The sequence below is a fragment of the Siccirubricoccus phaeus genome, from assembly GCF_008360935.1.
In the GTDB taxonomy this organism is placed as follows: domain Bacteria; phylum Pseudomonadota; class Alphaproteobacteria; order Acetobacterales; family Acetobacteraceae; genus Siccirubricoccus; species Siccirubricoccus phaeus.
The window spans coordinates 54,966-109,570 of the sequence record NZ_SRXO01000014.1 but is presented as its reverse complement, the minus strand read 5'-3'; the positions used below and the strand labels follow the sequence as shown (position 1 = coordinate 109,570).

Genomic DNA, 54,605 nt, shown 5'->3' with positions numbered 1-54,605 from the left:
TTCCATGGATGTCGCCCTGTGCGAGCTGGCGCTGCAGCAGGAAGCCGCGCTCTATCGCTGGCTGGCGGGGCGGCTGCCGCGGCCGGCGCATTGGGTCACCTCCCACCTCGCCCGCACCAGGGCGACCGCCGCCGCCATCTTCGCCGCCGGCTATCCGGAAGCGCCGCTCGCCACCGAGCCGGACCTCGCGGAACAGTATCTCGGCGAATGGCAGGGCATTCCGCATGAGGCGCTGGCCGAGCGCCTGCGCCACAAGCCCCACCCCTTCTGGCCGCATGCCGCGGAGGAGCGCCCGCCGGGCGGCGAATCCTTCGCTGAGGTGCAGGCCCGCGTCGCCCCGGTGCTGGACCGGCTGGCCGAGACCCATGCCGGACAAGACATCGTGATCATCGCCCATGGCGGCTCCATCCGCGCCGCCCTGGCGCATGCGCTGGGGCTCACGCCGCACCAAGCGCTGGTCTTTTCCATCCGCAATCTGGGCCTGACCCGGCTGGAAAAGCATGGCGCAGACTGGCGCGTGGCGACGGTGAATGAGGAGCCTTGGACCCCGCCGCCGGGCTGATCCGATCCGGAAGTTTGGACAGCGGACGCATAACCGGATACAAGCGCGGAAATTCCGATGCTTGGCGGGGGGGCTTCATGCGCCGTCTTATTATTCTCGGCATCACCCTGGCCGGGCTGGCCGGCTGCGCAGGCGGCCGCCCGAGCGGCGGGGAGGAGCAGGCGCTGGTGGACCGCGCCACCCTCACCGTGCAGGACATGCTCTCCGACGGCCATGACCATCTGGACGCCGCGCGCATGCTGCGCCGCGCCCGCGCCGCGCTGATCTGCCCGCGCATCTTCCGCGCCGGCTTCTTCTTCGGCGGGGAGGGCGGGGGCTGCGTCCTGGTCGGGCGGGATGCCGCCGGCTCCTGGTCCTCGCCGGCCTTCTACTCCATCGGCTCCGGCAGCTTCGGCCTGCAGGCGGGCATCCAGGACGCGCAGATCCTGCTGCTCATCATGAACGACAAGGCGCTGACGGCGGTGCTGGACAGCCAGTTCAAACTCGGCGCGGATGCCTCCATCGCCGTCGCCACCATCGGCGGCTCGGTGGAAGCCTCCACCACCGCGGCGGTGGGGGCGGACATCCTGGCCTTCTCCCGCACCCGCGGCCTCTTCGCCGGGCTGACGCTGGAAGGCTCCATCCTCTCCTCCCGCAGCGAGTGGAACCGCAGCTACTACCGGCAGGAGGTTTCGGCCCGGCAGATCGTGGTGGCGATGCAGGCGCATAACCCGGGCGCCGATCCGCTGCGGGCGGCGCTGATGCGCTTCGGCTCCGGCGCGCCGGCCGCCGCCGCGGCCCCGCCGCCGGAGCCGGCCTATGGCAGCCCCGCCGGCTACGCTGCCCCGCCGGCAGCGGCGGGCTATGGCACCCCCGCCCCCGGCACCGTGCTGGGCAGCGGCCCGGTGCAGCGCGGCAACCTGCCGCCGCTGCGCTGAGGCGCCGGCCATGCGGGCCCTGCTGCTGGCGGCCCTGCTCCTCGCCGCGCCCCTCCTCGTCACCCCGGCGCGGGCGCAAAGCCAGGGGGAGGCGCAGGCGCTGGTGGACCAGGCCACGCTGACGGTGCAGGAGATCCTGGGCACCGGGCCGGGCACCGAGGACAATCGCAGCCTGCTGCGCCGCGCCCGCGCCGCCATGGTCTGCCCGCAGCTCTTCCGCGCCGGCTTCTTCTTCGGCGGTGAGGGCGGGGGCTGCGTGCTGCTGGCCCGCGACGCCGCCGGCTCCTGGTCCTCGCCGGCCTTCTACGGCCTCGCCTCCGGCAGCTTCGGCCTGCAATTCGGCATCCAGGACGCCCAGGTGCTGATGCTGATCTTCACCGAGAAGGGGCTGACCGCCGTCCTCGACAGCCAATTCAAATTCGGCGCCGACCTGTCCCTCGCCCTCGCCACGGTGGGGGCGGGGGTGGAGGGATCCACCACGGCGGCGGTGGGGGCGGACATCCTGGCCATCGCCCGCACCCGCGGGCTGTTCGCCGGGCTGGCGCTGGAAGGCTCGCTGCTCAGCGCCCGCAGCGAGTGGAACCGCGCCTATTACGGGCAGGAGGTCGGGCCGCGGCAGATCGTGATCTCGATGCAGGTCTACAACCCGGGCGCCGACCCGCTGCGGGCGGCGCTGATCCGCTACGGCCAGGGCGTGGCGCCGGGACCCGAGCCCGCCCCGGCCGCGCCGCCGCCTGCGCAGATGACGCCGGCGCCGGGCGGGGTGCAGGCCTCGCCGCTGCCGCCCATCGCCGCGCCGCGGAACTGAAAGGCGGGACTTCACCGCGGGCGGCCGGCAGGGGCTCTGCCCCTGTACCCCGCCGGGGCCAGGACCTGGCCCCGGACCCCCGGTCCGAGTTTGCTGCTCGACCTGCCGGCCCACACCGGGCTCCGGGGGGTGGTTCACCCCCGGTAGGGGAATCTGGCGGCACTGCCGCCGACGGGTAGCGCCCCTGACCACCCCGGTTTGAGGCCGGGGGCGCCCGGCTGCTACACCGCGCTTGCAGCACGCCCTGGCCACCACATCTGCGGGGCGGGGGTGCAGGAGTGCCGGCATGCAACGGGTCGCGGTGGTGCTGCTCAACCTCGGGGGGCCGGATGCGCCGGAGGCCGTCCAGCCCTTCCTGGAAAACCTCTTCACCGATCCCGCCATCCTCCGCGTCCCCGGCTTCCTCCGCCCCTGGCTCGGGCGGTTCATCGCCCGGCGGCGGGTCCGGGCCGCCACCGAGAATTACGCCATCCTCGGCGGCCGCTCCCCCCTGCTGGAACTGACCGAGGCCCAGGCCCGGGCCCTGGACGCGGCGCTGGACGGGGAGGCGGCGACCTATCGCAGCTTCATCGCCATGCGCTACTGGCACCCCTTCAGCGAGCAGGCGGCGCAGGACGTCGCCGCCTGGGGGCCGGATGCCGTGCTGCTGCTGCCGCTCTATCCGCAATACTCCACCACCACCACGGGCAGCAGCGTGCTGGCCTGGCAGCAGGCGGCACGGCAGGCGGGGCTGGCGGTGCCGACCGTCACCCTCTGCTGCTACCACTCCCACCCCGGCTTCGCCGCCGCCACCGCCGTCCCGGTGCGGCGCGCCTATGCGGATGCGCGGGCGAAGCTGCCGGAAGGCGTCGCGCTGCGCCTCCTTTTCTCCGCCCATGGCTTGCCGGAAAGCATCGTGAAGGCCGGCGACCCCTATCAATGGCAGGTGGAGCGCAGCGTCGCCGCGGTGGTGGAGCGGCTGGGCATCGAGGGGCTGGATCACGGCATCTGCTACCAATCCCGCGTCACCCCGCAGAAATGGATCGGCCCGAGCACGGAGCAGGCGCTGGAGCGCGCGGCGCATGACGGGGTGGCGGTGCTGATCTGCCCGATCGCCTTCGTCTCCGAGCATTCGGAAACCCTGGTGGAGCTGGACGTGGAATACCGGGAAGTGGCGGAGAAGCTCGGCATCCCCGGCTATTTCCGGGTGCCGACGCAGAATGACTACCCCGGCTTCATCGCCGCACTGCGGGAGCTGGTGCTGGGCGCCATGGGCGGCGGCCGGGCGCTGTGCAGCTTCGCCGGCGGGCGGCAATGCCCGAAGCCCTGGGGCGATTGCCCGCATGGCAAGGCCCGGCCGCCCATGCAGGTGGCGGCGTGAGGCGGCCGCGCCCCGCCGCCGTGCTGTTCGATTGCGACGGCGTGCTGGCGGACAGCGAGGGGCTGGTGAACCGCCTGGTGGCGGCGGAGCTGACCGCCCGCGGCTGGCGGATGAGCGGGGAGCAGGCGCGGGAGACCTTCCTCGGCATGGCGCTGCCGGACATGATGTTGGTGATCGAGGCCCGGGTCGGCACCCTGGGGCCCGGCTGGGCCGAGGCCCTCTCCGCCCGCATCGCCGGCGCCATGCTGACGGAATTGGAGCCGATCCCGGGCGCGCCGGAGGCGGTGCGGGCGGTGGTGGCGGCCGGGGTGCCGGTGGCCGTCGCCTCCAATTCCGCCCGCCTGGAGCTGGCCGCGAAGCTGCGGCGGCTGGACCTCGCCGCGGTGTTCGGCACCCGCGTCTTCAGCTTCGAGGACGTCCCCCGCCCCAAGCCCGCCCCGGACATGTATCTGGCGGCCGCTGCCGCTTGCGGCGCCGCGCCCGCGGCTTGCGTGGTGGTGGAGGACAGCTTGCTGGGCGCCCGTGCCGGCATCGCCGCCGGCTGCCGCGTGCTGGGCTTCACCCGTGAGACCGACCGGGCCGTGCTGGCCGCCGTGGGTGCCGAACCTTTCGCGGATATGGCAGCGTTAGGTGAGTTGCTCGGCCTTGCGGCGTGATGCTGCCACGGCTCGGGTCGTAAGACTCATGGTTTTCAAAGGCCCTTCGGCCTTTGGTGGGGTGGGTTCGGGAGGGGCAAGGCCCCTCCCGAGCGCTTGTCGGGAGACGCGCATGCGGTTTTGGTCCCTCCTCGGGGTTGTCCTGTTGCTGGCCGCCGCCGACCCGCCTGCCGAGGAACGTGTCGTCCCCGGCGGCCGGTCCGGCTGGGCCAGCGATGGCGCCGGCGGCTGCTGGCTGTGGGTCGGCGGCCTGCAGGGCGGCTCCAGTGATGTCCGCGCCCGCTGGTCCGGCCCCTGCCCGGAGGGCCCGGCCGAGGGCACCGGCCGTTCCGAGATCTCCTGGCGCGTCGGCGGCCAGGACCGTTCGATGGTCTATGAGGGCCCCTTGCGGCGCGGCAAGGCGGAGGGCCGTGGCAAGCTGAGCCATTACGAGGCCGGCGAGCTGACCGCGGTGGAGGAGGGCGAATACCGCAACGACCATTTGGTGGAAGGCAGGCTGGTGATCCGGCGCCTGGGCCTGACCTATGAGGGGCATATGCGGGCCGGCCATCCGCACGGCCAGGGCAAGCTCACCCTGAATGGCCGGGTCTTCGAGGGCGAGTGGCAGAATGGCTGCCTTTCCGTCCGCGGCGCCTGGGTGGCCTTCACCCGCGCCGCCGAAAGCTGCGAGGGCGAGGATACGTGACCCTCGATGTCCTGGTGCCTGCCTACCCCTGGGTGAAGGCGCTGCATCTGGTCTCCGTCATCGCCTGGATGGCGGGGCTGCTCTACCTGCCACGGCTCTTCGTGAACCATTACCGCGCCGCCCCTGACTCGCCCGAGGCGGCGATGCTGGAGGGGATGGAGCGCCGGCTGCTGCGCGCCATCATGAACCCCGCCATGATCGCCGTGTGGCTGCTGGGGCTGACGCTGGTGCTGACGCCCGGGGTGCTGGATTGGCGGGCCGGCTGGTGGCACACCAAGCTGCTCTGCGTGCTGCTGATGACCGGCTTCCACCATCACCTGAGCGTCAGCCGCAAGCGCCTGGCGCGGGGGGAGCGGCGGCATTCCGAGCGCTACTGGCGGGTGGCCAACGAGGTGCCGACGGTCCTCATGGTCATCATCGTCATCATGGTGATCGTGAAGCCCTTTTGACTTTCCCCACGACGTTGCTGCGCAACGCCGCGGGGGCCCCGGGAAGGCGCGGGGCGAGCGGCGGCTCGCACCGCCTGGCGGGGCGGCGCCGGGGCAAGGGGCGGGCCGGTCCGCGGGTGCGTGGAGAATTCCGGCCGCCGCTTGGCCCGCAGACTTGACACGGCACCTCAACATCGCCAGTTGACGCCGTGCGGGGCGGTCCCTAGGGTCGCGCCGTTTCCCGGGCCAGCCGGCGTCCCCGCCGTGCCGGCTCACCTCCCTCCCTCCTCCTCGGGAATTTCGTCTCCCAGCTCCGTCCGCATCCCGCCAGGGATGGGCCGGACCCACAGGCGAAACGGCCGGGGCTCCCGCGAAGCTCTCGCGCGGCACCCGGCTCCCTTCGGGACAGTCCCGGTCCCCTCGCATCCGGACGCAATGCGCCATGCATCTTTCCGACCTCAAGGCCAAGACTCCCGCAGACCTCCTCGCCTTCGCCGAGGATCTGCAGATCGAGAACGCCTCCTCCCTGCGCAAGCAGGACATGATGTTCGCGATCCTCAAGCAGCTCGCCGACAATGACCAGGCGATCTACGGCGAAGGCACGCTCGAGATCCTGCCGGACGGCTTCGGCTTCCTCCGCTCCCCGCAGGCGAATTTCCTCCCCGGGCCGGACGACATCTACATCTCCCCCGCCCAGGTGCGCCGCTTCGGCCTGCGCACCGGCGACACGGTGGAGGGCCAGATCCGCGCCCCGAAGGATGGCGAACGCTACTTCGCCCTGCTGAAGGTCAACGCCATCAACTTCGAGCCGCCGGAATCCCTGCGGCACCGCATCAACTTCGACAACCTGACGCCGCTCTACCCGAACCGGCGGCTGAAGATGGAAAACCCCGAGGTCGAGAGCGTCGCCAAGGGGCCGGCCAAGGACAACACGCACCGCGTCATCGACCTGATCGCCCCGATCGGCATGGGCCAGCGCGCCCTGATCGTGGCGCCGCCGCGCACCGGTAAGACGGTGATGCTGCAGAACATCGCCAAGAGCATCACCGCCAACAACCCCGACGTCTTCCTGATGGTGCTGCTGATCGACGAGCGGCCCGAGGAAGTCACCGACATGGCCCGCACTGTGCGCGGCGAGGTGGTGGCCAGCACCTTCGACGAGCCCGCCACCCGCCACGTCCAGGTGACGGAGATGGTGCTGGAGAAGGCCAAGCGCCTGGTCGAGCACAAGCGGGACGTGGTGATCCTGCTGGATTCCATCACCCGCCTCGGCCGCGCCTACAACTCCGTCGTGCCGTCCTCCGGCAAGGTGCTGACCGGCGGCGTGGACGCCAACGCGCTGCAGCGGCCGAAGCGCTTCTTCGGCGCGGCCCGGAACATCGAGGAAGGCGGCTCCCTGACCATCATCGCCACCGCGCTGATCGACACCGGCTCGCGGATGGACGAGGTGATCTTCGAGGAGTTCAAGGGCACCGGTAACTCGGAAATCATCCTCGACCGCAAGCTTTCCGACAAGCGGACCTTCCCGGCGATCGACATCACCAAGAGCGGCACCCGCAAGGAGGAGCTGCTGGTGGACCGCGCCACGCTGGCCAAGATGTGGGTGCTGCGCCGCATCCTGAACCCGATGGGCACCCAGGACGCGATGGAATTCCTGCTGGACAAGCTGAAATACAGCAAGACCAACCAGGATTTCTTCGATGCGATGAATACCTGATGTATTCCCCACGAAGCCGCTGCGCGGCTTCGTGGGGGGCCCGGCGCTCCCCTCGGATCACAGCCTCGCACAGCCTGCCGCGGCAAAGCCGCGGCAGGGCAACAGGCGGCGAAGGTTCGAATCGAGCGCCATGCGGCCCGGCCGCATGTTACCCGGCCACCCGCAGCATCTCCCGCAGCCGCTGCTGGTCCTCCGGGCACACCCGCGCCAGCCGGCGGTACTCCGCCTCCGTGTCGATGCCGCGATGCCCGGCCTCCCGCGCCCGCCGCATCGCCGCCAGGGAGGGTTCCAGCGCCCGCCGCAGCCCCTGCTGCAGCGCCGCCATGGCGTCGTCCAGCGTCGGCCCCTGGCCGCTCGCCCGCGCCGCCCAGCGGGTGGCCGCCCGCCTTGCCCGATCCGCCGCCACCTGCAGGGTGCGGCGGTTCACCGCCACATGCCGCCGCTCATGCGCCAGCACCTCGCGGTACAGGCAGCCGCCCTCCGGCAGCTCCCGCGCGATGCGCACCAGATGCTCGGTCTGCACCAGGCTCAGCGCGACCTGCGCCGGCACCGCGCAGACCACCCCCGCCGCCTCCCGGTAGCGCGTCTCGATCTCGCTCTGCCATTCGACGCGGGAAGTGGTGAGGCCCAGGTGATGCAGCGTCTCCCGCTGCTTCTGCCCGCTTTCCGCATGCAGCGCGGCGATGTCCAGCTCATGCCCCAGCACCGGCTCCGGATCCACCACCGCCAGGGTCAGCCGCGGCGCGGCGCGGGGGCAGAGCTGCGCCAGCGCCGGGCCCGGCCCCAGCAGGGCCAGCGCCAGCACCAGGGCGCAGAGCCACCGCAACCGGACCGCCGCCCGGCCTCCGGCGCCCCGGCCCGACGCCCCACCGGCCGCGCGCCGGCGCCGCATTCCCACCCGGGCTGGAGCGCGATCGCCTTCGGTGGACTTACCGAAGGCGTCAGTCACGCCGCCGGACAACGGCCAGGAACATGCGCCATGCGCGCAAGCGGACGGACCATGCCCTAGAGCCATCCCTTCCGCTTGAAATAGAGCACCGGCAGCACCGCCGAGATCACCATCATGATCAGCGCCATCGGATAGCCCTCGGCCCATTTCAGCTCCGGCATCGACTCGAAATTCATGCCGTAGATGCTGGCGATCAGCGTCGGCGGCATCAGCGCCACGCTGGCCACGGTGAAGGTCTTGATGATGGCGTTCTGCTCGACATTGATGATGCCGAGCACCGCATCCAGCAGGAAGTTGGCCTTGCTGTTGAGGAAATTCGCGTGCTCCACCAGGGAGCGCACATCCCGCACCAGGGATTTGATCAGCGCCTGGTTCTCCTTCCTGACCGCCGTCGCCTTCTCCGCGCCGACGAAAGTAAGGATGCGGGAGAGGCCGAGCAGGGTCTCATTCGCCCGCGTCGTCACCTCCCCCACCTGGCCCAGGGTGATGAGCGCGCCCTTCAGGTCGGCATCCTTGGTGGTGGCCTTCACCTGGGCGCGGGCGGCGCGGAAGGCGGCCTGGCTGGCGCGGTCCATATCCGCGCCGACGCGCTCCAATATGTCCGCCAGCCGGTCCACCACCTGCTCGAACAGGTGGAACATCACCCCGTCCGGCGTGCCGAGCAGCGTCGCCGGGGTGCGCTGGCAGCGCGCGCTGAACACCGCGAAGGCCTTGGGCGTGGCGTAGCGCACGGTGACCAGATGGCTGTTGCCCAGCACGAAGGTGATGGCGGTGGAGCCCAGCTCCCCGCCCTCCACCCCGTAGAGAAAGGGGGCGGTGAGGAAGAGCGCGTCGTCTTCCTTGTAGAGGCGGGAGGAGCTCTCGATCTCCTGCATCTCCTCCCGCGTCGGGATTTCCAGGCGGAGCGCCGACTGCACCAGCCGCTCTTCCTCCTGGGTCGGGGTCAGCAGGTCGATCCAGATGGCCTGGCGCAGCGCGGCTTCGTCCTGGGCGCCGTCGCGCACCATCAGGTGCCCGGCTTCGAGGGTGTAGGTGGTCAGCATGCGCATCTCCCGGCCGGTACGGGGCAGGCGGCTTCTAGAACAGATCGCGCCGGGGCGCGAGCCGCCCCGGCGACGAATTCGTACTGTGAACAATAGGCTACAGCCGGCCCGGCTGCCGACCTGCCGGGGCCGCTGTAGCTTCCCTGTCGCGTCCTGTCACCAGTGGCGCCGCGGCGGTGCGAGCTGCCCCTCGCACAGCGGGGCCTCCAGCCTGCCAGGGGCTTACGGGGGCGGCGCGCCCGGCAACCCGAACCGCCTTGCCACCGCCGGAAAATCCTCGGCCTCCGGATGCCGCCCGGACGCCTGCGTGCCATCCGCTGCCCGCACCAATTGGCAGGTCAGCAGCCCGGCGGCGCGCGCCGCATCCAGCTCCTCCGCCACGTCGGAGAGGAACAGCATCTGCCCCGGCGCCGCGCGCAGCTCGGCGGCGATGGCGGCGTAGCTTTCCGCCTCCCGCTTCGCCCCGATGCGCGTGTCGAAGAAGCCGGCGAGCAGCGGCGTCAGATCCCCCGCCTCGGAATGCCCGAACAGATCCCGCTGCGCCGGAACGGAGCCGGAGGAATAGATCGCCAGCCGCACCCCGCCCGCCGCCCAGGCCCGCAGGCAGGCGGCGACATCCGGCCAGAGATGCCCTTGCAGCCGGCCATCGGCATAGCCCTGGTGCCAGATGAGCCCCTGCAGCGCCTTCAGCGGCGTCACCTTGGCGTCCTCGGCGATCCAGGCGCGCAGCGCTTCCACCGGCTGCCGCCCGGGCGCCAGCTCCCGCACCTCCGCGATGATGGCCAGCACCTCCGGCCGGTCCCCATGCGCTGCGAGGAATTCCTCCAGCGCCGCCTCCGCGAAGGGAAACAGCCGGTCCTTGACGAAGGCGATGCTGGTCGTCGTGCCTTCGATATCCATCAGCACGACCTGGATGGCGCGAGCCTCGCTCACGCCCTGCTCCTCGCCGGCGCTGCGGTGTTCCGCGACCGGGCCCGGCGCGGCGTCATTCCCCGGCCGCCCTCAGGCCGCGACAGGGAAGCGCTGCGCCATATCCGTGCCGGTGAACTGCGCCACCCAGCCGGCCGGGTCGGTGAAGACCCGCAGCGCGGTGAAATACGGCTTCTCGCCGGCGTCGAACCAGTGGCGGGTGCCGGCCGGCACGCTCAGCAGGTCGCCCTGCTCGCAATGCGCATCCCACACCTTGCCGTCCACATGCAGCACGAAATCGCCGCTGCCGCGGACGAAGAAGCGCACCTCATCCTCGGTGTGGATGTGCTCGTTGAGGAATTTCTCGCGCATCGCCGCGGCCTGGGGATGGTCCAGCGTCAGGCTCACCACATCGGCGGAGCCGGCGCCGGTCTCGCCCATCAGCCTGTCCAGCCAGGGGCGGTAGGCGGCGAGGATGGCGTCGTTGTCGGCATCCTCCGGCACCGCCACGCCTTCCCAGCGCTCGAAGCGCACGCCGATGGCGCCGAGCGCCCTGGCGATCTCGGCGGCATCCTCGCTCTGCATGATCCGGGCGCCGCTCGCGGCGTCCCACACGGTCAGACGGCTCATCGCCCGATCCTCCGTTCTTCCAGGTCACAGGCCAGCATGAATTCCAGCGCCTCCAGCCTTGTCAGGGCCGTCGGCATATCGGCGGCCCAGACATAGACGCCATGGCCGCGGATGACATAGCCCGGCACCACCCCGCCCGGCACGCCTCGGGGCGACTGCTGCGCCGCCGCCTGCCAGCGGGCCTCGACCACACTTTGCAGGCGGGGAATGTCCTGGTCGTTCTCCACCACCGGCAGGGCGATCGCGGCGTCATGCGTCGAGAGGCCGGGGAAGGCCTTCAGCAGCTCATAGCCCGCCAGGCGGATGGAGTCCCCGCCCAGCCGGGAGAGTACGGTGGCCGCCGGGGAATGGCCGTGCAGCACCGCCCCCGCCGCCGGGAAGCGGCGGTAGATGCCGCAATGCAGCCCGGTCTCGGCCGAGGCGCGGTCCCCCGGCACCAGCGGCGTCCCCTCGGGGTCCACCAGGATGACGCCTTCAGGGCCCAGGAAGCCCTTATGCCCGCCGGAGCGGGTGATGGCGATCTGCGTCGCGGAGAGGCGGATGGAGATATTGCCCGCGGTGGCCGGCGCCCAGCCGAAGCGGTCCATGCGCCGCCCGGCGGCGATGATGGCGCTGGCGGCGGCGTCCAGGCTCTCCGCCGCATCCGGGCGGGCCCAGGAAGGGGCCTCGTCCACCGGCATGTCGCTGGGTCGCGCCGCGGCCGGTCGCGTCCCGGCCGCCATCGTCCCGACCATGGGGGCTCAGCGCCCTGGCGGGAGCCGCAGGGCCCGATGCCCCGGGCCGCGGGCGGCGAGGCCCGGGACCACGGCGCCTCGGGCGGGCAGCATCAGGCGGCGGGCCGGCTGGAGGAGGCGTGCGCCTGCTGGCCCTGCTGGCCGGCGGCGGGGCCCTGGATGCTGCCGGCCGGCGGCTGGGCCGCGGGCGGCGCCGACTCGGCCAGCGAGGCGTCTTCCTCCTTCATGTTCTTCTTGAAGGATTTGATGCCCGTGGCGAGGTCGCCCATCAGGGTGCTGATCTTGCCGCTGCCGAAGAGCAGCAGGACGACCAGCAGCACGATGAGCCAGTGCCAGATGCTGAAGGAACCCATGTGACGCCCCGATGAGGTGATCTTGAGGTGATTGTTGCGGCCGCCCCTGGCGCGCCACTGGGCGGCGGGGACCGGCCGGACAGTAGTGCCCCGGCCCGGCCGGCGCAAACCCGGAGATGGGCCGCCGAGCGGCCCGCTGCAACGGGGGGCGGGGTGGAAAGGCAAGGGATTCGGCGGCGGTGCCACGGCCGCTGCGCCTCCCCCGCGCCGGCGCCCCGGCTTCCCGCCCGCCGGTCCCCGCTTCCGGCACGTGAAATAACCCGCCGCAGTGGTGAATCCTGCCTTGTTTCACGCGGGAATACGACGTGGATCTGGCCGGGAAGGCTGGCCGGCCCGCCCCCTGGGCGCACATCCTTTACCCAACTGGCTGATTATGCGCAGAAAAATATTCCACGCCATCCTCCTTCCAGCGCCCCGGGAAGGGTCCTAAATTCACGATCAACACCGATAGAATCATATTGACTCACCCGAAATCACATCGTTAAATCATCACGTCGCCGCCGCATCCCGCGGCGGAACCGCGGAGTTTGAACAATGCAGCTTGCGCCGCGTCACCAAGAGCTAAAGCGCAGCCCCTCGGTCCACGGGCCCGCGCCGCTCTCGCCCTGTCGTCGCTGTCCGGGCTGACCGCCCGACCGACCCGCGCCGCCCGTCACCGCTTGCCACGGTCCTCGCCTGCCGAGGCCCGCAGGGGAATCCCATGTCCGCCCTTCTTGCCGAGGCCGCGCCCCGCCGCGCCGCCGCGCTGCCCTTCCAGCCGCTCCACCCGGAATTCGGGGCCGAGATCCTCGACCTCGGCGCGCCGCTGCCGCCGGCGCTGCAGACCCGGCTGGAGGCCGCCCTCGCCGCGCATCGCCTCCTCCTGCTGCGCGACCAGTCGCTGCGCCCGGCCCAGCTTGCCACCCTCGCCGCCCGCCTGGCCGGCACCGCCGCCGCCCCGGCCCCGGCGGAGGTCGCGCCGGAGGCGCTGGCCGGCTGGGCCTTCGACCGCGCCGCGCCGCAGCGCCCTTCCCGGCTGCAGGCCCTCTTCGTCGCGGCAGCGCCGGCGCCGGGCCTGGCCGCCGAATTCGCCGGCCAGCACGCCGTCCTCGCCGGGCTGCACCCCTGGCTGGCCCATCGTATCGAGTATCTCGAGGCGGTGACCCCTGCCGGGCCGCTGCCCCTGGTACGGGCGGGGCGGGCCGGGCCGGGCCGCAGCCTCTTCCTGCCGCCGGAGGCGACCGCGCTGACCGGCCTGCCGCAGGCCGAGGCCGCCGCCCTGCTGCCGCGGCTGCGTGCCGCCGCCACCGCCCCCGCCTTCACCTGGCGGCTGGCGCTGCGCCAGGGCGATCTGCTGCTGTGGGACGGCCACGCCTTGCTGCACCGGCTGCTGCCGGGCCAGGGCGGGGCGCAGCCGCCGCTGCTGCACGCCGCGGCGGGGCCGGAGGCGCCGCTCGGTGCCGCCGCCGCCGCCACCCCTTTCCTCATCGCCGGCTGAGGCCCTTCCCATGGCTTCGCCGCGCCCCCGGATCCGCCCGGCCTGGGCGGATGGGCCGTCCCTGGACGGCCCGACTGCAGGCGCCCGTGACTGGCGCATCCTCCCGAACTCGGCCGGGGTCCTCGGCCCCGGCCGCTTTTTCGCGGCCACCGCGCCCGGGCGCTGTCGGCGCTGAGGCCGCGGCCCCGCGCCGCCCCCTTACGCCACGCCTAGTCGTCATTCGTCTCCGGAAAGGATCAGCAGATGATCCGCTCGCAACCCATCGATATCGACGGCCGCTTCGTCGGCGTCGCCGTGCAGTCCAGCCAGCGCTGGCATTTCGTCGCCCTGGAGCCGGCGCTCTCCGACCTCGACGGCGCCGGCTTCGACACGGCGGAGGAGGCGGCGCGCATCGCCCGCGCCGTGCTGCGCCGTGCCCGCCAGGCCGCGCCCGTGGCCCCGCTGCCGCCGAGCCCGGCGCGCATCCGGCCCGTGCTGTGACGGCGATGAAGCTGCGCCTTGCCGTGCCTCGCCGCGCCCTGCCGGGCGCGGCGTCCGGGCTGCCGCTCGCCGGCCGCGCTGCGGCGGCGGAGGGCGCATGACCGCCGATCGCGACCCGCTCGCCGGCCTGCCCGGCGTGCTGCCCGCCATCGCCGCCGCCGCCCCCCGGCATGACCGGGAGGGAACGGTGCCGCGCAATTCGCTGGCCCTGCTGCATCAGGCCGGGCTGGCGGCGCTGACCGTGCCGGCGGCGCTCGGCGGCGGCGGGGCGGGGCTGCGCTTGGCCGGCCAGGTCATCGCCCGGGTCGGCGCCGCCTGCCCGGCGACGGCGCTGATCCTGGCCATGCAGTACCTGAAGCAGGCCGCCCTGGCCCGCAGCCCGGCCTGGCCGGAGCATCTGCAGCGCCTGGTCGGGCGCGAGGCGGTGGAGGAGGGGGCGCTGATCAACGCCCTGCGGGTGGAGCCCGAGCTCGGCTCCCCGACCCGCGGCGGGCTGCCGGCCACCACGGCGCGGCGCTCCGCCACCGGCTGGGTGATCTCCGGCCGCAAGCGCTACGCCACCGGCATCGGCGCGCTGCGCTGGCTGGAGGTGTTCGGCCGCACCGCGGAGCCGGAACCGCGGGTCGGCATCTTCCTGGTGCCGGCCGGCGCGCCCGGGCTGCGGGTGGTGGAGACCTGGAACCATCTCGGCCTGCGCGGCTCCGGCAGCCACGATCTGGTGCTGGAAGAGGTGGAGATCCCGGAGGACCACGCCATCGGCCTGGCCCCGCCCGGCGGCCCGGTGCTGGACCCGCTGCAGGCGGTGTGGAACGCGGTGCTGGTCCCGGCGGTCTATACCGGCGTGGCGCGTGCGGCGCGGGACTGGATCGTCTCCTTCCTCCGCACAAGGGTACCGGGCAGCCTCGGCGCCCCGCTGGCGACCTTGCCGCGGGTGCAGGAGGCTGTCGGCGGCATCGAGGCGCTGCTCGCCGCCAATGCCCGCATCGCGGAGGCGGTGGCGCTGGCGACCGATGCCGGCGCACCGCCGCCCGCGGCAGAGGCCGGCGTGCTGAAGGCGGTGCTGGTGGAGAACGCGGTGCGCGCGGTGGAGGCGGCGACGCTCCTCGCCGGCAACCACGCGCATGACCGCGCCTTCCCGCTGGAGCGGCATTGGCGCGACGTGCAATGCGGCCGGGTGCATGCGCCGACCGCGGATGCCGCGCACCTCGCCGCCGGCCGCGCCGCCCTGGCGGAGGCCGTGCCATGACCGGTCTCGCCTTCCGCTTCGCCCTGCTGCTCGGCGGCCTTGGCACCGCCCTCATCGCCAGCGGGCTCGCCCGCCCTGTCCTGCTGCTGGAGTTGCTGAAATGATCCGTCGCCGCCTGCTGCTCGGCGCCGCGCTGGCTACGCCTGTCCTCGCCGGGGCGCATGCCCAGGGGCATGCGCATGGCGAATTCCCCGAGCGCCCGATCCGCTATCTCTGCCCCTTCCCGCCGGGTGCCACCAACGACAACGTCTCCCGCACCATGTCCCGCGCGCTCTCGCCGCGGCTCGGCGTGCCCGTCGTCGTGGAGAACAAGGCGGGCGCCGGCGGCGCGGTCGGGGCGCGGCTGGTGGCGGAGGCGAAGCCGGATGGCCACACCCTGCTGAACGCCTCCGCCGGCAACCTGACCATCGCGCCGCATCTCTCGGCGGTCGGGTATGACCCGCTGCGGGACCTGCTGCCGGTGGCGCTGGCGGGCGAGGCCTACAGCATCGTCGCGGTGAATCCGAAGCTCGGGGTGGCGAGCCTCGCCGAGCTGGTGGCGCTGGCGAGGCGCCGGCCGGGCTTCCTGAACTATGCCTCCGCCGGCATCGGCTCCGCCGGCCATCTGCGCGGCGCGCTGCTGGCGGAGGCGGTGGGGATCGAGGCGGTGCACGTGCCCTTCCCCGGCAGCGCCGCCGCGGCGACCAGCGTCGTCGCCGGCGATTGCCACCTGACCATCGACCCGATTGCCGCGCCGCATGTGGCGGAGGGCAGGCTGCGCGGCCTCGCCACCATCGGCGCCGACCGCTGGGCGGCTTTCGCCGAGCTGCCGACCCTGGCCGAGCTCGGCATCGGCCGCGACTGGCCGGGCAGCGGCTGGTTCGGCCTGTTCGCCCCGCGCGGCACGCCGGCGCCGGTGATCGCCCGGCTGAACCGGGAATTCAACGCGGCGCTGGCGGAGCCGGAGGTGGACGCCGCGCTGCGTCGCTTCGGCCTGAAGCCGGAGCCCGTCTCGCCCGGGGAGCTGGGCCGCCGCACCGCTTCCGACCATGCCGCCATCGGCGCCGCGCTGCGCCGCCTGAACATCGCCTGACGCCGTCCGTCGCCCGGCCGGCCCAACGCCAAAGGAGAGCCCCATGCCGCACCCGCTGACCTTCATCGGCATGATCGCGCATCGCGCGCAATCCGAGATCCATCCGCCCCAGGGCCCGGTGGTGGACCCCGGCTACATCCAGCGCTTCGCCCTGGCGCATGAGCAGGCGGGCTTCGACCGCATCCTCGTCGCCTGGGGCAGCACCAGCCCGGACGCGCTGCTGGTGGCGCAGCACGCCGCCGCCGCCGCGACGCGCATCGGCTTCATGGTGGCGCACCGCCCGGGCTTCATCGCGCCGACCCTGGCGGCCCGGCAATTCGCCACCTTCGACCAGCTCACCGGCGGCCGCGCTGCCGTGCACATCATCAGCGGCGGCAGCAGCACGGAGCAGCGCAAGGATGGCGACTACCTGGACCATGCCGACCGCTACGCCCGGTCCGAGGAATACGTCACGCTGCTGAAGCGCCTCTGGACCAGCGACAAGCCCTTCGACCACCACGGCGAGCATTACCGCTTCGAGGGCGGCTTCGCCGAGGTGAAGCCGGTGCAGAAGCCGCATATCCCGGTCTTCTTCGGCGGCTCCTCCGACATCGCCATCGAGATCGCCGGCCGCATCGCCGATGTCTATGCCTTCTGGGGCGAGACGCTGGACCAGGCGCGGGAGACCATCGCGCGGGTGAAGGCCAGCGTGGCGAAGGCAGGGCGGGACCCGGCCGCCATCCGCTTCAGCATGTCCTTCCGCCCGGTGCTGGCGGGGAGCGAGGCGGATGCCTGGGCCCGCGCCAATCGCATCATCGAGCGCATCCGCACGCTGCGCGCCGATGCGGTGGGCAGCGGCGGGCCGAAGCCGGAGAGCATCGGCAGCAAGCGTCTGTTGGAAGCGGCGGCCGCCGGCCCGGTGCGCGACACGCGGCTGTGGACGGAGGTGGCGGCGGCGGTCGGCGCCGGCGCCAACACCACCGCTCTGGTCGGCACGCCGGAGCAGGTGGCGGAGAGCCTGGCCGACTACCACGCCCTCGGCATCGACACCTTCCTGATCCGCGGCTTCGACCCGCTGGAGGACGCCGCGCAATACGGCGCCGAGCTGCTGCCGGCGACCCGCGCCGCCATCGCCGCGCGCGGCGCCGTCCCCGTTGCCGCCGAGTGAGGAGAGGAGAACCATGACCACCCCTGACCGCCGCGCCCTGCTGCGCGCTGCCGGCGCCGCCGCGCTCGCCATTCCGGCAGGCGCCATGGCGCCGCGCGCCGCGGCGCCGGATCTGGACGCCATCCTGCGCGACCCGTCTTCGATCTGTCGCATCGGCGCCACGGCGGGGGGCGGCGCCTATGCCGCGCCGGGGCCACGGCGCAAGCTGAAGCTCAGCTTCAACGCCAATTCCATCTGCACCGTCGGCGCCATCGTCGCCGTGCAGCGCGGCTTCTTCGCGCGCAACAATCTGGACGTGGAGCTGGTGAATTTCGGCGGCTCCACCGACCAGCTCCTGGAAGCCATCGCCACCGGCAAGTCGGATGCCGGCATCGGCATGGCGCTGCGCTGGCTGAAGCCGCTGGAGCAGGGCTTCGACGTCCGCATCTCCACCGCCATCCATGGCGGCTGCATGCGGCTGTTCTCCCAGAAGGGCAGCGGCATCAACACGGTCGCCGATCTGCGCGGCAAGGTGCTGGGCGTGACCGATATGGGCGCGCCGGACAAGAATTTCTTCGGCATCGTCGCGGCGAAGCTCGGCCTCGATCCGGACAAGGACATCACCTACCGCGTCTTCCCCGGCGACCTGCTGGGCGAGGCGCTGAAGCGCGGGGACGTGCAGGCCATCACCCTGGGCGACCCGCTCGCCTGGATCCTGCGCGAGCGGGACGATCTGCACGAGATCGCCAACAACCTCAGCGGCGAATATGCGGACCGCGCCTGCTGCATCCTCGGCATCCGCGGCAGCCTGCTGCGGGAGGACCGCGCCGCCGCCCGCGCCGTGACCGGCGCGCTGCTGGAAACCCAGGACTGGGTCCACGCCAATCCGGACGAAGCGGCGGCGATCTTCCTGACCAATGCCCGCGGCACCAATGCGGCGCAGCTCGCCGCCATGCTGCGCAGCCACACCCATGGCGACCATCCGCACGGGCCGGTGCTGAGCAATCAGCTTGCCGCCTATATCGAGGAGCTGAAGCTGGTGAAGGTGATCCGCCCGAACACCAATGCGCAGCGGCTGGCCGCGCGCATCTATGCCGACGTGCTGAGCGAGGCGCCGGCATGAGCGCGCCCCTGCCCAACCGCCGTGCCCTGCTGCGCGGCCTCGGCGTTGCCGGCCTGGCCGCGCCGCTCGGCGCCATGGCCCCGCGCGCCTTCGCGCCCGCGGATCCGGTGGCGGAGCTGCTGGCCGCACCGCCCATCTGCCGCACCGCGACCACGGACCTGGCGGAGGCCGCGGTGCCCGGCCCGCGCCGCAAGCTGAAGCTGGCCTGGAGCCAGAACGGCATCTGCACCGCGGCGGTGCCCTCCGCCGAGGTGCAGGGCATCTATGCCCGGCACAATCTGGACATCGAGTTCGTCAATTGGGGCGGCTCCACCGACCAATTGCTGGAAGCCCTGGCGACCGGCAAGGCGGATGCCGGCGGCGGCATGGCGCTGCGCTGGCTGAAGGCGCTGGAGGCCGGCTTCGACGTGAAGGTGACGGCCGCCATGCATGGCGGCTGCATGCGGTTGCTCAGCGCGCCGGGCAGCGGCGTCGCCGCCATCGCCGATCTGCGCGGCAAGACGATCGGCGCCGAGGACATGGCCTCGCCGAACAAGAATTTCTTCTCCATCGTCGCGGCCAAGGCGGGCATCGATCCGGTCAACGAGATCAATTGGCGGCAATACCCGGCCGACCTGCTCTCCGAGGCGCTGAAGCGCGGCGATATCCAGGGCTTCACCCTGGGCGACCCGATGGCCTCCATCCTGCGGGACCGCGACGGGCTGGTGGAGGTCTCGAACAACCTCTCCGGCGAATATGCCCACCGCACCTGCTGCATCCTCGGCATCAGCGGCAAGCTGGTGCGGCAGGATAGGCCGGTGGCGCGCGCCATCACCGCCGCCATCCTCGAGGCCGAGGATTGGGTGCATGCCAACCCGGACGCGGCGGCGGAGATCTTCGCCAAATACGCGCCGCGGGCGCCGGCGCCGGTGCTGGCCGCCATGCTGCGCAGCCACACCCACAACCACCATCCGAAGGGCGCGGATCTGGAAGCCGATCTCGCCGCCTACATCGCGGAGCTGAAGCTCGTGAAGGTCATCCGGCCGAACACCGATCCGGCGCGGCTCGCCGCCCGCATCCATGTCGATGTGCTGAACGGGGCGCCGGCATGAGCGCGACCACCCTTGGCGCGGGGCTGCTCGCCCCCGCCCGTCCCGCCGCCTTCTGGCCCTCCGGCTGGGTGGCGGGCCTTGCCTGGATCGGTGCCGCGGCGGCGATCTCCCTGCTGCCGGATGCCGACGACCTCGGCCGCACGCAGGAGCTGGCGACGCTCGCCGCCGGCTTCGGCGGGCTGGTCCTGCTCGCCGCCCTCGGCAGCACTCTCTCCGGCCTGGCGCCGCGCCTGGCGCGGCTGCGCGAAGCAGGCCCCTGGCTGATCGTCCTCGCCGCCGCCCTGCTGGCCTGGGAGCTGGCAACGGCGAAATACGAGCTGCTGCCGCGGCCCTTCTTCGCCGCGCCGCAATCGCTCCTGGAAGTCTTCACCGACGACTATGCGCGCCTCGGCGAGAGCGTCTGGCGCAGCCTGCTGCTGGTGGTGCCGGGCTATGCGCTGGGTGCCGTCATCGGCTTCCTCTTCGGCGTCGCCATGGGCTGGTCGCGCATCGTCGGCTACTGGGCGCATCCGGTGGTGCGGCTGATCGGCCCGCTGCCGGCGACGGCCTGGCTGCCCATCGCCTTCTTCGCCTTCGCCTCCTCCCGCGGCGCCTCCACCTTCCTCATCGCGCTGGCCAGCTTCTTCCCGGTGACGGTGCTCACCTGGTCCGGCGTCTCCGCCGTCTCCAAGGCCTATTACGACGTGGCGCGCACCATGGGCGCCTCGCCCTGGTTCCTGGTGCGGAAGGTGGCGGTGCCGGCGGCCATGCCCTCGGTCTTCGTCGGGCTGTTCATGGGGCTCGGCGCCTCCTTCTCGGTGCTCGTGGTCGCCGAGATGATGGGGGTGAAGGCCGGGCTCGGCTGGTACATGCAATGGGCCCAGGGCTGGGCCGCCTACGCCAACATGTATGCCGCGCTGCTGGTCATGGCGGGCATGTGCTCCGGCGCCGTCACCCTGCTGTTCCGGCTGCGCGACCGCCTGCTCTCCTGGCAGAAGGGGCTGGTCCGGTGGTGAGCGGCGTGAACGGCGCAAGGCTGGAAGTGCGCGGCGTCAGCCACGCCTTCGCCCTGGAGAAGCGGAGCCTGCCCGTCCTCCAGGACATCGACTTCACCGCGGAGCCGGGCGAGTTCGTCGCCCTGCTCGGCCCTTCCGGCTGCGGCAAATCCACCCTGCTGCGGCTGGTGGCGGGGCTGGAACCGCCGACCGAGGGGCAGTTGCTGGTGGATGGCGCCGAGATCACCGGCACCCATCCCAGCCGCACCATCATGTTCCAGGACCCGACGCTGTTCCCCTGGCGCACCGTGCGCGGCAATGCCCAGCTCGGCCCGGAGGCGCGCGGGACACTGGCGGCGGACGGCCCGCGGATCGAGGAGGCGCTGCGCCTCGTGGGTCTTGCCGGCTTCGCCAGCGCCTATCCGCACCAGCTTTCCGGCGGCATGGCGCAGCGCGCCTCGCTGGCCCGCTCGCTGGTGAACGAGCCGAAGATCCTGATGCTGGACGAGCCGCTCGGCAAGCTCGACAGCCTCACCCGGCTGGCGATGCAGCGGGAGCTGGTGGCGCTGTGGGAGCGGGAGCGCTTCACCGCTCTCCTGGTGACGCATGACGTGGAGGAAGCGCTGCTGCTGGCCGACCGCGTCCTCGTCCTCAGCGATCGCCCGGCCCGCATCCGTGCCGATATCCGCGTCGAAACGCCGCGGCCGCGCCGCCGCGACGATGCCGGGCTGGTGGCGCTGCGGGAGGAGATCCTGGCGCTGCTCGGCCTGGCCGAGGCGGCTTGACCGTGATCCCCACGGCACCGCTGCGCAGCGTCGTGGGGCGCCCGGAAAACCCCACGCAACCGCTGCGCGGTGTTCGCGGGGACGCCGGAGGTCGCCGGCCTCCCCAGCCTGCCCACAGCCCCGCCGCGGCAAAGCCATGGCGGGCAGCGGGCAGCGCCCATTCCGTGATGCAACCCTCAGAGGGAAACGACGATGCTTCTTGGTCTCGCCACCCCGATCCTCGCCGCCCTCCAGGCGCTGCATGCGGCGCCGGAAGCGGCGATGACCTGCCTCGGCCTTGCCGCCGCCGCGCTCGGCCTCACCCTCCAGGCCACCCTGCCGCCGCCGGCGGAGGACACAATCGAGGCCACCATCCTCTCCGCCTTTGCCGCCATGTGAGCGGCAGCCGCGTTATCCCCTCCGCTACGCCTACCGGAGATTGCTGCGATGCGATCCACCTTCCGCCCCGGCCGTCGCGCCATGCTCGCCGCGCCCGCCCTGCTGGCCCTGCCCGCCCGCGCCCAGGGGGTGCGGGAGCTGCTGAATGTCAGCTATGACCCGACGCGCGAATTCTACCGCGACTACAATGCCGGCTTCGCCCGGGAGTGGCAGGCGCAGCACCGCCAGACGCTGCGCATCAACACCTCCCATGGCGGCTCCGGGCGCCAGGCGCGCTCCGTCATCGACGGGCTGGCGGCCGATGTGGTGACGCTCGCCCTGGCCTATGACGTGGATGCCATCGCCGAGCGCGGCCTGATCGCCAGGGATTGGATCACCCGCCTGCCGCAGAACAGCGCGCCCTACACCAGCACCATCGTCTTCCTGACCCGCAAGGGAAATCCGAAGGGGCTGCGGGACTGGCCGGATTTGGTGAAGCCTGGCGTCGCCATCATCACCCCCAACCCGAAGACCAGTGGCGGCGCGCGGTGGAACTACCTCGCCGCCTGGGCCTCGGCGCAGAAGCACGGGCAGAACCCGGAGGAATTCCTCGCAAGGCTGTTCCGCCAGGTGCCGGTGTTGGATACCGGCGCGCGCGGCTCCACCACCACCTTCGTCCAGCGCGGCCAGGGCGACGTGCTGCTGGCCTGGGAGAACGAGGCGCATCTCGCCCTGCAGGAATTCGGCGCCGGCCAGTTCGACATTATCTACCCGCCGCTCTCCATCCTGGCGGAACCTTCCGTCGCCGTGGTGGACGGCAATGTGGACCGCCGCGGCACCCGCGACCTGGCGGAGGCCTATCTGCGCGGCCTCTACGCCCCTGCCGGCCAGGAAGCCGCCGCGAAGCATTTCTACCGCCCGCGCGACCAGGCGCTGCTGCAGAAGAACGCGGAGCGCTTCCCGACTTTGGAGCTGGTGACGATCGACGGCGCCTTCGGCGGCTGGGCGGAGGCGCAGCGCGTCCATTTCAACGATGGCGGCGTGTTCGACCGCATCTACCGACCGGGACGATGAGCGCCAGCCTCGCCTTGCCTCACCGGGCCCGGCGGCTGCGCGCCATACCGGGCTTCGGCCTCGCCTTCGGCATCGCGCTGTTCTGGCTTTCCGCCATCGTGCTGGTGCCGCTGCTCGCCTTGCTGCTGCGGCCCTTCGAATTGGGGCTCGCCGGCCTCTGGGCCTCGCTGGCGGAGCCGCGCGTCGCCGCCTCGCTGCGGCTTTCCTTCGGCGCGGCGCTGCTGGCGGCGGCCATCGCCGCGCCGCTCGGCCTGCTGCTGGCCTGGGCGGTGGTGCGGTTGCGCTTTCCCGGCCGTGCCGTGCTGGACGCCGCCATCGACCTGCCCTTCGCCCTGCCCACCGCCGTCGCCGGCCTGGCGATGACGGCGCTGCTGGCGCCGAATGGCTGGGTCGGCGGACCGCTTGGGGAATGGTTCGGCTGGCGCGTCGCCTTCACCCCCGCCGGCATCGTCATCGCCCTGGTCTTCGTCGCCCTGCCCTTCACCGCCCGCACGGTGGAGCCGGTGCTGCGCGATCTGGGCCGGGAGTCGGAGGAAGCCGCCGCGACCCTCGGCGCCACCCGCTTCCAGACCCTGCGGCGCGTCGTCCTGCCCGCGCTGGCGCCCGCCATCCTCACCGGCTTCGGCCTCGGCTTCGCCCGGGCCGTCGGCGAATACGGCAGCGTCATCTTCATCGCCGGCAACATGCCGATGGTCAGCGAAATCGCCCCCCTCCTCATCACCATCCGGCTGGAGCAATTCGACTATGCCGGCGCCGCCGCCATCGGCCTTGCCATGCTGCTGCTGGCCTTCGCCGTGCTGCTGGCGCTGAACCTGGCGCAGCGCGCCCTGCGGCGAGGCCAAGGGTGAGGCAGGCCATGAACGCCACCGAGGACCCGCTTTGGTTCCGCGCCCTGCTGGTGGCGCTGGCTGTCCTCACCGGGCTGCTGCTGCTGGCCCTGCCGCTGGCCGCCGTCTTCACCGAGGCGCTGCGCCGCGGCGGGGAGGCGGCGCTGGCCGCGATCCTCGAGCCCGACACCCTGGCCGCCATCCGCATGACACTGATCGTCGCCGCCATTTCGGTGCCGCTGAACACGGTGGGCGGCCTCGCCGCCGCCTGGTGCATCGCCAAGCACGACTTCCCCGGCAAGCGCCTGCTGGTGACGCTGGTGGAACTGCCCTTCTCCGTCTCGCCCGTGATCTCCGGCCTGGTCTTCGTGCTGATCTTCGGCCTGCAGGGCTGGCTCGGGCCGTGGCTGCAGGCGCGCGGCATCCAGGTGATCTTCGCCCTGCCCGGGCTCGTGCTGGCGACGCTCTTCGTCACCTTCCCCTTCGTCGCCCGTACCGTGCTGCCGCTGATGCAGGACCAGGGCCGGGCGGAGGAGGAAGCGGCGGCGACGCTCGGCGCCGGCGGCTGGCAGATCTTCCGCCGGGTGACGCTGCCCAATATCCGCTGGGCGCTGCTCGCCGGCGTGCTGCTGTGCAATGCGCGCGCCATGGGGGAATTCGGCGCGGTCTCGGTCGTCTCCGGCCATATCCGCGGCCAGACGAACACCATGCCGCTGCATGTCGAGATCCTCTACAATGAGTACCAATTCGCCGGCGCCTTCGCGGTGGCGGCGCTGCTGGCGTTGCTCGGCCTCGTCACCCTCGCCGCCAAGGCGGTGCTGGAACGCTGGTCCGGCCGGGTGGCGGGAGAGGCGGGATGAGCGTGATCGTCGAAGGCCTGGTGCGCCGCTTCGGCACCACCGCCGCGCTGGATGGCGTGAGCCTGGCGGTCCGGGACGGGGAATTCGTCGCCCTGCTCGGCCCTTCCGGCTCCGGCAAGACCACGCTGCTGCGCGTGCTGGCGGGGCTGGAGCCGCAGGAGGAAGGCCGCGTCGCGATCGCCGGGCGGGAGATGGCGGGGGTGCCGGCGCGGGAACGCGGCATCGGCGTGATGTTCCAGAATTACGCGCTGTTCCGCCACATGAACGTCTTCGACAACATCGCCTTCGGCCTCTCCGTGCTGCCCCGCGGCCGGCGCCCGGGCCGGGCGGAGCTGACGGCGCGGGTGCGGGAATTGCTGCGCCTCACCCAGATCCCGGAGCTGGAGCGGCGCTGGCCGGACCAGCTTTCCGGCGGCCAGCGGCAGCGTGTGGCGCTGGCCCGGGCGCTGGCCATCGAGCCCAGGCTGCTGCTGCTGGACGAGCCCTTCGGCGCGCTGGACGCGCTGGTGCGGCGAGAGGTGCGGCGCTGGCTGCGCGGCCTGCATGATCGCCTCGGCATCACCACCATCCTCGTCACCCATGACCAGGAGGAGGCGATGGAGCTGGCGGACCGCGTGGCGCTGCTGGAAAGCGGCCGCATCGCGCAATTCGATACGCCCTCGGCGCTGCTGGCGGCACCGGCGACGCCCTTCGTCGCCGGCTTCCTGGGCGAGGCGGCAAGGCTGGAGGGGCAGGTGGCCGGCGGCGTGCTGCGCTTCCGCCTGCCCGGCCTGCCGCCCTTGGCGGTGGCGCTGCCGGACGGCCCGGCCACCGCCTTCCTGCGCCCGCGGGAGGTCGTGGCCCATCCGGCACCGGAGGGCCCGCTGATCCGCCTGGTGCGCGCGACGGCGGAGGGCGAGGCGCGACTGGTGGTGGAGCTGGCGGAGGACGTCACCCTGGACGCGGTGGCGACGCCCCATGGGGCGGTTCAGGGCGAATGGCCGCGGCGCCAGGCCGCCTGCCGGCTGGAGATCACCGGGGCGCAGGTCTTCGGCGCCGGCGGGGCGCGCGGAATGGCGGGGGCGTTGCGGTTGGCGGAGGTGCGGTAGGGGGCTTCGCCCTCAAGCCCCCGCCAGGGGCTCTGCCCCTGGACCCCGCCGGGCGGGGTTGGCGGCACTGCCGCCAACGCTTCCCCCCGGACCCCGCCCTGGGTCTTTCCGCACGACGATTCATCCTGCCGGCTCACGCTGGGCCCGAGGCTGAAGGCACTGCCTCCGCCGCGCCTCCCCGGCGGAGGTGCGGGGTCGCGGGCGCTGCCCGCGACGACCTCCTGCCCGGATTTGGGGGCGAAGCCCCCAACGACCCGCATTGACCTCGCGCCACCCGGCGGCTTTGCATGGCGCATGTCGATTCTCTCCGGCCATTCGCGCCTTGCCGGCATCCTGGGCTGGCCCGTGGCGCATTCCCGCTCGCCCCTTCTGCATGGCTTCTGGCTGCGGCGCCACGGGCTGGATGGTGCCTATATGCCCCTGCCGGTGCGGCCGGAGCGCTTCGCCGCCGCGGTGCGGTCCCTGGCCGATCTCGGCTTCGCCGGCGCCAACGTGACCATTCCCCACAAGGAAGCCGCCTTCGCCGCCTGCGACCGGGTGGACGCCACCGCGCACCGCGCCGGGGCCGTCAACACCCTGGTCTTCCGGGACGGACGGATCGAAGGCTCCAACACCGACGGTTTCGGCTTCCTCGCCCATGCCATGGCCTCCGTGCCGGGCTGGAGCCCGGCTGCCGGCCCCGTGGTGCTGCTCGGCGCCGGCGGCTCCGCCCGGGCCATTGCCGCTTCGCTGCTGGATGCCGGCTGCCCGCGGCTCACCCTGGTGAACCGCACCCCGGCGCGGGCGGAGGCGCTGGCCCAGGCCCTGGGCGGCCCCATCGAGGTCGCCGACCGCCCGCCGCTGGAAGACGCCGCCCTGCTGGTCAACACCACCTCCCAGGGCATGCAGGGTCAGCCGCCGCTCACGCTGGACCTGGCGCCGCTGCCCGCCACCGCCATTGTCGCCGACATCGTCTATGTCCCGCGGGAAACCGGGCTGCTCGCCGCCGCCCGCGCCCGTGGCCTCGCCACGGTGGACGGGCTCGGCATGCTACTGCACCAGGCGCGGCCGGGTTTTTCCGAGTGGTTCGGCACGATGCCGGAGGTGGACGCCGAGCTGGAGGCATTCGTCGGCGGGGACATCCCCCTGCGATGAGGGCGGGGCGATGAAGATCATCGGCCTGACCGGCGGCATCGGCATGGGCAAATCCACCGCCACCGCCACCTTCCGCCGCCTGCACGTGCCGGTCTTCGACGCCGATGCCGCCGTGCACAGGCTGCAGGCCAGGGGCGGCCGCGCCGTGGCGCCCATCGCCGCCGCCTTCCCCGGCACGGTGCGGGACGGCGCGGTGGACCGCGAAGCGCTGCGCCGCGCCGTGCTGACCGACCCCGCCGCCCTCACCCGGCTGGAACGCATCATCCACCCGCTGGTGCGGCAGGCGGAGCAGCGCTTCCTCGCCGCCGCCCGCCGCCGGGCGGAACCGCTTGCGGTGCTGGACATTCCCCTGCTGTTCGAGACGCGGGGCCAGGGGCGCTGCGACCTGGTGGTGGTGGTCTCCGCCCCCGCCGCGGTGCAGCGCTGGCGCGTGCTGCGCCGCCGCGGCATGACGCCGGCGCGGTTCGACGCCATCCTGGCGCGGCAGACGCCGGATGCGGAAAAGCGAAGGCGCGCGGATGTGGTGGTGCCGACCGGCCTTTCCCGCCATCTGGCGCAGCGGCGGATCCGGCGGCTGGTGCGGGAGGAAAGCGGGCGATGAGGCATGTGGTGCTGGATACCGAGACCACCGGCCTCGACCCCTCGACGGGCGACCGCGTGCTGGAAGTGGCGGCGATCGAGCTGGTGAACCTCATCCCGACCGGCGCCGCCTACCACACCCTGATCGACCCGCAGCGCGAGGTGCCGGAGGAGGCGACGCGCATCCACGGCTTCACCGCCGCGATGCTGCAGGGCAAGCCGAAATTCGCCGAGATCGCCGAGGAGATGCTGGCCTTCCTCGGCGATTCGCCGATCGTCGCGCACAACGCACCCTTCGATTTCGGCTTCCTCGATGCCGAGCTGAAGCTGCTCGGGCGGCCGCCGCTGGACCGGGCGCGGATGGTGGACAGCCTGGCGCTGGCGAAGAAGCGCTTCCCCGGCATGCCGAACAGCCTCGACGCGCTCTGCCGGCGCTACGAGATCGATAATTCCATGCGCACCAGCCACAACGCGCTGCTGGACGTGAAGCTGCTGGCCCAGGTGTTCCTGGAGCTGATGGGCGGCAAGCAGCCGGGGCTGGAATTGGCGGCGGCGCGGCGGGCGCCGAGCGCGGAAGCGGCAGCGCTGCTCGTCCGGCGGACGCCGCGGCCCATCATCCCGAGCGAGGCGGAGCTGGCGGCGCATGCGGCCTTCCTGAAGAAGATCAGGGAGCCGCTCTGGCTGCAGCCGCCTTTCGTGGCGGCAGAGGGCTGACCTCCCTCCCCCGCTTCGCGGGGGAGGGTCGGGGTAGGGGTGGCACCGGGCGTGCGCGTGGGGGCTTCGCCCGTTGGCGGCAGTGCCGCCAACCCCCACCAGGGGCGCCGCCCCATCGAACGCATGCGTTCGATCCCGCCGGGGACCGGACCGGTCCCCGGACCCGGTGGGAGTTTGGGCCCGACCCACCCCGCAACAAACCCGCGCCCCGAACGCCGCGTTGCTGCGCCAGCCCCCGAGGAAAGGTCCCGGCATGCGCGCACTCTGCTGGCACGGCACGCAGGATATCCGCTGCGACACCGTCCCCGACCCGAAGCTCGAGCATCCGCGCGACGCCATCATCAAGGTGACGACCTGCGCGATCTGCGGCTCCGACCTCCACCTCTACGACAACACCATCCCCGCCATGGAACGCGGCGACATCATGGGCCATGAGACCATGGGAATCGTCGAGGAGGTGGGCAAGGAGGTCACCAACCTGAAGCGCGGCGACCGCGTGGTGATCCCCTTCACCATCTTCTGCGGCGATTGCGACCAGTGCCGGCGCGGCAATTTCAGCGTCTGCGAGCGCAGCAACCGCAACAAGAGCCTGGCCGACAAGGTGTTCGGCCACACCACCGCCGGCCTCTTCGGCTACACCCACCTCACCGGTGGCTATCCCGGCGGCCAGGCGGAATATCTCCGCGTGCCCTTCGCGGACAAGACGCATATCAAGGTGCCGCAAGGGCCGAGCGACGAGCAGCTCCTCTTCCTCTCCGACATCTTCCCCACCGGCTGGCAGGCCGCGGTGCAATGCGACATCCAGCCGACGGACACCGTCGCCATCTGGGGCTGCGGCCCGGTCGGGCAGATGACGATCCGCAGTGCCCTGCTGCTCGGCGCGAAGCAGGTGATCGCCATCGACACGGTGCCGGAGCGCCTGGCCATGGCCCGCGCCGGCGGCGCCACCACCATCGACTTCATGGAAGAAAGCGTGGTGGAGCGGCTGAACGAGCTGACCCAGGGCAAGGGCCCGGAGAAATGCATCGACTGCGTCGGCATGGAGGCGCATGCCACGGCGACGCTCGACAGCATCTATGACCGCGCCAAGCAGGCGATGATGCTGGAGACCGACCGGCCGCATGTGCTGCGGGAGATGATGTATGTCTGCCGCCCGGCCGGCACGCTCTCCATCCCCGGCGTCTATGGCGGGCTGCTGGACAAGATCCCCTTCGGCATGGCGATGAACAAGGGCCTGACCATGCGCATGGGCCAGACCCATGTGAACCGCTGGAGCGACGACCTGCTGCGGCGGATCGAGGCGGGGCAGATCGACCCCAGCTTCGTCATCACCCATACCGTGCCGCTGGAGCGGGGACCGGAAATGTACAAGACCTTCCGCGACAAGCAGGATGGCTGCGTGAAAGTGGTGCTGAAGCCATGAGGCGGGCGCAGCGCATGGCCCGCGGCCTCGGCTGGTTCAGCCTCGGGCTGGGGCTGGTGGAGTTGCTGGCGCCGCAGGCGGTGAGCCGGACGCTGGGGCTGCGCGGGCAGGAAAGGCTGATCGCCGCCTATGGCGCGCGGGAGGTGGCGACGGGGGTCGGCCTGCTGCTCTCGCGGGATCCGGAGCCCTGGCTCTGGGGCCGCGTCGCCGGGGATGCGCTGGATGTCGGCACGCTGGCGACGGCGCTGGACGGGCGGCGGCCGCGGCAGGAGGCGGCGGGGCTGGCAATGCTGGCCGTGCTGGGGGTGACGGCGCTGGACCTGGCCAGCGCCTGTGGCCTGGCGTCCCGCCGGCGCGGCATGGCGGCGGTGCGGCGGCGCCTGCCGGAGTATGCGCGGCGCAGCGGCCTGCCGGCCGCGCCGGCGAAGATGCGCGGCGCGGCGCGCGACTTCGTGGTGCCGGAGGATTTCCGCACCCCGGCCCCGCTGCGGCCCTGGGGCGTGGCGAACGAGGTGGCGTAGGTCGAACCCTCGGGTCCGAAACACCCGCCGGGGTCCGGGGAGGCGGTTGGCGGCAGTGCCGCCAACCCCCGGCGGGGTCATGGGCAGCGCCCCTGGCGGGGCACGGGGCGGAGCCCCCCATTCTGGCCTCACACCCGCCGCTTCACCCAGTACTTCGGCTGCCGGCCTTCGCGCCGTGCCTTGGCCTCGTAGCGGGTGCCGGGCCAGCCCTCCGGCCGCGCCGTCGCCGGCGGGTCCCCCACGAAAAGCGCGCTCGCCGCGAACACCTCCTCCACCCAGCCCTGATAGGTCGGGTCATCGCTGGCGATACGCCATTCGCCGCCCGGCTTCAGCACCCGCGCCACCAGCGGCAGCAGCGCCGGATTCACGAAGCGCCGCTTGGCGTGGCGCGACTTCGGCCAGGGGTCCGGAAACATCAGCATCAGCCGGTCCAGGCAGCCTTCCGGCAACAGCCCCAGCAGGTGCCGCGCATCCTGCGGCCAGAGGCGAAGGTTGCCCGGCAGCGCGCCGGTGGCTTCCTCCCCCTCCGGCACCAGCCGCGTCAGCAGGGAGCAGAGCCCGTTCTCGAACACCTCGGAGGCGATGTAGCCGACCCGTGGATTGGCTTCGACCAGCGCCAGCGCATGCTCCCCGCCGCCGAAGCCGACTTCCAGCCACAACGCCTCCACCGGCCCCGCGAAGGCAGCGCGAGGATCGTGCGCCTGCGCCGGCGCAAGCCGCAGCCGCGGCAGGGTGAGGTCCAGCAGCAATTGCTGCCGCGGCCGCAGCGGGTGGCCGCGGCGGCGGCCATAGAGTCGGTCGGGGATGCCCTCGGCGAGGGGCGGTCGGTCAGCGGTCATGCCGCCGCCTCATAGCCCTCCCCCGCCTTGCGGGGGAGGGTTGGGTGGGGGTGCGGTGGGCGGCCGTGTCCTCGGCGGCCACCCCACCCCGGCACTCCCCCGGAAGGCGGGGGAGGGAGGGATCAGCGCCCGAAGGCGCGCTTCAGCTCCGGCGCCAGGATATCCGTCCGCTCCCAGGTGAAGCTGTCCTTCGCCGGGTCCGGCGTCCGGCCGAAATGGCCATAGGCGCTGGTGGGCACGTAGATCGGCCGGTTCATCCGCAGCATCTCCCGGATGCCGCGCGGCGAGAGGTTGACCGCCTCCTGCACCACCTGGGCCAGCTTGGTCTCGTCCACGTCCTTGCCCGTGCCGTGCAGGTCGAAATAGACCGAGAGCGGCTTGGAGACGCCGATGGCGTAGGAGACCTGGATGGTGCAGCGATCCGCCAGCCCGGCCGCCACCACGTTCTTCGCCACGTAGCGCGCGGCATAGGCGGCGGAGCGGTCCACCTTGGTGGGGTCCTTGCCGCTGAACGCGCCGCCGCCATGCGGCGCCGCGCCGCCATAGGTGTCCACGATGATCTTGCGGCCGGTCAGGCCGGCATCGCCATCCGGGCCGCCGATGACGAACTGCCCGGTCGGGTTCACGTAGAACTCCGCCTCCGGCACCGTCCAGCCCTTGGGCAGCACGTCGGCGACGATCGGGCGGATCAGCTCCTTGATCTCCGCCTGCTCCATCCCCGCCTCGTGCTGGGTGGAGACGACGACGCAGGTGACGCCCACCGGCCTTCCATCCACGTAGCGCAGCGTGACCTGGCTTTTCGCGTCCGGCAGCAGCCCCTTGGCCCGCTTGTCGCCGGCATGGCGGTACTCCGCCATCTTGCGCAGAATGCTGTGGGCGTAGGAGAGCGGCGCCGGCATCAGCTCCGGCGTCTCGTTCGTCGCGTAGCCGAACATGATGCCCTGGTCGCCGGCGCCTTCATCCTTGTTGCCGGCGGCGTCCACGCCCATGGCGATATCGGCGGACTGGCCATGCAGGTGGTTCTCGAAGGAGGCATGGCGCCAGGAGAAGCCCTCCTGGTCGTAGCCGATCTCCTTCACCGCGGCCCGGACCTTCTCCTCCAGGCTGAACAGCACCGCATCCGGGCCGCGGACCTCGCCGGCCAGCACGATGCGGTTGGTGGTCACCAGGGTTTCACAGGCGACGCGGGCATAGGGGTCGGCAGCCAGGAAGGCGTCGAGGACGGTGTCGGAAATGCGGTCCGCCACCTTGTCCGGATGGCCCTCGGAGACGCTCTCCGAGGTGAACAGGTATTCACCCTTGTCGCGCATGGCGTGATTCGGCCTCTTGTCGCGGAGAACCGGTCGCCCCGGCTGGCTGCCCCCGGATGGGGCGGGGCTGTTTCGCAGCCAGGGGGGGAGGGGTCAAGGCGAGAGTGGCCGGATGGCGCGTTTTCCTGCGTGAAAGCGGCGGTAAAACCGCGGCTGCACCGGGAAATTCGTGGCCCGTCAGCGACCGTTGCGGAAGGGCCCGGCAGCCTCCCGGCGCGCGGCGCCGCCGCAGGCCAGGAAGGGATGGGCCCTCAGCCCATGCCGAGCACGTGCTTCATGTCGTAGAGCCCGGGCGCCTGCCCCTGCAGCCAGAGCGCCGCGCGCACCGCGCCCGTGGCATAGACCCGGCGGTCGAAGCTTTTGTGGGTCAGGATGATGTGCTCGGAGGCAGCAGCGAAGAGCAGGCTGTGCTCCCCCACCACCTGGCCGCCGCGCAGCGCGGCGAAGCCGATGGCGCCGGCCTTGCGCGGCCCGGTATGGCCGTCCCGCCCGCTTTCGATGCCTGCCGCCTCCATGGTGGTGCCGCGGCCGCGCGCCACGGCGCGGCCAAGCGCGACGGCGGTGCCGGAGGGGGCATCGACCTTCTGGCGGTGATGCATCTCGACGATTTCCGCGTCGTATTGCTCGGCCGGCAGGGCGGCGGCCATGCGCTCCGCGATGGCCAGGAAGAGGTTCACCCCAGGGGCGAAATTGGCGGCATAGACGATGGGCACCTGGCGCGCCGCCGCCGCCACCGTCGCCTCCTGCTCCGTCGAGAGGCCGGAGGAGCCGAGCACCAGCGGCTTGCCGGCGGCGACCGCCGCCTGGGCGTGCGGGATGGCGGCAGTGGCATGGGTGAAGTCGATCACCACATCGCTGGCGGCGAAGAGGGTAGCGGGGTCGTCGCCGCGCCGGCTGCCGCCGGCCAGGGCGGCGCCGGCGGCGGCCACTTCCTCGGCCAGCAGCTTGCCCATGCGGCCGGCGATGCCGGCGATGCCGATGCGGACGGCCATTGGTCCCCTCCCCTCACGCGTCCCGGGCCTCATGCCCTCCGCCGCGCCCGCCCGCAACCTGCCAGCCCACGGAGCCGGGCCGGAGACGTTACCCCACAGCCGGGCCGCCCATTGCCCGCCGCGGCGTCGCCGTAGCGGGCTGTGAGAGGCGCCGATTGTCAGGCGGTTCCGGGGCCCCGCGGCGGCGCGCGGCGCCGTCCTGGGGATCAAATCAGGAGGCTCTCCCAATAGGGGCGCTGGCCGTAATGGCTGTGCAGCCGCTCGCCCCAGGCGCGGTCGCCCCAATCGGGCGCCTCGGCGGCGGTGAAGCTCGGGCCGGTCCGCAGCGTCTCCCGGTCCAGATCCACGCGGTAGCCGCCCAGCTCCAGGTCATAGCGCAGGACGGACCAGGGCAGCGGGAAGAGCTTCTCGCCGAAGCCGAGGAAGCCGCCGAAGGCCAGCACGGCATAGGCCACCCGGCCGGAGCGCTTGTCCAGCATCACCGTCTCGATGCTGCCCAGGCTCTCGCCCTCCGCGTCATAGACGGGGGTGCCGCTGACCTTCTCGGCGGCGATCAGGGTCGCGCTCTCCTCGATAGGCACGGGGCCGGAGGCGACAACCGGGGTGCCGGACATGCAAGGCTCCGTCGCTGTGGAAGGGGGGGCGGGCGACGATGCGGCTGGGACCTGTGCCGCACCGCCGCCTGCCAGGGCCGCCGTCTGGGGGGGGAAGTGCGGCGGCCACCTGCTCAACGAGGCAGGCCAGGGCAGGTTCCCGGCCCGGCGGCAATACCGCCGGGCCTAGTCTCGTCAGGTGGGAACGTACAGGAACACCCCGGCCGGGGCAGCCTTGCGAACCGGTCGCGGCGGCGCGGGGGCGCCGCCCGCGGTCTGGCTCAGGCCTTTTCCACCGTGCCGCCGGCCTCCACCCAATCCTTGAAGCCGCCGAGATTGCGGACATCGGCATAGCCCAGCTCCTGCAGCACCTTCCCCGCCAGCGCGGCACGGCCGCCGGAGGCGCAGTAGGTGACGACCACCGGCTTGCTCAGGGCTGGGTCGCGCTGCGGGCTGCTGGGGTCCACGCGGAATTCCAGCAGGCCGCGCGGAATCGGCAGGGCGCCCGGCACCTTGCCGGAGGCGGCGAGCTCCGCCGGCTCCCGCAGATCGATGAAGACGGCCTGGCCGGAATCGTGCAGGGCCTTGGCGTCGGCACCGGAGATGCGGGGCACGGCGGCATTGGCGGCGGCGAGCATCTCCTGGACGGTGGTCGGCATGGCGTTGGCTCCTCTCCGGATGGTTGGGGCGGGGAGGCTAACCCGGATTGCGCGGGAGGCCATGGGGGAAGGCGGGAGGTCGGGGCTGCGGTGCGCTGGCGCGCCCCGGGGGCCGGGCTACCCGAACGCCCCGCGTTCCGGGTCCCGCATCGCAGGGACCCAGCCCCGCCCTGTGGGGAGGGAAGGAGTCGCCTGAATCCTCGCCGCTGGAGCGGTTTCATCTCGCCTGTGCACGGTGAACCCGTTCGAGCTCTTTTGTTCTGTCGCATTTTCCGAGTCGTCCGGCGATTCCGCCGGACTTGGAAATGCTCTGGCACCACCAGCAGCCTCGCCGAGACCGTCAGCATCCCCAAGGTCGCCGCCATGCCTAGGGTGCGGAAGGCCATCACCTCCACCGCCCGGCTGATGTCGCAGCCATGCGCCAGCCGGCCCAGCAGCAGCGCCAGCCCCAGCGCACGCAGCGCTCAGCGGACCAGGCCCAGCCCTTCCAGCAGTGCCAGCAGCGGCGGGGCCAGCGGCACGTACTCCGCGCAATTCCCCTGCGTCCGCGCCGCCTGCTCCGCTGCCGGTGCGCGGCGCCCAGCAGCACCTCATGCCGCCCCCCGCGCCCGGATCACCCGCAGCGACAGCACCACCAGCGGCAGCGCCAGCGGCGCGGCATAGGGCGCGGTGACGGGCAGGGGCATGCTTCGGACCTCCGCCCCGCCTATATCACGCCGGATGGAGCCCCTCGCCCTCTACCTCCACTGGCCCTTCTGCAAGGTGAAGTGCCCCTATTGCGACTTCAACTCCCATGTCCGGGAGCGGATCGACGAGCCCCGCTTCGCCGCCGCCCTGCGGCGGGAGTTGGCGGCGGAGGCGGCGCGGGACGGACGCCGACCGCTCCGCAGCATCTTCTTCGGCGGCGGCACGCCGAGCCTGATGGCACCCGGGACCGCCGCCGCGCTGATCGCCGATGCGAAGCGCCTGTTCGACGCGCCGGACGATCTGGAAATCACCCTGGAAGCCAACCCCACCAGCGTGGAGGCGGCGAAGCTGCGGGAATTCCGCGCAGCGGGCGTGAACCGCCTCTCGCTGGGCATCCAGGCGCTGGACGGCGAGGCACTGCGCTTCCTCGGCCGGCAGCACAGCGCGGCGGAGGCGGTGGCGGCGCTGGAGGCCGGCCGCGCCACCTTCCCCCGCCTCTCCTTCGACCTGATCTATGCCCGGCCGAACCAAAGCGAGGCCGCCTGGCGCGCCGAATTGCGCCAGGCCCTGGCGCTGGCCGCCGACCACCTGTCACTCTACCAGCTCACCATCGAGCCGGGGACGCGCTTCGCCACCGAATATGCCCGCGGCGCCTTCGCCCTGCCGGGGGAGGAAGCAGCCGCGCGGCTTTACTGGGCGACGGTGGAGGAGGCGGGGCGCTTCGGCCTGCGCCCCTATGAGGTCTCCAACTACGCGAAGCCCGGCGCCGAGAGCCGGCACAACCTCACCTATTGGCGCTATGGCGACTATCTCGGCATCGGCCCCGGCGCGCATCAGCGGCTGACCTTGGGGGAGGGGCTATGGGCCGCCCGCCGCCACCGGGCGCCGGAGGAATGGCTGGCGCGGGTGGAGCGCGAGGGTCATGGGCGGGTGGAGGAGGAGGCGCTGGCGCCGGAAGACCGGGCGCGCGAGCTGCTGCTGATGGGGCTGCGGCTGGCCGAGGGTGTGGACCCGGCGCGGCTGCTGGCGCGCAGCGGCCTCAGCCTGGCGGAGGCGGTGGACCCCGCCATGCTCGCCGCCTGCCTGGATGAGGACTACCTGGAATGGACGGAGGACGGTCGGCTGCGCGCCACCGATGAGGGGCGGATGCGGCTGGACGCGATGCTGCCGGTGCTGCTGCGATAGGGGAAAATCGGGGCTCCGCCCCCGAACCCCGCCTGGGGCGCTGCCCCTGGACCGCCGGGGAGGGGACCTCTCCCCCGGACCCCGTGGGCGTTTTGGCCCCTACGCTTGAACCGCAAGACGCATATCGGGGTCCGGGGGTGGTCCACCCTGGCGGCGCTGCGGCCAAGGGACGGAGCCTCATTCCTGCTTGTGGGCGAAGCCCCCTACCTCGCCGCCCCGAAATGCCGCAGCGTGATCGCCGGCCCGAACGCGTACCGCTCCAGCACCGGCCGCGCCGCCTCCAGCGCCCGCCCCAGCGGCTCGCCGCCGCCATAGCGCTCCACCAGCCACAGCGAGGGCTCCCCCGCCAGCCCGGCCACCAGCCGCTCGACATCCGTGGCGGAGAGGCTGGGCACGGCCGGGCTGCCCAGCTCGTAGCGGTTGGGCAGCCCCATCGCCGGGTAGGGCGCCGGCACCGGCAGCAGCCGCCGCGGCAGGCCGGCGCGGTCCAGGTAATGCCGGATCGGCAATTCCACATCGTTCGGCGCCAGCAGCACCGGCTCCGCCGCCCCGGCCTGCTCGGCCAGGAGATGGGCGGCGCCGCGCCAATCCTCGGCCGGCCGCCAGAGGAAGCCGTGCGTCGCGCCCAGCAGGAAGACCGCGGCCACCAGCCCCGCCGGCGCTGCCCGCCAGGCGCCGCGGAACCCCAGCGCGCAGCCCATAGCCAGCAGCAGGTGGAGCGGCACCGTTGTCGCCAGCGCGGTCCGCAGCAGGAAGACCGGCGAGACGGCGATGCTGATGCCGATTCCCGCCAGCACCGGCCCCGCCGCAGCGGAGGCCAGCAGCGCCGCCCGCCACACCCCACCCTCGCCCCGCCGCAGCAGGCCGAGCAGCCCGAGCAGGGCCAGCCCGCAGAAGGCGGCCTGCAGCGCGAGCTGGGCTGTCGGGCCGGGCAAGGCGGAGCCAAGGCCGAACAGCTCCTCGATGATCGCCCGGGCGCGGGTGAGGGTGAGGGGCATCAGCCAGGTGCCCTGGATCCAGTCCCGGCTGCGGGCGATGGCGTGCAGCAAATTGGGCAGGATGCTCAGCAGCAGCAGGCAATTCGCCAGGACGAGCTGGCCGAGCACCCGCCAGCGCCCTGGATGCAGCAGGGCCCTGAGGCCGAGCGGCAGCATGACCGCGGCGACATAGACCGGGCCGATATTGTGCAGCCAGCAGGTGAGGCTGCCGGCCAACGCCAGCAGCAGCGCCTGGCGGCCGAGCGGCGGCCATGGTCCTGCCGCCTCCCAGGCCAGCAGCAGCCGGTGCGCGGCCAGGATCAGCAGGGCGTAGGCCAGGCAGAACAGCGCATAGGGCCGGGCTTCCTGGGCGTACCAGATCTGCGGCGCGGCCAGCGCCAGGAACAGCGCGGCGAGGCCCCCCGCCAGCCTGCCCGCCGCCGGCCGGTCAGCCAGAAATTCCCAGCCCAGCCGCCAGGCCAGGGGCAGCAGCGCCAGGCTGGCGAGCAGGGAGGGCAGGCGGAGCAGCACCTCCGCCTGGCCGAAGGCCAGCAGGGGGCGCAGCAGCGTGTAGTAGAGCGGCGGGTGCGGCTCGAAGCGCGGCACCACCTGCCAGAGGTAGTCGAGCGGGCGGGAGGCGAACCAGAGCGAGTAGGCCTCATCCAGCCAGAGCGAGGCGCCCAGGTTCCGCAGCCGGAACCCGAGGGCGAGCAGCAGCACCGCCGCGCCCAGGACCAGGGGCAGCGGGCCCGGACGGGGCGGATGCAGGCGCGGCGGCCCCAGGCGGGGCGAGGCGGGACCGCGCAAGGCGGGACCGGACGAGACGGGACCGGATACGCCGGGACTGGGCGAGGCGGGACCGGACACGCCGGGACCGGGCGAAGCCGGACCGGACGTGCCGGGGCTGGGCGAAGCAGGATCGGACGAGGCGTGACCGGGCAGGTCGCGGTGCGGCGAGGCGGGGCGCGGCGCCGCCATGCCGCTCACGGCTTCCGCGCCCGGAGAAAGATGCTGAGGCCGGCCAGCCGGTTATGCGGAAACAGCGGCAGCTCCACGGCGCAGAGCGCCCCGAGCACGCCATTCACCAGCGCGCCATGCCGCTGCATCTGGCTGCGCGCCTGGCGCGGATCCTCGCCGCGCAGCCGGCCGACCAGGCGCAGCCCGGCGGCCAGCGGCAGCACCGCGCCGAAGTAATAGGCGGCGCGCTCCACCTGCAGCCCCGCCGCGCGGGCCACGCCCTCGAGCTGCGGCAAGGTGTAGCGCCGGCGATGCTCGAGGAAGACGTCATGCCCGCTCCAGAGCCATTGGAAGGCCGGCACGGTGAGGACGAAGCAGGCGCCGGACCGCGCCTTGCCGACATAGGCGGCGAGCAGCCCGGTATCGTCGTCCACATGCTCCAGCACATCCATCAGCAGGACGAGGTCGGCCCCGGTCGCCGCCACCTCCCGGCGGAACAGCAGGGGCTTGCCGGCCACCTGCTCCTCGCGGTCCGCCGGGTAGCCGGGATCGACGCAGGTGCCGGTGACGGCCGGCGTCAGTTCCAGCAGCTTGCGGGAGAAATGGCCAGAGCCGGCGCCGACATCGAGCAGCGCGGCGGGGCGGAGATCGGCGGTCCAGCGGCGCAGCGCAGCGAGCTTCGCGCGGTAGTACCAATGCGCGTCGATGCCGTCGCCGAGGATCTCCTCCTCCTTCAGGTCCATGGCTGCGGCACCCCGGCGGCGAGGCGTGGGGCGTCGGGCACCGCCGGCGGCGGATATTCCTCGGCGATGATGTAGAGCGGCCGCTGCTTCGCTTCCTTGAACAGCCGGCCGAGATATTCCCCGATGATGCCGAGGCTGAGGATCTGCACCCCGCTGAGGAACAGCACCACCGCCATGAGGGAAGGGTAGCCCGGCAGGTCGATGCCGAGCACCAGGGTGCGCAGCACGATGAAGGCGGCGTAGAGGAAGGCGAAGAGGGCGATGACCGCGCCGACATAGGTCCAGACCCGCAGCGGCACGGTCGAGAAGCTGGTCACCCCCTGCAGGGCGAAATTCCACAGCTTCCAGGGCCGCCATTTGGTCCGGCCGGCAACCCGCGCCGGGCGCTCGAAGGGCAGGCCGATGGCGCGGAAGCCGATCCAGGCGAAGAGGCCCTTCATGAAGCGCTCGCGCTCCGGCAGCTGCGCCAGGGCGGCGACGACGCGGCGGTCCAGCAGGCGGAAATCGCCGGTATCCTGCGGCAGCCTGGTGTCCGAGAGCAGGTTGAAGAAGCGGTAGAACAGCCGCGCCGAATGCCGCTTCAGCGGATTGTCCGAGCGCCGGTCGGCGCGCACGCCATAGACCACGTCATAGCCCAGGCGCCATTGCTCGACGAAGCGCGGCACCAGCTCCAGCGGGTCCTGCAGATCCACATCCACCGGCACGGCGGCATCGCCGCGGGCATGGGCGAGGCCGGCAGTCAGCGCCGCCTCCTTGCCGAAATTGCGGGAGAAGGAGAGGACGCGGATGCGCGGGTCCGCCGCCGCCAGCCCGGCCAGCAGGGTCAGGGTGCCGTCGGTGGAGCCGTCATCGACGAAGAGGAGTTCGAGCCGCTGGCCGGTCCCGGCGAAGGCAAGGTCCACCGCCCGCAGGAAATGCGGGATGGCCTCCTCCTCATCCAGGACGGGGATGATGAAGGAGATGAGGCTATCCACTGGCCTTTCGCGGAGCGGGCGCCTGTCCTGCGGACCGTCATACATCCGGCACCCCCAACCCTGCCGCGTCCCCCGGGGGCGCTGCCATCGTCCACACGGATCGCTGAGAATTGAAGCTTGCTAACGCAGGCTTCGTCGCAATTCAACCCACAGGATCCATCTCTGAGACGATTCAGGAGATCGGCGGAAGGTCAGGGCCTGAGAAAAGCAGAATAAGACGGCGGATGCCGCCCGCCGGCGGCCGCGCCCCCGATCGGCGGGGGTGGCTTCGCCCCCGCCGGGGTGTACGCGAAGAAGGGGGAAAGGGTGCTGCTCGCCGGCGGCGACACCAGCCGTCCGCGGAGGGGTGGCTTCGCGTGCGCGAAGACAGGGGAAAGGGGGAACCGCCCGCCGGCGGCGATACCGCCGATCTGCGGGGGGCGCGCCGCCCCGCCGGGCGTGCGCGTTGGTGCCCCCGCATCACGCCGCGCGCTCCGCCTCCCCCGGCCAGCGCCGGGTCCGCAGCTTCGGCCGGCATGCTGGCCGGGCCCGGCCCCTGGCAGCGCGGACGCGCCGGTCAGGCCTCCCGGCAGCTCCTTGTGGCGATATGGCGCTCGAACATCGCCGGCTCCGGCAGCAGGCCGAGGCCGGGGCCTTCCGGCAGCGCCAGCCGTCCCGCCTCCAGCCGCAGCACCTGGTCCGTCAGCAGGCTGCGCAGCGGGTTGGGGTTGGCATCCATCTCCAGCAGCCCCGGGCCGCGCACCGCCGCCAGCAGATGCAGGGAGGCGAGCTGCCCCACCCCGCCGCCGAGGAAATGCGGGCAATAGGCGCGGCCGGAGGCCACCACCGCCCGCGCCACCGGCAGCGTCGCGGAGGCGCCGCCCCATTTGCCGCAATCCGGCTGCACGAAGCCCAGATGGCAGCCCGCCAGGGCCTGATGGAATTCCAGCGCGCCGCGGAGGTTCTCGCCGGCGGCCAGCGGCGCCCGGCTGGCGCCGGAGACCTGCGCCCATTCCCAGGCCGGGCGGTCGGCCGCCAGCGGCTCCTCGATCCAGGTCAGGGGGAATTCGCCCAGCACCCCCACCATGCGGGTGGCGCGGCGCAGCTCCCAGCCCTGGTTGATGTCCACCATCACCCGCTCCCCCTCCCGCAGCCCGGCGAAGACCGGGCGCAGGGTGGCGAGGTCGCGCTCCTCGCCGAAGCCGATCTTGATCTTGAAGGCGCGATGGCCGGCGGCGCGGGCCTCCTCCACCTGCGCCAGGGCCTGGGCGTCCGGGTTCAGGCCGCTGGCATAGGCGGGCACCGGGCCGCCATCGGTCCCGCCCCACCAGCGCCAGAGCGGCAGCCCGGCGCGGCGGGCGAGGAGGTCGTGCAGCGCCAGGTCGGCGCCGGCCAGGGCGGCGGAGAACGCCCCCGGCTCGCCGGCCTGCAGGCCCCAGAGATGCAGGGCGCGGTCGGTCTCCGCCCAGAAGCCGGCGGGGTCCGCAATCTGGCGGCCCAGCAGCCGGGGGGCGATGAAGGCGTCGAACAGCCGGGCGCGGTGCTCGGCGCTGATGGTGGGGAAATTGGCCCAGATCTCGCCCCAGCCGCTGACGCCATCGGCATCGGTGAGGCGGATGAAGACCGCCACGCGCTCCGCCATCGCGCCGAAGGCGTTCACCACCGGCGTGGCGATGGCGGCGCGGCAGACGAAGCTTTCGGCGCGGATGATGCGCGTGGCCATGGGGTTCCTCCCGGGGGTTTGTGCGGAGCGGTTGCAGCACTGGCGGTGGCGCCCGGCAAGGGGCCGAGAGGGGGGCTCCGCCCCCTCTCGGGCTCTCCCCGCCAAAGGCCGAAGGGCCTTTGGAAACCTTGGGTTTCAGACCCGACCGTCCAACCGCCGAACAAGCCGAACGCCAGCCAGGCGCCGAGCACGCTCTGCGGGGGGAGGGCCGGGGTGGCGTTACGGTTGTGGCGACGGTCGCGGCGTGGGTACGGCCGCCGCGCCACTCCCACCCGCACCCCCACCCCGACCCTCCCCCGCTCCGCGGGGGAGGGAGGGGGCGGCGACCAGCAGCAGCCACGCCATCCGCGCCTGGTAGCGGTCATGCGGGCCGGAAAGGGCGCCGGTGGCGGCGGCATTGGCCAGCAGGCCGAGCAGCACCAGCACCGCCAGCCCCCGCCCCACCCCCGCGCCGCGCCAGGCGACCCAGAGCGTCAGCCCCAGCCCCACCCCCAGCAGCGGCAGATGCGGCCAGAGGAACGGCGCCGCCGCCGCCGGCAGCTCTCCCCGCGCCTGCCGCCCGGCGGCGAAGCGCGCCTGCTCCGCCGGGGGGAAGCCAAGGGCGAGCTGCCGCCCCACGAAAAGGGCCAGATTCTCCGGCCCCAGCGTGTCCCCGACGCGCAGCAGCACAAGCTGCCGCGCGGCGTTGCGCAGGGCGGCCAGCAGCACCGCCCCCGGCTCCCGCAGCAGCGTCTCGCGCAGGATCGCCGTGGCCTCGGGCGCCAGGCTGATCGGCCCGCCGGGCCGGGCGCCATCCGTCCGCTTCCCCCAGACCGGGCCGTCGCCGGACCACAGGAAATCATCCGCATCCGCCGGCAGCCGCCCGGCCCAGGCGCAGAGATGCCAGCCCGCCCCTGGACAGCGCGCCATGATGGTGCGGGCGGCCGGGCCATCCGCCACCAGCCGCGCCAGGGCGAAGACCGTGCCATAGGGCGACAGCGCCAGCCGCCCCTGCGCCCAGAGATTGCTGCCCAGCAGCAGGCCCACCGCCAGCGCCACCGGCAGGGCGCAGCGCCCCGCCGCCCGCCAGCCGCGCAGCCCCAGCACCGCCACCAGCAGCGCCACGGCCAGCGGCAGGTGAGAGAGATGCGCCGCCACCGCCAGCACCGCCAGCGCCGCCACGCCCCAGTGCTCCGCGCGCCGCAGCGCCGCCCCGCCAAAGCCCAGCAGGAACATCGCCAGCACCAGCGCCGGGGCCAGCCAATCCGGCATCAGCGTGGCGGTGAACCAGGGTGCCGCGCTGCCCAGGGCCAGCAGGGCGCAGAGCGGCAGGTGCCACCCCGGCCGCCCCAGCACCCGCGCCGTCAGCCGCAGCAGCCAGGACAGCGCCAGGGCCTGCGCCGCCACCGGCCCCCACAGCGTCACCCGCCCATGGAACAGGTGCAGCGCCGGCCCGTAGATGAAAGGCTTGTCCCACACCGCCCAGCCCTGCACCGTCTGGGCCAGGAAGGCGCCGGTATCGCTGAAGAGCAGCGGATAGCCATTCAGCGCCGCGGGCCAGAGCAGCAGCGCCGCCCCGGCCGGAAGGGCGAGCGCGCCCTTCACCTGGCGGCGTAAAGCTCCACCACATTCCCCTCCGGGTCGGCGATGCGCAGCATGCGCGGCGGCGCGCCGGCCGGGCCCGGCGCATCCAGCACCGCGACCCGGGCGGTCAGCATGCGGCGGTGCCAGCGCTCCAGCTCGTCATCCGGCACGGGGAAGGCGAGCAGCGCCCCGGCATCGCCGCGCGGATGGGCGGGGAACAGCGCGTCGCCCCGCGCCCGCAGCACCAGCTCCACCCCGCCGAGGACGAAGCGCGGCGGGCCGTCCGTGCCGAGCGCCGGCTTCAGCCCGAGGATGCCGCCGAAGAAGGCCTGCTGCCGCCTTGGGTCGCGGCAGGCCAGCTCCAGCCGCGCCAGGGGGCCGAGCGTCATGCCCTGTCCCAGCGCGCGGCGGCCTCGTCGTCCTCCGCCTTGGCCGCCACCCAGCGCTCCCGCCCATCGGCGAATTCCTCGCGCTTCCAGAAGGGGGCGCGGGTCTTCAGCCAGTCGATCAGGAAGGCGCAGCTCTCGAGCGCCGCGGCGCGGTGGGAGGAGGCGGTGAGGACCAGCACGATCGGCGCCCCCGGCGGCAGCCGCCCGACCCGGTGGACGACGGTGCAGCCGGTGAGCGGCCAGCGCAGGCAGGCCTCGCCGGCGATCGCCGCGATCGCCCGCTCCGTCATGCCGGGATAGTGTTCCAGCACCAGCGCCGAAAGCCCGTCATCCGCCCGGCACAGCCCGAGGAAGCTGGCGAGGCCGCCGACATCCTCCCGCCCCGCGGTCAGCGCCGCCGTCTCCACCGCCAGGTCGAAGGGCGCTTCCTGGATGCGGATGGTGGGGGTCACGCTCATCCGCCGGTCACCGGGGGGAAGAAGGCCACCTCGTCGCCCGGGCCCACCGCCTGGTCCGGCGTGGCGAATTCCTGGTTCACCGCGGCGCGGATCGTCCTGGCATTGGCGAAGGCGGCGGCATGGCCCGGGCTCTGCGCCGCGAGCCAGGCGACGAGGCCGGCGACGTCCCGCACCTCGGCGGGGGGCGCCACCTCCTCCTCCGCCCGTCCCACCTTCTGCCGTACCCAGGCGAAATAGAGCACGCGCATCGGGGCCTACCGCGGCTGCACCACCGTCTGGGGGCCGTTCGGGGTGGCGAGGGTGACGAAATTGCCGTCCCGCACCGCGACGCCGGTGCCGTCCGGGCCATTGACGCTCTGCACCCGGTCGGTGCCGCCGCTGGTGGCGTAGGGGCCCCGCGGCGTCTGGATCACCTGGCCGGCATCGGTGCGCGGGCCGGGGCCGGTGATGGGCGGCGGCGGTGGGGCGGGCACCAGGGGCTGCAGGTTGAGGTCGGCCGGGGCCGGGCGCACCGGCGGCGGATCCTGCGGCTGCCAGTCGGAACGGCCGGCGGGGGCGGACATGCGGTCCAGTTCGCCCGGGCGGTAGGTGGGGATGTTGCGCAGCGCCGCATCCGGATTGGCGAGGGTGGCGCGCGGCGCCTCCCCGGCCGGCCAGACATTGCCCTGTTCGGTCTGGAGGGAGGCGGTGGGGGCGGCGACGCCGCGCACCCGGTCGATGGTGGCGCCTTCGCCCGGCGGCGTCACCCGCATGCTGCCCCAAGGGGCGCCGACCGCCGCGCCGGCCTGGGTGATGCCGTCGGTCACCGCATAGCCGCCGCTCTCCACCCGGGAACAGGCCCCGAGCGCGAGCGCCGCGGCCAGCGCCGCCCCGGCGGGGGCCTTCCACCCGTGCTTGCCCCATCCCTGCTTGCGTTGCATGGCGAACTCCTGGAACCCGGAAACGCCCGGGATTGGTCGGAAGATGCGTCCGCGGCCGGGACGTCTCAAGGGCGGACCGCCGGCCCGGGGGCGCGGGTGCGGCTGCCATCCTCCGCCTCGGCATGGCGCAGCCCGGCGGTGAGGTAGTCCCAGCCGGTGACCAGGGTGAGGGCGGCGGCGGTCCAGAGCATCGCCTCCCCGATCACGGAGACGGGGAGGAAGCCGAGGCCGAGCACCCGGGCGCCGCTGTCCCCGGCCAGCAGGGTGCCGAGGGCGCCCATCTGGAAGCCGGTCTTCCACTTGGCGAGCGGCGTGACCGGCAGCCCGACCCGGAGCTGGGCGAGGTATTCGCGCAGGCCGGAGACCAGGATTTCCCTGAGCAGGATGAGGATGGCGGGGTAGAGGGCGAGGCCGCCGCCCAGCCGGTCGAACCCCGCCAGCAGCATGAGGGCGGCGCCGACCAGTAGCTTGTCCGCGATGGGGTCCAGCATGCGGCCGAAGCCGGAGACGGCATCGCGCTGGCGGGCGATCTTGCCGTCGAAATAATCCGTGATGGCGGCGGCGGAGAAGACGGCGCAGGCGGCGAGATCGGCCCAGGGCAGGCGCAGCGCCACCATCACCACCAGCAGCGGGATGGCGGCGATGCGGGAAAGCGTCAGCAGGTTGGGCAGGTCGGTCGGCATGGCGCGGCGGCAGTCATGGCCGAGGTGCCGCGGCGGGGCAAGGGTGCGTGCGCGGGGCAGGGGTGGCGGGGCGGGAGGGAAGGGGCCTGGTGGCCCGCTTCCGCAGTCCTGCGGATTTCGGTCTCGGGCCACTGGCTTGTGTTTTCAGTGGCCTGCCTGTCCGCTGCGTTCGCTGGAAATCCAGCGAACTTCGCGGGCAGGACACTAGCGGTTTCACGCTGACTGTGCAGCGCGAAACCGCTCTAGCTTATGGATTGTAGAGCAGCTTCACGCCTCCGGGCGATACCGCCCTCCGGCGATCTGCTCTAGAGCGGGATCGGCTGAGCTGCGCTCACCCGCCCCGCTCTAGCCCTTTGTTCGGTCGCGTGATTCACGGTTTCGGTCGATTCGACCTCAACCGATCACGGCCCAGCCGGCGAGGAAATCCAGATCCGCGCCGCCATAGAGCGTGTCGTCGCCCGCCCCGCCGAGGAGGCTGTCCGCGCCTTCGAAGCCGATCAGCAGGTTGGCGCCGGCATTGCCGGTGATGACGTTGTCCTTCTCGTTGCCGGCGGCATGGGCATCGCCGGCGGCGGCGGCCAGCCGGAGGTCCTCGACATTCTCGGGAAGCCGGAAGCTGGCGGCGGCGATGACGAGGTCGTGGTCGTAGAAGACCTGGAAGAAGGTATCCACGGCGACGCGCGAATCTGCACTTGCGACGCATTCGCAAATTAGCCTATCCCAGATGGGCCACAGCGGAGCCGTCCCATGGGCCGAATCCTCACCTTCGCCCCCCGCATCCTGCGCCAGGAGCCGCCCACCACCGCCGATCTCCGGCCCGCGGAGTCCATCCTGCTGCTCGCCCTGCGCTGGTGGGTGGCGGATCTGCGCGGCGGCGGCGACCCTACCGGCAGGCTGCGCCACGCTCTGGCCATGGCCGCCCTGCCCGGCCCCACCGCCGATGCGCTGGACGGCTTCATGCGGCAGGTCGCCCGCGGCGCCCGCCGGCAGATCGACGTCCACGCCCCGCGCTGCCCCTGCCTCGGCGCCGATGAGGCGCAGCTCCTGCGCGCCGCCCGCCTCGCCCAGCTCGGCGAGGCCACCGCCGCCGCCGGCTGCCTCGGCGAGGGCATGCTGCGGCCGGAGGCGGCGCCGGAGGCGGCGGAGGCGCTCTCCGGCCTCGGCGCCCTCTTCGCCTCGGCCGGGCTGCGCTTCACCGCCCTGGCGCCGCAGCCCCCGGCGTCCGAGCCGGAGGGCTGGCGCCTGCCGCCCTGGACCGTGCTGCACTGATAGGGAGGCGCGGATGGAACGGCATCATTCCCTGGGCGTCACGACGCTGGTGACGCTGATGGCGCTGGACCGGCTGTCGGCGCGGCCCGAGGCGGGGGCGAAGCGGCCGGATCAGGCCGGGCCGGCCAAGCCGGCGGTGGCGGCGGAGCGGCCGGCCATGCAGCCCAACCGGCGGCGGCGCCCGGTGGCCAAGGCCTCCGCCTGAGAGACCGGAGCCTGGCCGCCCGAGCATGCGATCAGGCCGATAGCCGGTGCGCGAGGCGGGGGCGAAGGCGGAGGCCGCGCCCCTGGGGGCGCGCCCGCGGGCGGGGCGGGCGGCGCCGGCACCGCGACGCTGGCCGGGCGGAGGGGTGCTCTTCCGGCCGGGGGCGTTCCGCGGCATCCTCCCCGGCCAGGGCAGCCCCGGCCCGGCTGGAACGCATCGCCCAGCCAGGCCGGGGCCGCCCCGGATGTCATGTTTCTGGAGCACGGCTTCACGCTGACCGGGTCCGGCCAGTGGGAACCCGCTCCGGGCAACGCAGCGGGAGGACGGCCGGATGGCCCCAGCATTCACCAGCATCGGCACCAGCACGGAGGGCGCCGTCGCGGTCGTCGAGATCCGGCGGCCGCCGCATAATTTCTTCGACACCCCGCTGATCCGCGAAATCGCCACCGCCTTCGACGCCGCCGATGCCGACCCCGCCATCCGCGCCGTGCTGCTCTGCGCGGAGGGCAAATCCTTCTGCGCCGGCGCCAATTTCGCGAATCGGCGGGATGACGGGACGGAGGAAGGCCAGGTGCCGGTCGGCGGGCCGGTGCAGCACCTCTACAAGGAAGCGGTGCGGCTGTTCCGCACGAAGAAGCCGATCGTCGCGGCGGTGCAGGGGCCGGCGATCGGCGGCGGGCTCGGCCTGGCCTGCGTCGCGGATTTCCGCGTGGCGGCGCCGGAGGCGCGGTTCAGCGCCAATTTCACCCGGCTCGGCTTCCACCCCGGCTTCGGCCTGACGGAGACGCTGCCGCGGCTGGTGGGCCAGCAGCAGGCGGCGCTGATGTTCTATACGGGGCGCCGGATCAATGGCGAGGAGGCGGTGCGCATCGGCCTGGCGGAGCTGCTGGCGCCGCTGGAGCAATTGCGGATCGTGGCCATGGATCTGGCGCGGGAGATCGCCGATTCCTCCCCGCTCGGCGTCATGGCGACGCGGGAGACGCTGCGCCGCGGCCTGGCCGATGCGGTGGAGCGGGCGACGGAGCGCGAGCTCGTGGAGCAGGACTGGCTGCGCAAGACGGCGGATTTCCGCGAGGGCGTGAAGGCGACGGCGGAACGGCGGCCGGCGAACTGGCAGGGGCGGTAGGCGTAGGGGGGTCCACCCCCACCCTAGAGCGTCTTCACGCTGACTGCGCAGCGTGAAGACGCTCTATCTTATTGATGGTAGAGCAGATTCACGCCTCCGGGCGATTCCGCCCTCCGGCGATCTGCTCTAGCCCTCCCCCGCCAGCGGGGGAGGGAACCGCGCTTCTCCCTCGCCCGCTGGCAGGGGAGGGTTGGGGTGGGGGTGCGAGACGGTGGTGGGGGTGCGAGACGGCGCCCCTACCGCTGCACCGACATCGCCGCGAGGAAATTCGCCAGGGGGTCCTCCGCCACCCGGAACCACTGGGTCTGCTCCAGCCGGAACTTGTCCCAATGCTCATGGATCCGCTTGAAGCGCGGATTCGCCTCGCCGATTTCCACATACAGATCCTGCGCCGCGCGATACAGCGCCGTCAGCACCTCCCGCGGATAGGCGCGGAGCTGCGCCCCCTGCGCCACCAGCCGGCGCAGCGCCGGCGGGTTCAGCACGTCGTACTTCGCCACCGTCGCGTTCCAGGCCTCGGCCCCCGCCGTCTCCAGCATGGCCTGGTAGGCGGGCGGCAGCGCTTCCCAGGCGCGGAGATTGACCATGAGGTCGTTGGACGGCGCCACTTCCTGGAAGCCCGGATAGTAGTAGTACCGGGCCACCCGGACGAAGCCGAGCTTCTCGTCGTCATAGGGCCCGATATATTCGGCGGCGTCGATCACCCCGCGCTCCAGCGCCGGGTAGATGTCGTTCGGCGCGATCTGCTGCGGCACGGTGCCGAGGCGCTGCATCACCGCCCCGCCCACCCCGGCGATACGGAATTTCAGCCCCTTCAGGTCATCGACCGAGCGGATCTCCTTGCGGAACCAGCCGCCCATCTGCGCCCCGGTCTGGCCGGCGGGGATGGCATGGACGTTGTGGTCGTTGAACACCGGCTTCAACTGTTCCCGCCCGCCGCCGTAATGCAGCCAGGCGAACATGGTGCGGCTGACCATGCCCATGGGCAGGGCGCCGGTGAGCGCCAGCGCCGGATCCTTGCCGAAATAGTAGATGCCGGAGGTGAAGCCGCACTCCACCGAGCCCTGGCTGACCGCATCCAGGATCTGCAACCCGGGCACCACCTCTCCGGGGCCGGAGACGGTGATCTCGAAGGCGCCGTCCGACATCTCCCGCACCCGCCGGGCGACGATCTCGGCGGCGCTGTAGAGGGTCTCGATCGTCTTCGGGAAGCTGTTCGGGCAGCGCCAGCGGATGCGGGGCTGGGCGCCGGCCAGGTAGGGGGTGGCCAAGGGGCCAGCGATGGCTGCGCCGGCGGCGCCGCCGGCAAGGAGCCTGCGTCGGTTCATGGGGTACGGTTCCTCCTGGCGCCGCTGCGGGCGCGTGGTGCCAGCCTGCGGGAGGTCGGCCCGGAACCGCAACCCCTATCGTTGCCATCGCTACGGGACGCCGCGCCGCACGGCGCGGCCATCGGCGGTGCGGCGCCCCCCGGCCTGGCGCCACCCGGCCGCACCAGCGCCGGTGCGGCGCCTTAACCCTGCCGCCGCGCCGCCACCGACGCGGCGTCCCGACCCCACCGCCGGCGCGGTATTCTGATCCTGCTGCCGGTCCGCGACCAACGCGCCGGCCTAGTCCTCCCGCCGGCCCGCCACCAGCGCGGGCGCCCCTGGAGCGGGGCGGGCGAGCGAGGCTCAACCGATCCCGCGCTGGTCTCCTGCCTGCGAAGTTGGCTGGATTTCCGGCGAACGCCGCGGAGAAGCAAGCCACTGAAAACACAAGCCAGTGGTCCGGGAACGAAGTCCGCAGGACTGCGGAATCGGGACACCAGTCCTTATGCTTGGTCACATTTTCCGAGTCGTCCGGCGATTCCACCGGACTTGAAAATACTCTAGCCGCGCCGCCACCGCGCCAGCCCGGCCACCAGCGCGGCCAGCGCCGCCGCCAGGGCCGGCACCGCCACCGCCTGCTGCCCCACCCGCGCCTCCAGCACCGCGCCCAGCGCCGCCCCGCCCACCAGCGCGGCCCAGGCCGCCAATTGGCTGGCCCAGGCGGCATGCGGCCCGGCCCCGGCCAGGGCGGCGACGAAGGCCTCCGCGAAGCGGGTCAGCGCTCCGGTGACGAAGGTGATGCCGCCGACGCCGGGAATGGCGAGATTCAGCGCCCCCATCGCCGCCACCATGGCCCAGGCGGCGAGGGGCAGCGTCGCGTGCTCCGCCCAGGGCAGCCGCCAGGCGGCCAGCAGCAGAGCCGCGACCAGCGCCAGCACCGCCGGGCCGCGCCACCCCCCGGCCAGCCTGCCCACCGCCGCCCCGGCCAGCGCCCCCAGCGCGAAGAGCAGCACCACCAGGCCGAGCGCCGCCGCCCGCTCCGCCTCGCCCCCCGCCAGCGCCAGGCCGAACAGCGTGCTGGTGCCGCTCATGAAGCTCACGAACAGCTCTCGCAGCCGCAGCCAGCCGATGGCATCGACGCAACCGCCGATCGCCACCAGCGGCACCGCCAGCCAGGGCCGCCAGCCCGCCCCCATCACAACCCCCCCTTGGCCCCTTTCGGCAACGGGTCTTTCACCGCCGCGCAATCCGGATTACATGCCGGCGATTTTGTCGAGGAGCCAGTCATGAACCGCCGCCTGCTGCTGGGCGCCGCCCCGGCCGCACTTGCCACGCCCGCGCTGGCGCAATCCGGCCCGGAAGTGCGCTGGCGCATGTCCTCCGCCTTCCCGCGCAACCTCGACGTGTTGTTCGGCACCGGCGAGAAGATCGCGCAGCGCGTGGCGCAGCTCACCGAGAACCGCTTCCAGATCCGCTTCTTCCCCGCCGGCGAGGTGGTGCCCGGCCCGCAGGTGCTGGATGCGGTGCAGTCCGGCTCGCTCGAGGGCGGGCATGCGCCGCTCTACTACTTCTCCGGCAAGGACCTGGCGCTGAACTTCTTCACCGCCGTGCCCTTCGGGCTGAACGCCCGGCAGAACATGGCCTGGCTGCAATATGGCGGCGGCGGCGCGCTCTGCAACGAGCTGCTGGGCGAGTTCAATTGCATCGGCTTCCCCGCCGGCGACACCGGGGCGCAGATGGGCGGCTGGTTCAGGAACGAGGTGAAGGGCCTCGACGATCTGAAGGGGCTGAAATTCCGCACCCCGGGCCTGAACGGCCAGCTCTTCGCCCGGCTGGGCGCGGTGCCGCAGGCGATCGCGCCGGCCGACATCTACCCCTCGCTGGAGCGCGGCGCGCTGGACGCAGTGGAGTTCGTCGGCCCGCATGACGACGAGAAGCTCGGCTTCGTCCGGGTCGCCCGCTACTACTACTATCCCGGCTTCTGGGAGGCCGGCGCTCACCTCCACCTCATCGCGAACAAGGACGCCTTCAACCGGCTGCCGGAGCTGTACAAGACGGCGCTCGAAGTGGCCTCCGGCGAGGCCAATGCCAACATGCTGGCACAGTACGACCACCTGAACCCGCAGGCGCTGCGGCGGCTGGTCGCGGCCGGCGCCGTGCTGCGCCCCTGGCCGCGCGACATCCTGCAGGCCGCCTGGCGCGAAGCGCATGGCATGTATGAGCAGCTCAGCAGCCAGAATGAGCGGTTCAAGCGGGTCTGGACCGCCTATCGGGCCTATCGCGACGAGGAGTACCAGTGGTTCCGGGTGGCGGAGAGCAGCTTCGACAATTTTGCGTTCCCGGCGGCCGCACAACAGCGTTGAGAGGGGCTCAGCCCCTCCCGAACTCTCCCCGCCAAAGGCCGAAGGGCCTTTGGAAGGCTTGAGCCTGGGCCTGCACGCGGCAACAGCCGCCCGCATTCGCCCGGCACTCGCGGCCTCCGGCGGGCGCCTGTATAGCGTCCGCGCGCATCGGAGCCGAACGCCGCAATGTCCTTCGCCGATCTGCTCTCCGCCCTCGCCATGGGGGTGCTGGAGGGGCTGACCGAATTCCTGCCCATCTCCTCCACCGGCCATCTCATCCTCCTCGGGGAGCTGATCGGCTTCCACGGACCGCCCGGAAAGGTCTTCGAGATCTCCATCCAGCTCGGCGCCATCCTCGCCGTGGTGGTGGTATTCTGGCGAACGCTGCTGGACCTGGCGCTGCGCTTCTGGCGGCCGGGACGGGAGCGCTTCTACGTGACCAACCTGCTGCTGGCCTTCCTGCCGGCCATGCTGATCGGCGCCACGCTGCACGAGACCATCACCGGCGTGCTGTTCAGCCCCTGGGTGGTCTCCTTCGCCCTCATCATCGGCGGCGTCGTCATCATCCTCCTCGAAAGGCTGCGGCCGGCGCCGAACATCCACTCCGTGCCGGAGATCGGGCCGCTGACGGCGCTGCTGGTGGGCTTCGGCCAGGCGCTGGCGATGATTCCCGGCACCTCGCGCTCCGGCGCCACCATCATCACCGCGCTGCTGCTGGGCGTGGACCGGCGGACGGCGGCGGAGTTCAGCTTCGTCCTCGCCATCCCCACCATGCTGGCGGCCAGCGCCTATTCCCTGCTGAAGGTGCGGCACGAATTGGCGCTGGAGGGCCTTGGCCAGATCGCGGTGGGCTTCGTCGCCGCCTTCATCGTGGCGCTGGTGACGGTGCGCTGGGTGCTCTCCGCCATCACCCGCATCGGCTTCACGCCCTTCGGCTGGTACCGCATTGCCCTGGGCGCCGTGATGCTGGTGTTCCTGCTGTTGCGCTGAGCGCGGAAGCCTCGAGGCGGGGTCGGACTCACGGCCGGCCCCGGGGAGACCTGCCTTTCCCGACGGCGGCTGGCGGCGCCGCCGCCAACGGGGCAGCGCCCTTGCCGGGGTTGGTGCCGGAGCGCGCCCGGCCGCCCGGCTGCGGCGCGACCCGGCGGGCCGGCCGGTGCCGGCGACGCCATGCGTCGCGCTTGCCGCGGCCCCGCCGGAGGCGGTCACGCCACGATCACGCCCAGGGCATCGATCCTTCCGCAGCGTCATCGCTTCGACACACACGCGGCAGGGCCGCTTGTGTAGCCTGCGCCACCCCTGGTCAGGAGGCATAGGCATGGCGTGCGATGACCCCGAGGCGCTCGAGGATCTCGGCCGCAGCAACCCAGCGCCCGGCACCACCCTTGGCGCGATGATCGAAGCCCGGCTCTCCCGCCGCTTCGCCCTGCTGGCCGGCGCCGCGGCGCTGCTGGCGGGCGGGGCGGAGGGCAGCGCGGCGGCGCCCGTCGCGCATTCCTCCGGCAATACGCCGGGCGCCGGCCCCTCCACCCTCACCTTCCCGGAACTCCGCCACCAGCTCGCCGAGGGCGATGCGGTGGCGGAGGGGCACCGCATCCAGGTGCTGCTGCGCTGGGGCGACCCCATCCTGGCCGAGGCCCCGGATTTCGACGCGGGGCGCCAGAGCGTCGAGGCCCAGTCCCGGCAATTCGGCTACAACAACGACTTCCTGAACTTCTTCCCCCTGCCGCGCGGCAGCCGCGCCAGCGACCACGGGCTGCTGGTGGTGAACCACGAATATACCGGCGCGGCGCAGATGTTCCCCGGCCTCGGCGGCGGCAGCGCCAATGCGCGGCGGCAGCGCGTCTCCGCCGAGCAGGCGCGGATCGAGATGGCGGCGCATGGCGGCAGCGTGGTGGAGGTGCGGCGCGAGGGCGCCGACTGGCACTATGTGAAGGACAGCCGCTACAACCGCCGCATCACGGCGATGACGCCGATCCGCCTTTCCGGCCCCGCCGCCGGGCATGCGAAGATGCAGACCAGCGCCGACCCCACCGGCCGCCAGGTGCTGGGCATGCTGAACAATTGCGCCGGCGGCGACACCCCCTGGGGCACGGTGCTGACCTGCGAGGAGAACACCAACTACTATTTCGGCGGCGCGGCGGCGGAGAGCGGCCCGCAGGCGGCGCATTACAAGCGCTACGGCATCGGCCGCGAAGCGGCGTGGTCCTGGCCGAAGCATGAGGCGCGCTTCAACCTGGACCGGGAGCCGAACGAGCCGAACCGCTTCGGCTGGGTGGTGGAATACGACCCCTACGACCCGACCAGCATGCCGGTGAAGCGCACCGCCCTCGGCCGCTTCAAGCATGAGGGCTGCACCCATGCGGTCTGCCCGGATGGCCGCGTCGCCTTCTATTCCGGCGATGACGAGCGCTTCGAGTACCTCTACAAATTCGTCACCAACCGCCCCTTCGTGCCGAATGATCCCGCGGCCAATCGCGACCTGCTGGATGGCGGCGTGCTGCATGTCGCGCGGTTCGAGGCGAATGGCACGCTGCGCTGGCTGCGCCTGGTGCAGGGCGAGGGTCCGCTGACGCCGGAGAACGGCTTCCACAGCCAGGCGGATGTGGTGATCGAGGCGCGGCGGGCCGGCGACCTGGTGGGCGCCACGCCGATGGACCGGCCGGAGGATGTGGAGACCAACCGCGCCAATGGCCGGGTCTATGTGATGCTGACCAATAATTCGCGGCGCACGGCGGAGCAGGTGAACGCCGCCAATCCGCGGCCGCGCAACCTGCATGGCCATGTGGTGGAGATCATCCCGCCCGGCGCCGGCACGGAAGCGGTGGACCATGCGGCGGCGGAGGCGCGCTGGGGCATCTTCCTGGCCGCTGGCAAGCCGGGGGTGGATGCGGGCGCGCAGTACCACCGCGCCACCAGCGAGAATGGCTGGCTCTCCTGCCCCGATAATTGCGCCTTCGACAGCAAGGGGCGCATCTGGATCGCGACCGATGGCGCGGATGACGCGGCGGGCATCGCCGATG

General features: G+C 72.6%; 58 protein-coding genes (2 of these 58 cut by a window edge). 34 read left to right on the top strand and 24 right to left on the bottom strand.

From position 1 onward, the window contains the following. The 8 genes from E5N76_RS19270 to rho all read left to right on the top strand — a co-directional run. Positions 1-562 carry the 3' portion of a histidine phosphatase family protein gene (locus E5N76_RS19270; RefSeq protein ID WP_149538948.1) on the top strand. Its footprint begins 71 nt before the window's first position, so only the last 562 of its 633 coding nucleotides appear in the window; its start codon lies beyond the left edge, outside the window; its stop codon occupies positions 560-562. Between the two features lie 77 nt (positions 563-639). After that, positions 640-1,479 carry a lipid-binding SYLF domain-containing protein gene (locus E5N76_RS19265; RefSeq protein ID WP_149538947.1) on the top strand — a complete coding sequence of 280 codons (840 nt, stop codon included), beginning with the start codon at positions 640-642 and terminating at the stop codon, positions 1,477-1,479. Between the two features lie 10 nt (positions 1,480-1,489). Then, on the top strand, positions 1,490-2,287 hold the full coding sequence (locus E5N76_RS19260; RefSeq protein ID WP_149538946.1) for a lipid-binding SYLF domain-containing protein: 798 nt from the start codon (positions 1,490-1,492) through the stop codon (positions 2,285-2,287). Between the two features lie 286 nt (positions 2,288-2,573). After that, positions 2,574-3,647 (top strand): ferrochelatase, encoded by a 1,074-nt coding sequence (hemH, locus tag E5N76_RS19255; RefSeq protein WP_149538945.1) that lies wholly within the window; start codon positions 2,574-2,576, stop codon positions 3,645-3,647. Further along, entirely contained in the window at positions 3,644-4,303 is a 660-nt protein-coding gene (locus E5N76_RS19250) for an HAD family hydrolase (protein ID WP_149538944.1), read from the top strand. Before hemH ends, E5N76_RS19250 begins: the two co-directional genes overlap by 4 nt. A 112-nt stretch (positions 4,304-4,415) precedes the next feature. Then, the gene (locus E5N76_RS19245; RefSeq protein ID WP_149538943.1) at positions 4,416-4,988 is read left to right on the top strand and encodes an MORN repeat-containing protein; all 573 of its coding nucleotides are present in this window, start codon (positions 4,416-4,418) and stop codon (positions 4,986-4,988) included. Beyond that, positions 4,985-5,437 carry a protoporphyrinogen oxidase HemJ gene (gene hemJ / locus E5N76_RS19240; RefSeq protein ID WP_149538942.1) on the top strand — a complete coding sequence of 151 codons (453 nt, stop codon included), beginning with the start codon at positions 4,985-4,987 and terminating at the stop codon, positions 5,435-5,437. Before E5N76_RS19245 ends, hemJ begins: the two co-directional genes overlap by 4 nt. Positions 5,438-5,858: 421 nt before the next feature. Continuing rightward, complete coding sequence (gene rho, locus E5N76_RS19235; RefSeq protein ID WP_149538941.1) at positions 5,859-7,133, top strand: transcription termination factor Rho; 1,275 nt, start codon at positions 5,859-5,861, stop codon at positions 7,131-7,133. 148 nt (positions 7,134-7,281) lie between these two features. On the opposite strand, the gene E5N76_RS29670 is transcribed toward rho, so the two are convergent. The 6 genes from E5N76_RS29670 to E5N76_RS19205 all read right to left on the bottom strand — a co-directional run bounded on the left by E5N76_RS29670 (position 7,282) and on the right by E5N76_RS19205 (position 11,751). After that, complete coding sequence (locus E5N76_RS29670) at positions 7,282-7,959, bottom strand: hypothetical protein (RefSeq protein WP_187830272.1); 678 nt, start codon at positions 7,957-7,959, stop codon at positions 7,282-7,284. 179 nt (positions 7,960-8,138) lie between these two features. Further along, on the bottom strand, positions 8,139-9,125 hold the full coding sequence (gene corA / locus E5N76_RS19225) for a magnesium/cobalt transporter CorA (protein WP_149538940.1): 987 nt from the start codon (positions 9,123-9,125) through the stop codon (positions 8,139-8,141). A gap of 222 nt (positions 9,126-9,347) precedes the next feature. Next, positions 9,348-10,058 carry an acireductone synthase gene (gene mtnC, locus E5N76_RS19220; RefSeq protein ID WP_268921312.1) on the bottom strand — a complete coding sequence of 237 codons (711 nt, stop codon included), beginning with the start codon at positions 10,056-10,058 and terminating at the stop codon, positions 9,348-9,350. Positions 10,059-10,127: 69 nt separating this feature from the next. After that, the gene (locus E5N76_RS19215; RefSeq protein WP_149538939.1) at positions 10,128-10,664 is read right to left on the bottom strand and encodes a 1,2-dihydroxy-3-keto-5-methylthiopentene dioxygenase; all 537 of its coding nucleotides are present in this window, start codon (positions 10,662-10,664) and stop codon (positions 10,128-10,130) included. Further along, on the bottom strand, positions 10,661-11,344 hold the full coding sequence (locus E5N76_RS19210) for a methylthioribulose 1-phosphate dehydratase (protein WP_149538938.1): 684 nt from the start codon (positions 11,342-11,344) through the stop codon (positions 10,661-10,663). Before E5N76_RS19210 ends, E5N76_RS19215 begins: the two co-directional genes overlap by 4 nt. A 146-nt stretch (positions 11,345-11,490) precedes the next feature. Beyond that, positions 11,491-11,751, bottom strand: a complete 261-nt coding sequence (locus E5N76_RS19205) for a twin-arginine translocase TatA/TatE family subunit (RefSeq protein ID WP_149538937.1) — start codon at positions 11,749-11,751, stop codon at positions 11,491-11,493. Between the two features lie 700 nt (positions 11,752-12,451). Here E5N76_RS19205 and E5N76_RS19200 point away from each other — a divergent pair. From E5N76_RS19200 to E5N76_RS19110, 19 genes are all read left to right on the top strand, one after another. Further along, the gene (locus E5N76_RS19200; RefSeq protein ID WP_149538936.1) at positions 12,452-13,228 is read left to right on the top strand and encodes a TauD/TfdA family dioxygenase; all 777 of its coding nucleotides are present in this window, start codon (positions 12,452-12,454) and stop codon (positions 13,226-13,228) included. Positions 13,229-13,471: 243 nt separating this feature from the next. After that, on the top strand, positions 13,472-13,708 hold the full coding sequence (locus E5N76_RS19195; RefSeq protein WP_149538935.1) for a hypothetical protein: 237 nt from the start codon (positions 13,472-13,474) through the stop codon (positions 13,706-13,708). Between the two features lie 97 nt (positions 13,709-13,805). Beyond that, positions 13,806-14,954 carry an acyl-CoA dehydrogenase family protein gene (locus E5N76_RS19190; protein WP_149538934.1) on the top strand — a complete coding sequence of 383 codons (1,149 nt, stop codon included), beginning with the start codon at positions 13,806-13,808 and terminating at the stop codon, positions 14,952-14,954. Between the two features lie 100 nt (positions 14,955-15,054). Then, a complete protein-coding gene (locus tag E5N76_RS19185) occupies positions 15,055-16,026 on the top strand; it encodes a Bug family tripartite tricarboxylate transporter substrate binding protein (protein WP_187830271.1) in 972 nt (323 codons plus the stop codon). A 43-nt stretch (positions 16,027-16,069) separates the two neighbouring features. Continuing rightward, entirely contained in the window at positions 16,070-17,173 is a 1,104-nt protein-coding gene (locus E5N76_RS19180; protein WP_149538932.1) for an LLM class flavin-dependent oxidoreductase, read from the top strand. Between the two features lie 13 nt (positions 17,174-17,186). Further along, positions 17,187-18,275, top strand: a complete 1,089-nt coding sequence (locus E5N76_RS19175) for an ABC transporter substrate-binding protein (RefSeq protein ID WP_149538931.1) — start codon at positions 17,187-17,189, stop codon at positions 18,273-18,275. Further along, positions 18,272-19,366 carry an ABC transporter substrate-binding protein gene (locus E5N76_RS19170; protein WP_149538930.1) on the top strand — a complete coding sequence of 365 codons (1,095 nt, stop codon included), beginning with the start codon at positions 18,272-18,274 and terminating at the stop codon, positions 19,364-19,366. Before E5N76_RS19175 ends, E5N76_RS19170 begins: the two co-directional genes overlap by 4 nt. After that, on the top strand, positions 19,363-20,361 hold the full coding sequence (locus E5N76_RS30615; RefSeq protein ID WP_149538929.1) for an ABC transporter permease: 999 nt from the start codon (positions 19,363-19,365) through the stop codon (positions 20,359-20,361). The genes E5N76_RS19170 and E5N76_RS30615 overlap by 4 nt, the downstream gene beginning before the upstream one ends. Positions 20,362-20,366: 5 nt before the next feature. Next, on the top strand, positions 20,367-21,125 hold the full coding sequence (locus E5N76_RS19160; RefSeq protein WP_457852682.1) for an ABC transporter ATP-binding protein: 759 nt from the start codon (positions 20,367-20,369) through the stop codon (positions 21,123-21,125). Between the two features lie 192 nt (positions 21,126-21,317). Further along, complete coding sequence (locus tag E5N76_RS19155; RefSeq protein WP_149538928.1) at positions 21,318-21,503, top strand: hypothetical protein; 186 nt, start codon at positions 21,318-21,320, stop codon at positions 21,501-21,503. Positions 21,504-21,551: 48 nt separating this feature from the next. Beyond that, positions 21,552-22,556 (top strand): sulfate ABC transporter substrate-binding protein, encoded by a 1,005-nt coding sequence (locus E5N76_RS19150; RefSeq protein WP_149538927.1) that lies wholly within the window; start codon positions 21,552-21,554, stop codon positions 22,554-22,556. Further along, positions 22,553-23,404: a sulfate ABC transporter permease subunit CysT gene (gene cysT / locus E5N76_RS19145; protein WP_149538926.1), complete on the top strand. Its 852-nt coding sequence runs from the start codon at positions 22,553-22,555 to the stop codon at positions 23,402-23,404. The genes E5N76_RS19150 and cysT overlap by 4 nt, the downstream gene beginning before the upstream one ends. Positions 23,405-23,412: 8 nt before the next feature. Next, complete coding sequence (gene cysW, locus E5N76_RS19140; RefSeq protein WP_149538925.1) at positions 23,413-24,243, top strand: sulfate ABC transporter permease subunit CysW; 831 nt, start codon at positions 23,413-23,415, stop codon at positions 24,241-24,243. Beyond that, a complete protein-coding gene (locus E5N76_RS19135) occupies positions 24,240-25,331 on the top strand; it encodes a sulfate/molybdate ABC transporter ATP-binding protein (protein ID WP_149538924.1) in 1,092 nt (363 codons plus the stop codon). The genes cysW and E5N76_RS19135 overlap by 4 nt, the downstream gene beginning before the upstream one ends. Positions 25,332-25,625: 294 nt before the next feature. After that, positions 25,626-26,465: a shikimate dehydrogenase gene (locus E5N76_RS19130; protein WP_149538923.1), complete on the top strand. Its 840-nt coding sequence runs from the start codon at positions 25,626-25,628 to the stop codon at positions 26,463-26,465. A gap of 10 nt (positions 26,466-26,475) precedes the next feature. Beyond that, a complete protein-coding gene (gene coaE, locus E5N76_RS19125) occupies positions 26,476-27,066 on the top strand; it encodes a dephospho-CoA kinase (protein WP_149538922.1) in 591 nt (196 codons plus the stop codon). Next, complete coding sequence (gene dnaQ, locus E5N76_RS19120) at positions 27,063-27,758, top strand: DNA polymerase III subunit epsilon (protein ID WP_149538921.1); 696 nt, start codon at positions 27,063-27,065, stop codon at positions 27,756-27,758. Before coaE ends, dnaQ begins: the two co-directional genes overlap by 4 nt. Before the next feature lie 253 nt (positions 27,759-28,011). After that, entirely contained in the window at positions 28,012-29,181 is a 1,170-nt protein-coding gene (locus tag E5N76_RS19115; protein WP_149538920.1) for a zinc-dependent alcohol dehydrogenase, read from the top strand. A gap of 14 nt (positions 29,182-29,195) precedes the next feature. Next, positions 29,196-29,702 (top strand): cyclase dehydrase, encoded by a 507-nt coding sequence (locus tag E5N76_RS19110; protein WP_235907777.1) that lies wholly within the window; start codon positions 29,196-29,198, stop codon positions 29,700-29,702. Between the two features lie 128 nt (positions 29,703-29,830). Here the strand turns inward: E5N76_RS19110 and trmB are convergent, their stop codons facing one another. The 5 genes from trmB to E5N76_RS19085 form a co-directional block, all read right to left on the bottom strand. After that, positions 29,831-30,541, bottom strand: a complete 711-nt coding sequence (gene trmB, locus E5N76_RS19105) for a tRNA (guanine(46)-N(7))-methyltransferase TrmB (protein ID WP_149538918.1) — start codon at positions 30,539-30,541, stop codon at positions 29,831-29,833. 122 nt (positions 30,542-30,663) lie between these two features. Then, positions 30,664-31,851, bottom strand: a complete 1,188-nt coding sequence (gene metK / locus E5N76_RS19100; RefSeq protein WP_149538917.1) for a methionine adenosyltransferase — start codon at positions 31,849-31,851, stop codon at positions 30,664-30,666. Between the two features lie 251 nt (positions 31,852-32,102). Next, positions 32,103-32,843: a 4-hydroxy-tetrahydrodipicolinate reductase gene (gene dapB / locus E5N76_RS19095; RefSeq protein WP_149538916.1), complete on the bottom strand. Its 741-nt coding sequence runs from the start codon at positions 32,841-32,843 to the stop codon at positions 32,103-32,105. Positions 32,844-33,049: 206 nt separating this feature from the next. Further along, positions 33,050-33,457, bottom strand: a complete 408-nt coding sequence (locus E5N76_RS19090) for a PRC-barrel domain-containing protein (protein WP_149538915.1) — start codon at positions 33,455-33,457, stop codon at positions 33,050-33,052. 260 nt (positions 33,458-33,717) lie between these two features. Then, on the bottom strand, positions 33,718-34,095 hold the full coding sequence (locus tag E5N76_RS19085) for a rhodanese-like domain-containing protein (RefSeq protein ID WP_149538914.1): 378 nt from the start codon (positions 34,093-34,095) through the stop codon (positions 33,718-33,720). Positions 34,096-34,815: 720 nt separating this feature from the next. On the opposite strand from E5N76_RS19085, the gene hemW reads away from it, so the two are divergent. Next, positions 34,816-35,967 carry a radical SAM family heme chaperone HemW gene (hemW, locus tag E5N76_RS19075; RefSeq protein ID WP_149538913.1) on the top strand — a complete coding sequence of 384 codons (1,152 nt, stop codon included), beginning with the start codon at positions 34,816-34,818 and terminating at the stop codon, positions 35,965-35,967. Positions 35,968-36,170: 203 nt separating this feature from the next. On the opposite strand, the gene E5N76_RS19070 is transcribed toward hemW, so the two are convergent. The 11 genes from E5N76_RS19070 to E5N76_RS30610 all read right to left on the bottom strand — a co-directional run bounded on the left by E5N76_RS19070 (position 36,171) and on the right by E5N76_RS30610 (position 46,005). After that, the gene (locus E5N76_RS19070) at positions 36,171-37,664 is read right to left on the bottom strand and encodes a hypothetical protein (protein WP_149538912.1); all 1,494 of its coding nucleotides are present in this window, start codon (positions 37,662-37,664) and stop codon (positions 36,171-36,173) included. Between the two features lie 263 nt (positions 37,665-37,927). After that, positions 37,928-38,644 (bottom strand): methyltransferase domain-containing protein, encoded by a 717-nt coding sequence (locus E5N76_RS19065; protein WP_149538911.1) that lies wholly within the window; start codon positions 38,642-38,644, stop codon positions 37,928-37,930. Further along, positions 38,635-39,618 carry a glycosyltransferase family 2 protein gene (locus E5N76_RS19060; RefSeq protein ID WP_207792021.1) on the bottom strand — a complete coding sequence of 328 codons (984 nt, stop codon included), beginning with the start codon at positions 39,616-39,618 and terminating at the stop codon, positions 38,635-38,637. The genes E5N76_RS19065 and E5N76_RS19060 overlap by 10 nt, the downstream gene beginning before the upstream one ends. Before the next feature lie 556 nt (positions 39,619-40,174). Continuing rightward, on the bottom strand, positions 40,175-41,320 hold the full coding sequence (locus E5N76_RS19055) for a mandelate racemase/muconate lactonizing enzyme family protein (protein ID WP_149538909.1): 1,146 nt from the start codon (positions 41,318-41,320) through the stop codon (positions 40,175-40,177). Positions 41,321-41,539: 219 nt separating this feature from the next. Then, positions 41,540-42,904, bottom strand: a complete 1,365-nt coding sequence (locus E5N76_RS19050) for a hypothetical protein (RefSeq protein WP_149538908.1) — start codon at positions 42,902-42,904, stop codon at positions 41,540-41,542. Continuing rightward, positions 42,901-43,272, bottom strand: a complete 372-nt coding sequence (locus E5N76_RS19045) for a VOC family protein (protein ID WP_149538907.1) — start codon at positions 43,270-43,272, stop codon at positions 42,901-42,903. The genes E5N76_RS19050 and E5N76_RS19045 overlap by 4 nt, the downstream gene beginning before the upstream one ends. Then, a complete protein-coding gene (locus tag E5N76_RS19040) occupies positions 43,269-43,730 on the bottom strand; it encodes a molybdenum cofactor biosynthesis protein MoaE (protein ID WP_187830270.1) in 462 nt (153 codons plus the stop codon). Before E5N76_RS19040 ends, E5N76_RS19045 begins: the two co-directional genes overlap by 4 nt. Next, positions 43,727-43,978, bottom strand: a complete 252-nt coding sequence (moaD, locus tag E5N76_RS19035) for a molybdopterin converting factor subunit 1 (protein ID WP_149538906.1) — start codon at positions 43,976-43,978, stop codon at positions 43,727-43,729. Before moaD ends, E5N76_RS19040 begins: the two co-directional genes overlap by 4 nt. 6 nt (positions 43,979-43,984) lie before the next feature. Beyond that, positions 43,985-44,650, bottom strand: a complete 666-nt coding sequence (locus E5N76_RS19030; protein ID WP_149538905.1) for a hypothetical protein — start codon at positions 44,648-44,650, stop codon at positions 43,985-43,987. A gap of 65 nt (positions 44,651-44,715) precedes the next feature. Continuing rightward, on the bottom strand, positions 44,716-45,333 hold the full coding sequence (gene pgsA / locus E5N76_RS19025; RefSeq protein ID WP_149538904.1) for a CDP-diacylglycerol--glycerol-3-phosphate 3-phosphatidyltransferase: 618 nt from the start codon (positions 45,331-45,333) through the stop codon (positions 44,716-44,718). Between the two features lie 393 nt (positions 45,334-45,726). Beyond that, a complete protein-coding gene (locus E5N76_RS30610) occupies positions 45,727-46,005 on the bottom strand; it encodes a hypothetical protein (RefSeq protein WP_149538903.1) in 279 nt (92 codons plus the stop codon). A 75-nt stretch (positions 46,006-46,080) separates the two neighbouring features. Here E5N76_RS30610 and E5N76_RS30605 point away from each other — a divergent pair, with 75 nt between their 5' ends. The 3 genes from E5N76_RS30605 to E5N76_RS19005 all read left to right on the top strand — a co-directional run bounded on the left by E5N76_RS30605 (position 46,081) and on the right by E5N76_RS19005 (position 47,933). Next, positions 46,081-46,602: a hypothetical protein gene (locus tag E5N76_RS30605; protein ID WP_149538902.1), complete on the top strand. Its 522-nt coding sequence runs from the start codon at positions 46,081-46,083 to the stop codon at positions 46,600-46,602. Between the two features lie 13 nt (positions 46,603-46,615). Next, positions 46,616-46,807, top strand: a complete 192-nt coding sequence (locus E5N76_RS19010) for a hypothetical protein (RefSeq protein ID WP_149538901.1) — start codon at positions 46,616-46,618, stop codon at positions 46,805-46,807. Positions 46,808-47,138: 331 nt separating this feature from the next. Next, positions 47,139-47,933, top strand: coding sequence for an enoyl-CoA hydratase/isomerase family protein (locus tag E5N76_RS19005; RefSeq protein ID WP_149538900.1), 795 nt, complete (start codon positions 47,139-47,141; stop codon positions 47,931-47,933). A 236-nt stretch (positions 47,934-48,169) separates the two neighbouring features. Here E5N76_RS19005 and E5N76_RS19000 read toward each other — a convergent pair whose 3' ends face one another. Both E5N76_RS19000 and E5N76_RS18995 read right to left on the bottom strand, forming a co-directional pair. Then, positions 48,170-49,261 (bottom strand): TRAP transporter substrate-binding protein, encoded by a 1,092-nt coding sequence (locus tag E5N76_RS19000; RefSeq protein ID WP_149538899.1) that lies wholly within the window; start codon positions 49,259-49,261, stop codon positions 48,170-48,172. 539 nt (positions 49,262-49,800) lie between these two features. Then, a complete protein-coding gene (locus tag E5N76_RS18995; RefSeq protein WP_149538898.1) occupies positions 49,801-50,436 on the bottom strand; it encodes a DUF1275 family protein in 636 nt (211 codons plus the stop codon). A gap of 90 nt (positions 50,437-50,526) precedes the next feature. Between E5N76_RS18995 and E5N76_RS18990 the strand changes: the two genes are divergently transcribed. From E5N76_RS18990 to E5N76_RS18980, 3 genes are all read left to right on the top strand, one after another. Further along, on the top strand, positions 50,527-51,603 hold the full coding sequence (locus E5N76_RS18990; RefSeq protein ID WP_149538897.1) for a TRAP transporter substrate-binding protein: 1,077 nt from the start codon (positions 50,527-50,529) through the stop codon (positions 51,601-51,603). A 165-nt stretch (positions 51,604-51,768) separates the two neighbouring features. After that, the gene (locus E5N76_RS18985) at positions 51,769-52,572 is read left to right on the top strand and encodes an undecaprenyl-diphosphate phosphatase (RefSeq protein WP_149538896.1); all 804 of its coding nucleotides are present in this window, start codon (positions 51,769-51,771) and stop codon (positions 52,570-52,572) included. Between the two features lie 328 nt (positions 52,573-52,900). Further along, positions 52,901-54,605, top strand: the 5' portion of a protein-coding gene (locus E5N76_RS18980) for a PhoX family protein (RefSeq protein ID WP_149538895.1). 257 nt of this gene lie beyond the right edge of the window; the window shows 1,705 of its 1,962 coding nt (coding positions 1-1,705); it begins with the start codon at positions 52,901-52,903; its stop codon lies off the right edge, out of view.

Bases quoted from the DNA above. Each gene is read 5' to 3' on its own strand.
- E5N76_RS19265 (WP_149538947.1), top strand. From the start codon at position 640: ATGCGCCGTCTTATTATTCTCGGCATCACCCTGGCCGGGCTGGCCGGC.
- E5N76_RS19260 (WP_149538946.1), top strand. From the start codon at position 1,490: ATGCGGGCCCTGCTGCTGGCGGCCCTGCTCCTCGCCGCGCCCCTCCTC.
- hemH (WP_149538945.1), top strand. From the start codon at position 2,574: ATGCAACGGGTCGCGGTGGTGCTGCTCAACCTCGGGGGGCCGGATGCG.
- E5N76_RS19245 (WP_149538943.1), top strand. From the start codon at position 4,416: ATGCGGTTTTGGTCCCTCCTCGGGGTTGTCCTGTTGCTGGCCGCCGCC.
- rho (WP_149538941.1), top strand. From the start codon at position 5,859: ATGCATCTTTCCGACCTCAAGGCCAAGACTCCCGCAGACCTCCTCGCC.
- corA (WP_149538940.1), bottom strand. From the start codon at position 9,125: ATGCTGACCACCTACACCCTCGAAGCCGGGCACCTGATGGTGCGCGAC.
- E5N76_RS19215 (WP_149538939.1), bottom strand. From the start codon at position 10,664: ATGAGCCGTCTGACCGTGTGGGACGCCGCGAGCGGCGCCCGGATCATG.
- E5N76_RS19210 (WP_149538938.1), bottom strand. From the start codon at position 11,344: ATGCCGGTGGACGAGGCCCCTTCCTGGGCCCGCCCGGATGCGGCGGAG.
- E5N76_RS19205 (WP_149538937.1), bottom strand. From the start codon at position 11,751: ATGGGTTCCTTCAGCATCTGGCACTGGCTCATCGTGCTGCTGGTCGTC.
- E5N76_RS19200 (WP_149538936.1), top strand. From the start codon at position 12,452: ATGTCCGCCCTTCTTGCCGAGGCCGCGCCCCGCCGCGCCGCCGCGCTG.
- E5N76_RS19195 (WP_149538935.1), top strand. From the start codon at position 13,472: ATGATCCGCTCGCAACCCATCGATATCGACGGCCGCTTCGTCGGCGTC.
- E5N76_RS19190 (WP_149538934.1), top strand. From the start codon at position 13,806: ATGACCGCCGATCGCGACCCGCTCGCCGGCCTGCCCGGCGTGCTGCCC.
- E5N76_RS19185 (WP_187830271.1), top strand. From the start codon at position 15,055: ATGATCCGTCGCCGCCTGCTGCTCGGCGCCGCGCTGGCTACGCCTGTC.
- E5N76_RS19180 (WP_149538932.1), top strand. From the start codon at position 16,070: ATGCCGCACCCGCTGACCTTCATCGGCATGATCGCGCATCGCGCGCAA.
- E5N76_RS19175 (WP_149538931.1), top strand. From the start codon at position 17,187: ATGACCACCCCTGACCGCCGCGCCCTGCTGCGCGCTGCCGGCGCCGCC.
- E5N76_RS19170 (WP_149538930.1), top strand. From the start codon at position 18,272: ATGAGCGCGCCCCTGCCCAACCGCCGTGCCCTGCTGCGCGGCCTCGGC.
- E5N76_RS30615 (WP_149538929.1), top strand. From the start codon at position 19,363: ATGAGCGCGACCACCCTTGGCGCGGGGCTGCTCGCCCCCGCCCGTCCC.
- E5N76_RS19155 (WP_149538928.1), top strand. From the start codon at position 21,318: ATGCTTCTTGGTCTCGCCACCCCGATCCTCGCCGCCCTCCAGGCGCTG.
- E5N76_RS19150 (WP_149538927.1), top strand. From the start codon at position 21,552: ATGCGATCCACCTTCCGCCCCGGCCGTCGCGCCATGCTCGCCGCGCCC.
- cysT (WP_149538926.1), top strand. From the start codon at position 22,553: ATGAGCGCCAGCCTCGCCTTGCCTCACCGGGCCCGGCGGCTGCGCGCC.
- cysW (WP_149538925.1), top strand. From the start codon at position 23,413: ATGAACGCCACCGAGGACCCGCTTTGGTTCCGCGCCCTGCTGGTGGCG.
- E5N76_RS19135 (WP_149538924.1), top strand. From the start codon at position 24,240: ATGAGCGTGATCGTCGAAGGCCTGGTGCGCCGCTTCGGCACCACCGCC.
- E5N76_RS19130 (WP_149538923.1), top strand. From the start codon at position 25,626: ATGTCGATTCTCTCCGGCCATTCGCGCCTTGCCGGCATCCTGGGCTGG.
- coaE (WP_149538922.1), top strand. From the start codon at position 26,476: ATGAAGATCATCGGCCTGACCGGCGGCATCGGCATGGGCAAATCCACC.
- dnaQ (WP_149538921.1), top strand. From the start codon at position 27,063: ATGAGGCATGTGGTGCTGGATACCGAGACCACCGGCCTCGACCCCTCG.
- E5N76_RS19115 (WP_149538920.1), top strand. From the start codon at position 28,012: ATGCGCGCACTCTGCTGGCACGGCACGCAGGATATCCGCTGCGACACC.
- E5N76_RS19110 (WP_235907777.1), top strand. From the start codon at position 29,196: ATGGCCCGCGGCCTCGGCTGGTTCAGCCTCGGGCTGGGGCTGGTGGAG.
- trmB (WP_149538918.1), bottom strand. From the start codon at position 30,541: ATGACCGCTGACCGACCGCCCCTCGCCGAGGGCATCCCCGACCGACTC.
- metK (WP_149538917.1), bottom strand. From the start codon at position 31,851: ATGCGCGACAAGGGTGAATACCTGTTCACCTCGGAGAGCGTCTCCGAG.
- dapB (WP_149538916.1), bottom strand. From the start codon at position 32,843: ATGGCCGTCCGCATCGGCATCGCCGGCATCGCCGGCCGCATGGGCAAG.
- E5N76_RS19090 (WP_149538915.1), bottom strand. From the start codon at position 33,457: ATGTCCGGCACCCCGGTTGTCGCCTCCGGCCCCGTGCCTATCGAGGAG.
- E5N76_RS19085 (WP_149538914.1), bottom strand. From the start codon at position 34,095: ATGCCGACCACCGTCCAGGAGATGCTCGCCGCCGCCAATGCCGCCGTG.
- hemW (WP_149538913.1), top strand. From the start codon at position 34,816: ATGGAGCCCCTCGCCCTCTACCTCCACTGGCCCTTCTGCAAGGTGAAG.
- E5N76_RS19065 (WP_149538911.1), bottom strand. From the start codon at position 38,644: ATGGACCTGAAGGAGGAGGAGATCCTCGGCGACGGCATCGACGCGCAT.
- E5N76_RS19055 (WP_149538909.1), bottom strand. From the start codon at position 41,320: ATGGCCACGCGCATCATCCGCGCCGAAAGCTTCGTCTGCCGCGCCGCC.
- E5N76_RS19045 (WP_149538907.1), bottom strand. From the start codon at position 43,272: ATGACGCTCGGCCCCCTGGCGCGGCTGGAGCTGGCCTGCCGCGACCCA.
- E5N76_RS19040 (WP_187830270.1), bottom strand. From the start codon at position 43,730: ATGAGCGTGACCCCCACCATCCGCATCCAGGAAGCGCCCTTCGACCTG.
- moaD (WP_149538906.1), bottom strand. From the start codon at position 43,978: ATGCGCGTGCTCTATTTCGCCTGGGTACGGCAGAAGGTGGGACGGGCG.
- E5N76_RS19030 (WP_149538905.1), bottom strand. From the start codon at position 44,650: ATGCAACGCAAGCAGGGATGGGGCAAGCACGGGTGGAAGGCCCCCGCC.
- pgsA (WP_149538904.1), bottom strand. From the start codon at position 45,333: ATGCCGACCGACCTGCCCAACCTGCTGACGCTTTCCCGCATCGCCGCC.
- E5N76_RS30605 (WP_149538902.1), top strand. From the start codon at position 46,081: ATGGGCCGAATCCTCACCTTCGCCCCCCGCATCCTGCGCCAGGAGCCG.
- E5N76_RS19010 (WP_149538901.1), top strand. From the start codon at position 46,616: ATGGAACGGCATCATTCCCTGGGCGTCACGACGCTGGTGACGCTGATG.
- E5N76_RS19005 (WP_149538900.1), top strand. From the start codon at position 47,139: ATGGCCCCAGCATTCACCAGCATCGGCACCAGCACGGAGGGCGCCGTC.
- E5N76_RS19000 (WP_149538899.1), bottom strand. From the start codon at position 49,261: ATGAACCGACGCAGGCTCCTTGCCGGCGGCGCCGCCGGCGCAGCCATC.
- E5N76_RS18995 (WP_149538898.1), bottom strand. From the start codon at position 50,436: ATGGGGGCGGGCTGGCGGCCCTGGCTGGCGGTGCCGCTGGTGGCGATC.
- E5N76_RS18990 (WP_149538897.1), top strand. From the start codon at position 50,527: ATGAACCGCCGCCTGCTGCTGGGCGCCGCCCCGGCCGCACTTGCCACG.
- E5N76_RS18985 (WP_149538896.1), top strand. From the start codon at position 51,769: ATGTCCTTCGCCGATCTGCTCTCCGCCCTCGCCATGGGGGTGCTGGAG.